Here is a 57,671-nt window from a genome sequence, read left to right as displayed (position 1 = left end):
CCATCATAGTACGCTAAAAACCAGACGCCCGATGGCAGGCGTCTGGTTTTATTAACCCACCCGCTTTACATCGCCAACCAGCAAAATGTACGAGCAGGCGCCAATTAGCGCGACCGCTGAGATATACACCAGCGCCGGCGCAAATCCGTAGCCCTGCGCTAAATAACCCACCACCAGCGGTACCGTAATCCCACCCAGGCCGCCGACAAAGTTAAACACCCCGCCCGTCAGACCAATCAAACGCATCGGCGCGAGTGAGGAAACCAGCGACCAGGTGATGGATGCAAATCCGTTGCCGAAGAACGCCAGCGCCATCAGCGCCATAATCCATACCGGATCGTTGGTGTAGTTTGCGCCCATAATGCAGGTGGAAATAAGCAGCCCGCAAATGATCGGCGTTTTACGCGCCACGCCCAGCGAATGCCCGCGCCGCACCAGCCGATCGGCGACCCAACCTGATAACAGCACCCCGAAAAACGCCGCCAGAAACGGCACCGTGGTCATAAACCCGGCTTTTAACGCGGTGATGCCTTTTTCCTGGGTGAGGTAATTCGGGAACCAGGTCAGGAAAAACCACAGCGTCGAGGTTACGGCAAACTGGCCTAAATAGACGCCCAGCAATTTACGGTGGAAAACCAGTTTCCAGTCGGCACGGGTCAGCGGCGTGTGCGATTTTTTCTCTGCCGGGGCATCGCCATCCACCAGACCGCCGCCGTCGCGGATGTATTCCAGTTCCTCCTGGTTAACGCCTTTGCTACGACGCGGCGGCTGATAGACTTTTATCCAGATAAACGACCAGATAATGCCGATCCCGCCGGTGACAATAAACACCCAGTGCCAGCTCAGCAGTTCCTGGATCCAGATCAGCAGTGGCGTCAGGAATGCCAGGCCGACAAACTGCCCGGAGGTATAAAAGCCCACTGCCGAAGCGCGCTCATGTTCCGGAAACCAGCTGGTCACCATGCGGTTATTGGTAGGAAACGCAGGCGCTTCAAATATGCCCGTGATGGCGCGTAAACCTATTAACGATAATAATCCCGTCGCGAAACCCTGGAACAGGGTCGCCACCGACCAACCGAGAATGGCGATAAAATACGTTAAGCGCGACCCGACGCGATCTAAAAACCAGCCGCCGGGGATCTGGCATAAGGTATATAACCAGGCGAAGGCGGAAAAGACGTAGCCCATTTCCGCTTTGGTAATGCCGAATTCCTCCTGAATATGGGCAGAAGCCACCGCCAGATTGGCGCGGTCGACATAACAAATCACGACGGTAATAAAGATCATGACCAGCGTCAGGTAGCGGCGGCGCGTAGGTTTTGCCGCAGATACGGAAATATCCATGATATTCTGTCTCCAGATTTTGGCATGGCGAGGCCCCTCACCATGCCCTGTGAAATACAGAGGGTGATGTATCGAATTATTTTTTTACGGCTATTACTGAGGTGTTTTTATTTCACTTTCGTTGAGCGCGTTATTACCACTCCGCGACGCTACCATCGGCATGTCGCCATAATGGATTTCGCCAGTCAGTTGCGCTTTTACTGCGTTCAATAACCTGTTGTTCATCGATTTCCACACCGAGCCCCGGTTTCATTAACGGTTGGAAATAACCGCCGTCCATTGCGAAGTCTTGTTTATTTTTAACGAAGTCGAGCAGTTCTGCGCCCTGGTTATAATGAATGCCCATACTTTGTTCCTGTAGCACGGCATTGCGGGAAACAAAGTCGATATGCAGACACGCCGCCAGGGCAATCGGGCCGAGCGGGCAGTGTGGCGCCAGGCCGACGTCGTAAGCTTCTGCCATCCCGGCGATTTTAAAGCATTCGGTAATACCGCCCGCGTGGGAGAGATCCGGTTGCAGAATAGCAATGCCGCCCGCTTCCAGTACCCGCTTAAATTCAAAGCGCGAGAACATGCGTTCGCCTGCGGCAATCGGAATAGGGGTTTGGGCAGCCAGGCGCGGATAATATTCCGCCTGCTCGGCTAACACCGGCTCTTCAATAAATAACGGGCGGTACGGTTCGAGTTCTTTAATTAATATTTTCGCCATCGGCGCGCTGACGCGACCGTGAAAATCCAGACCAAATTCGATGGTATTGCCAAAGGCTTCACGAATTTGCGCCACGGTATTGACGGCGGCATCGACTTTGCGGGAGTCATCAATAACGCCTAATTCTTCGCAGCCGTTTAATTTAAACGTGTCGAAGCCAATTTTGCGCAGTGTTTCAATACCGGCAATCACTTCCGCCGGACGGTCACCGCCAACCCAGCTGTAGGCTTTAATTTTATCGCGCACCAGGCCACCCATTAACTGCCATACCGGGGCATTTAATACTTTGCCTTTAATATCCCACAGCGCCTGATCGATACCGGCAATGGCGCTCATTAAAATCGGGCCGCCGCGATAAAATCCGCCGCGATACATAATTTGCCACAGGTCGTTGATACGCGCCGGGTCCTGGCCAATCAGCATTTCACCCAGTTCATGCACCGCTGCCTCAACCGTGCGGGCGCGGCCTTCAATCACCGGTTCACCCCAGCCAACAATGCCTTCATCGGTTTCGATTTTTAAGAACATCCAGCGGGGTGGTAAGCGGTATGTGGTGAGTTTGGTTATTTTCATTTCACTGCCTCTCGATACGCATTAATAAATGCTTGTGCTTGTTCCCCGGTACGGCTGAGCGGCTGCCCTGCCTGGTAAAGATCGCTGCCAAGACCCGCGCCGATACACCCCGCGTTCAGCCACTGCGCCAGGTTCTCGGGGGTGACGCCGCCAACGGCGAACACCGGCACATCAGCAGGCAATACGGCTTTCAGCGCTTTGATGTACTCAGGCCCAAAGGCCGAAGAGGGGAACACTTTCAGTGCCTGCGCGCCCGCATCCAGCGCCGCGAACGCTTCCGTGGCGGTGGCGCAGCCGGGGCAAACGGTCATGCCATATTCCACCGCGCGCTGGATGACGCCAACGTTGATGTTTGGCGTGACGATCAGTTTGCAGCCCATCTGCGCCAGCTGGACCACCTGCTCCGGTTGCGTCACCGTGCCTGCGCCAATCAGGGCTTTATCGCCATACCTTTCCACCATCGCAGGGATGCTCTGCTGCCAGTTCGGCGAATTAAGCGGAATTTCTACTGCCTGAAAACCAGCAGCGATAATCGCACCCACGTGCTGTGGGGCTTCTTCCGGGGTGATACCCCGTAAAATCGCGATGAGGGGAAGTTCAGTTTGCCATCGCATGGGCAATGCTCCTTATACCTGCCTGAAAAGCGTGGTCGCCCTCAAGAGTGCGGGCGGTAAAGCCCAGCCGCGCCAGGGCGCGCTGATAGCGGGCGCACAGCTTAAGATTGGCGACGAGAGTGATGGGCTCAGCTTTGGCGGGTTGATAGTGGCGCAGCTGCGTGGCCACCTCGTTGCCAATCAACAGCCCGGAAAGAAAGTCGCTGACGTGGGCGCGCGGCATCGTGCCGAGAACGTGGGAGGCACGGACCTCAAACAGACGCGTGATGATAGCGTCATCATGGATACCCTGCTCCAGGCCGGCGTCAAACGCGGCATGATCTTCCTGCTGCTCGCCGATACCCACGCCCACCAGCGAATGGGAGAGCAGCAGATGATGCAGTTCACCGGTCATCACGGTGCGAAAATCGAGTATGCGTTCAGCATCGGCCTGCACCCATTTGCAATGGGTGCCCGGCATGATGTACAGCGATGCGGGCGCTAATGCGGCTGCGCCGATAAGCTGGGTCTCCTCACCACGGATCACGTTATGGTTATCGTCACGGTCCACGCGCAGGCCGGGAATAATCCACACGTTGGGGATAACGGCGGTAAGTTGATCGCCAATCGCATTAAATGCGACAGGGCAAGGCAAATAGGGCGCGTTGATCCACCCGGCGTTGCTGCCGACCATACCGGCCATCAAAACCGGCGTGTTTGCCTCGCGCCAGCCTTCGGTAACGCTATTTAGCACCGCTTCCGACGTCTGGCCGTTCAGCCGGGTGACGCCGCTGGCAGATTGTCGGCTGTCGAAGCATTCTCCGTCCTGATACAGCCAGGCGCGAAGATTGGTTGACCCCCAGTCAATAGCGATATAACGAGATGTCATGTGATTTCCTTAAGCCTGCGTGTAGAGCTGGCGATCATATCCAGCGCCGCCTGTTCCGCCGCGTTGCCGTCCTGATGACGGATGGCATCGAATAACACTTTGTGCTCCTGAAGGGTTTTCGGCATGTTGGCCTCATCGCCCATCCAGGTCCGTTCAAATACTGCGCGCTGCAATGAGCTGATCGCCACACTCAATTGCTGCAAAACCGGGTTATGCACCGAGGCCAGCACCGCCTCGTGATAGCGAATATCCGCCTCGTTAAAGGCGTCGCGATCCTGATTGTTGGCGATCATGTCATTCAACGCCGCTTCGATTTGCGCCAAATCGCTTGAGGTGGCGCGCTTGGCGGCCCAGCGGGCGATGGCCGGTTCCACCAGGTTTCGCACTTCGCTCATGGCGCTAATCAGGCGCGGGTCATAGTCGTTTTCCAGCACCCATTGCAGCACCTCGGTATCGAGGTAGTTCCACTGGTTACGCGGCGCGATAAACGCCCCCCGGTAACGCTTCATTTCTACCAACCGCTTGGCAATCAAAGTGCGAAACACTTCGCGGATGATATTGCGCGAGGTTTCGAACTCCTCACACAGGTCCGCTTCTGCGGGCAGCGCCGCACCCGGAACATATTTACCGCTCACAATCTGGCGGCCCAACGTAATCGCGATGCGATCGGTTTTGGTCAGTGTCATGGCTTTTCCCTGGTAATCCACACATCCCTTTACTTTACCGTGACCGTCGGTTTCCGCCTCAATTTTGAAGTACAAACGTGAAGCAAGTTGCCATGATGACAGTAATAATGTAGTACAACGATACTTGGTTGTACTACAATTTAGATCACAAAAACAACAATTCGCGATCGGGTGTGGATCAGGACATCAGCATGCGATTCATAGAAAGGGAAGGAAAAGCGTCAGAGAGACAGGCCGCCGGGAGGGCTCCAGGCGGCGGGATACGAGGCGGTTATTGCAGGACGAACTTCTCAATGGCGTAGGCCACGCCGTCTTCAAGGTTGGTTTTGGTTTCAAAATTCGCCACGGCTTTGACGGAATCAATCGCGTTGCCCATCGCCACGCCGAGTCCGGCGTATTCGAGCATCGCAATATCGTTTTCCTGATCGCCGATCGCCATCACCTCTTCCGGCTTGATATTCAGCGCATCCGCCAGCGATTTCACGCCGGTGCCTTTGGTGACGCGCTTATCGAGGATTTCCAGGAAGTACGGCGCGCTTTTCAGCACGGTGTACTTTTCTTTCACTTCAACCGGGATGCGCGAAATGGCTTTGTCGAGCACCGCAGGCTCATCGATCATCATGACTTTCAGGAATGTCATGTTCGGGTCCATTTTTTCCGCTTCGCAGAACACCAGCGGAATGGTGGCGACAAAAGATTCATGCACCGTGTAGTAGCTGATATCGCGGTTGGCGGTGTACAGCGTGTTACGGTCGAGGGCGTGGAAATGCGAGCCGACTTCGCGGGAGAGTTTTTCCAGATAACGATAATCGTCATAGCTCAGCGGCGTTTGCGCCACGGTACTACCGTCGCTGGCTTTTTGCACCAGCGCGCCGTTGTAGGTGATGCAGTAGTCGCCTGGCTGCTCCATGTGCAGTTCTTTCAGGTAACTGTGTACGCCGGCGTAAGGGCGACCGGTAGTCAGCACAACGTTGACGCCCTGCGCGCGCACCTTTGCGATAGCGTCTTTAACACCGGGCGAAATGGTGTGATCGGGCAGCAAAAGCGTGCCGTCCATATCAATTGCGATGAGTTTTATCGTCATGGGGATCTTTTGAGGTAGTGGGTTTGTTTCATGCTAACGCGATTCCGCTCACAAAAAAACCACTTCATTGGGCAGTGAACGCCCTCTAAGGTTAGCCAAAAAAAACGCCGCTCTGATGAGCGGCGAATTTTGATGACCGGAAAAGCGTTAAATATCGATATTCGCCGCTTTTAGGGCGTTCTCTTCGATAAAGGCACGGCGTGGTTCAACCGCATCACCCATCAGGGTGGTGAACAGCTGGTCGGCGGCAATTGCATCTTTAACAGTAACGCGCAGCATACGACGGCTTTCCGGGTCCATGGTGGTTTCCCACAGCTGTTCCGGGTTCATTTCGCCCAGACCTTTATAACGCTGGATAGCCAGGCCACGACGCGACTCTTTCACCAGCCACTCCAGCGCCTGTTCGAAGCTTTCTACCGGCTGACGGCGTTCGCCGCGCTCGATAAACGCATCGTCTTCAATCAGGCCGCGCAGCTTCTCGCCGAGCGTGCAGAGACGGCGGTACTCCGCGCCGATAACAAACTCGTTATCCAGAACATAATCGGTATCGACGCCGTGAGTGCGCACGCGCACCACCGGCTCAAAGTGATGCAGTTCCTGGTTTTCACGGATATCGTATTTCCATACGCTGCCGTGAGTTTCGTTCTCGTTCAGCACGGTGATCAGTTGGGAAATCCAACGGGTCACTGTAGCTTCATCGGACAGATCCGCTTCAGCCAGCGTCGGTTGGTACACCAGCTCTTTCAGCAGCGCGCGCGGGAAGCGACGCTCCATGCGGTTGATCATCTTCTGAACAGCGTTGAACTCGGCCACCAGCTTCTCAAGCGCTTCACCCGCCAGTGCCGGCGCGTTGGCGTTGGTATGCAGGGTAGCGCCGTCCAGCGCGATGGAAATCTGGTATTGATCCATCGCGTCATCATCTTTGATATACTGTTCCTGTTTGCCTTTTTTCACTTTGTACAGCGGCGGCTGGGCGATATACACGTGGCCGCGCTCAATGATTTCCGGCATCTGACGATAGAAGAAGGTCAACAGTAGGGTACGAATGTGCGAGCCGTCAACGTCCGCATCGGTCATGATGATGATGCTGTGATAACGCAGTTTGTCCGGGTTGTATTCGTCGCGGCCAATGCCGCAGCCCAGCGCGGTGATCAGCGTGGCCACTTCCTGAGAGGCCAACATCTTGTCGAAGCGGGCTTTCTCCACGTTGAGGATTTTACCTTTCAGCGGCAGAATGGCCTGGTTCTTACGGTTACGCCCCTGTTTGGCAGAGCCGCCCGCCGAGTCCCCTTCCACCAGGTACAGTTCAGAGTGGGCCGGATCGCGTTCCTGGCAATCCGCCAGTTTGCCCGGCAGACCGGCCAGATCCAGCGCGCCTTTACGACGGGTCATTTCACGGGCGCGCCGCGCCGCTTCACGCGCACGGGCCGCATCAATAATTTTGCCGACTACGATTTTGGCGTCGCTCGGGTTTTCCAGCAGGTATTCGCTCAGCAGTTCGTTCATCTGCTGCTCAACCGCAGATTTCACCTCGGAAGAGACCAGTTTGTCTTTGGTCTGGGAGGAGAATTTCGGGTCCGGCACTTTCACGGATACCACGGCAATCAGGCCTTCACGCGCATCGTCGCCGGTGGCGCTAACTTTGGCTTTCTTGCTGTAGCCTTCTTTGTCCATGTAGGCGTTCAGGGTACGGGTCATCGCCGCACGGAAGCCTGCCAGGTGCGTACCGCCATCACGCTGTGGAATGTTGTTGGTAAAGCAGTAGATGTTTTCCTGGAAACCATCGTTCCACTGCAACGCCACTTCCACGCCGATGCCGTCTTTCTCGGTGGAGAAATAGAAAATGTTCGGGTGGATCGGCGTTTTGTTCTTGTTCAGGTACTCAACAAACGCCTTGATGCCGCCTTCGTAATGGAAATGGTCTTCTTTGCCGTCACGCTTATCGCGCAGACGAATCGAAACGCCGGAGTTCAGGAAGGAGAGCTCACGCAGGCGTTTCGCCAGGATCTCATATTCAAATTCGGTAACGTTGGTGAAGGTTTCCAGGCTCGGCCAGAAGCGGACCAGAGTCCCGGTCGCCTCGGTATCACCCGTTACCGCCAGCGGCGCTTGCGGCACGCCGTGTACGTAGGTTTGCTGGTGAACTTTGCCTTCGCGGCGGATCACCAGTTCAAGCTTCTGGGACAGGGCGTTCACTACCGATACGCCTACGCCGTGCAGGCCGCCAGAGACTTTATAAGAGTTATCATCGAACTTACCGCCCGCGTGGAGCACCGTCATGATCACTTCCGCCGCAGACACCCCTTCTTCCGGGTGAATGCCAGTCGGAATACCACGGCCATCATCCGTTACGGAAACGGAGTTATCGGCATGGATAGTGACGACGATGTCTTTACAGTGTCCGGCGAGCGCTTCGTCGATAGCGTTATCTACCACCTCAAATACCATGTGGTGCAGACCGGTGCCGTCATCCGTGTCGCCGATATACATACCCGGGCGCTTACGCACCGCATCCAGCCCTTTCAGGACTTTGATACTCGAGGAGTCATAGGAATTCGACATCAACGTTTCTCGCTCATTAGTTCTTGGGTTAATCCGTTATTTTACCCTGTTCCACGGCGAACATCTTCGAATTTTTGTCCGCCATATCCATCACATGTTCTGCACTTATCGCACTCACAAAGACTTGTGACTGAGTCGCCTTTAAGCGGCTCGCCAGCAGGCCGCGACGTGCATCATCCAGTTCAGAGGCAAAATCATCTATCAGGTAGAGACAGCGGCGTCCGCTCTCTCGGGTTAAAAACTCACCCTGCGCCAGGCGCAACGCGCACATCAGCAGTTTGAGCTGCCCGCGGGACAGCGTGTCCTCTACCGGGGCGCCGTCGGCACGGATCCGAAAATCCGCTTTATGAGGCCCGTGCGCGGTGTAGGTCAACATTCTGTCGCGCTCAAAATTGCGCACCAGCACGTCGGCATAATCGCTCTCTTTCTCCCAGCCGCGCTGGAAAGAGAAGGTAAGCGTGAATTCAGGTAAAAATTGCTGGCAGGTGTCTGCCATATCTTCGGCGATGGCGCGGCTGTAATCACTGCGCCATTGGCTGATTTGTTCGGCCAGCGGGATCAGTTCTTTATCCCACGGGCGAAGCTGTTCGTAGCGGCTGACCTGGCGCAGTGCGGCGTTACGCTGCTTGAGCAGCCGCTTTAAATTGCTCCAGGCGACAAAGAAACCCGCCTGATTATGGAAGCATCCCCAATCCAGAAACGCTCTACGGTATTTGGGGCCGCCGCCGAGCAAAGTAAACCCTTCAGGGGTAATTAATTGCATCGGCATCATCAGCGCCAGTTCCGCCACTTTATGGCCGTCGGTGCCGTCAATGCGCACTTTGCTGTCGCCTTCACGGTCTTTAGTCAGGCCGATGGCGGTCTCCCGCTCGCCCTCTTTTAAGCGCCCGTGCAGCACAAACGCATCCTGTTCGTGGCGGATCACCCGGCCAATCTGCAAACTGCGAAACGCACGGCCATGACCGAGCGTATAGATCGCTTCCAGCACGCTGGTTTTGCCGCTGCCGTTAGCGCCAACCAGGAAGTTAAAGCCGGGAGAGAGTTGGAGATCCGCGCTTTCGATGTTGCGAAAGTCGCGGATTAACAAGCGGGTAAGCGACATTACAGTCTCATGGGCATAACAACGTAAGCCGCGCTTTGGCTGGCTGCATCTTCAATCTGCACACTCGATACGGAGTCAGTCAGCAGAATGCGCACGTTCTCGCACTTAAGCGCATTCAGCACGTCCAGCACGTAGCTGACGTTAAAGCCGATCTCCATCTCGGTGCCCGCGTAAGTTACGTCGAGGATCTCTTCGGCTTCTTCCTGTTCCGGGTTGTTAGCGGTAATTTTCAGCTGGTTTTCGCTGACATAAAGACGCACGCCGCGGAACTTCTCGTTGGAGAGAATAGCCGCACGGGCGAACGCCTGTTTCAGCAGATCGCAGCCCGCGTCCAGGTGTTTATCCGGATTTTTCGGCAACACGCGGCGGTAATCCGGGAAACGGCCATCCACCAGCTTAGAAGTGAAGATATAGTCGTTAACGTGAGCGCGAATATTGTTGCTGCCGATCTGAATGCGCAGCGGACTATCGCCGCCGTCGAGCATACGCATCAGCTCAAGCACCCCTTTACGCGGCACGATCACCGAATGGTTCGGCAACGGTTGGCCAACCGGCATCGCGCATACCGCCAGGCGGTGACCATCAGTCGCCACGGTACGCAGCTCTTCGCCTTCGGTTTCAAACAGCATGCCGTTCAGGTAATAACGCACGTCCTGATGGGCCATAGAGAACTGGGTGGCTTCGATCAGGCGCTTCATGGTGGCCTGCGGGAGCGTAAACTCTACTTCGCTCTGCCAGTCGTCCAGATTCGGGAAGTCCGCCGCAGGCAGCGTAGAGAGCGAGAAACGGCTGCGCCCTGAGCGCACCAGCATTCTGTCGCCTTCCAGCGTGACGGCGATTTCCGCCCCTTCCGGCAAGCCACGGCAGATATCGAAGAATTTACGCGCCGGCACGGTGGTCGCGCCCGCCTGATGCGGTAACGACAGCGCCACGCGCGCGATCATCTCCATTTCGAGATCGGTCCCGGTCAGCGAAAGGGTCCCGTCCGTTACCTGCAACAGCAAGTTTCCGAGGATCGGTAACGTCGGACGGCCGCCTAACGGGCCGCTAACCTGCTGGAGCGGTTTTAATAAATGTTCACGTTCAACGGTAAATTTCATAGCGTCACGAAGATAATGTTCTGATTAAGTTGGAGAAATCTTCTTTGATATCATGGCTTTCTTCACGCAACTGCTCAATTTTACGGCAGGCATGGAGAACCGTGGTATGGTCACGGCCGCCAAACGCATCGCCGATTTCCGGCAGACTGTGGTTGGTCAGCTCTTTGGCCAGCGCCATCGCCATCTGGCGCGGACGCGCTACCGAACGGGAACGCCGTTTGGAGAGCAGATCCGCCACCTTAATCTTGTAATACTCCGCCACCGTCTTTTGAATATTGTCGATGGTGACCAGCTTTTCCTGAAGCGCCAGCAAATCGCGCAGAGCTTCACGCACGAAATCGATGGTGATCGCCCGCCCGGTAAAGTTGGCGTTGGCGATAACGCGGTTCAGCGCCCCTTCCAGTTCACGCACGTTGGAGCGCAGGCGCTTGGCGATAAAAAACGCCACTTCGCCCGGCAGACGAATGTCGTTCTCGTCGGCCTTTTTCATCAGGATCGCCACGCGAGTTTCTAGCTCAGGCGGTTCAATAGCAACCGTCAGCCCCCATCCGAAGCGCGATTTCAGACGATCCTCCACCCCGTTGATCTCTTTTGGATAACGATCCGAGGTAAGAATGATCTGCTGATTGCCTTCCAGCAGGGCGTTAAAGGTATGGAAAAACTCTTCCTGCGAACGCTCTTTATTGGCGAAGAATTGAATATCGTCAATCAGCAGGGCGTCCACCGAACGGTAATAGCGTTTGAACTCTTCGATGGCGTTGTTTTGCAGCGCTTTCACCATGTCCTGAACGAAGCGCTCAGAGTGCATATAAACCACTTTGGCATTGGGTTTACGCGCCATGATGCCGTTGCCGACTGCGTGCAGCAGGTGGGTTTTACCCAGGCCGGTGCCACCATAAAGGAACAGCGGGTTATACGCGCCGCCAGGATTATCTGCCACCTGACGGGCCGCCGCGCGCGCCAGCTGGTTAGATTTACCCTCAACAAAATTATCAAAGGTATGTTTTACGTTAACGTTGGAACGGTATGACGGTTCTGCAGGCGCGGGCACGTTATCCCAGGCCGGACGTGCCGGCGCGGCAGGCGCAACCTGGGCAGGCTTAGCCTGGCTTGGCGGGATGGCATTACTGCGCACCACGGGCTTGGTTCCCACTTCAAAACGCAGCAGCGGGGCGTCGGCACCGCAGAAATCATTCAGCAGCCCATTAATATTATTGAGGTACTTATCCCTGACCCAATCGAGCACGAAACGGTTTGGCGCATACAAAGCCAGCGTGTTGTCGCTCAGTTCCGCCTGTAGGGGGCGTATCCACATACTGAATTCTGTGGCTGGTAACTCATCCTGCAATCGGGCAAGACACTGCTGCCAAAGCGAAAGTGACACGGCGGACTCCACTCGAACAACGTCGATAGACGAAGACTGAAACATTCATGATTGTTGACACGCGCTGACAAGCCCGAAAAGGGAGCGCGTGAACCGCTATCTGCGGTATTACCCCGATGTCTGGATCAACGGATCGGGATCGGGACCGCGGATCATAGCGTAAAGCGCGCCAGAGATCTTCTGTTTCTCACAGATTCTTCCTGATTTATCCACAGGGGGATCGGGCCGACTAAGTGTAAACGATCGGCGAGGCCGCGTATGTCTTATTGCCCTCTTTATCGGAAAAATTAATGATGATCGTACAAAATCAGTAGAAACGATCTAACAGGGATCCCGCCGGATCCTTGCACTTTATTGTCATGCCCGTATAATTCCCCACCCGGCGCGTTATCGCGCGGATTTTACGGCCTGTTTCCTGCGTGTTTTTCGTGCTCTGCGGGGCGCAAAAGCGCGGTAAATAAGGAAAGTGAATTGACTCCGGAGTGTACAATTATTACAATCCGGCCTCTTTAATCATCCATGACTTCGACGTGAGTCGTTCGGCAGCCCGTCCGCGCATACGCAAAGTCAGTGAATTTATTCAAGTTTAGGTAGAAATCGCCATGAAACGCACTTTTCAACCGTCTGTACTGAAGCGCAACCGTTCTCACGGCTTCCGTGCTCGTATGGCTACTAAAAATGGTCGTCAGGTTCTGGCACGTCGTCGTGCTAAAGGCCGCGCTCGTCTGACCGTTTCTAAGTAATAAAAGCTAACCGCCTGGTGGTTAAGCTCGCATTTCCCAGGGAGTTACGTTTGTTAACTCCCAATCATTTCACTTTCGTCTTCCAGCAGCCACTTCGGGCTGGCACGCCGCAAATCACCATCCTCGGCCGCCTTAACTCGCTGGGGCATCCCCGTATCGGTCTTACCGTCGCGAAAAAAAACGTAAAACGTGCCCATGAGCGCAATCGGATTAAACGTCTGACGCGTGAAAGCTTTCGTTTACGTCAGCATGAACTCCCACCGATGGATTTTGTGGTGGTCGCGAAACGCGGTATTGCCGATCTCGATAATCGGGCGCTTTCGGAAGCATTGGAAAAGTTATGGCGCCGCCATTGTCGCCTGGCTCGCGAGTCCTGATAGGTCTCATCCGGGTCTATCAACGCCTGATAAGTCCGCTTCTCGGGCCGCACTGCCGTTTCACCCCAACCTGTTCTCACTACGGAATTGAGGCATTGCGCAGGTTTGGAGTGATAAAAGGCAGTTGGTTGACAGTGAAACGCGTATTAAAATGCCACCCTTTACACCCAGGTGGCGACGACCCCGTCCCGCCAGGACCTTTTGATACCAGAGAACACTAACGATGGATTCGCAACGCAATCTCCTTCTCATCGCTTTGTTGTTCGTGTCTTTCATGATCTGGCAAGCCTGGGAGCAGGATAAAAATCCTCAGCCCCAGCAACAGCAGACCACGCAGACTACGACCACCGCAGCGGGTAGTGCCAGCCAGGGCGTACCAGCCAGTGGCCAGGGGAAACTCATTACGGTTAAAACCGACGTCCTGTCCCTTACCATCAACACCCGTGGTGGTGATATTGAACAGGCTCTGCTTTTGGGTTACCCGAAAGAGCTGGGCTCTAACGAACCGTTCCAACTGCTGGAAACCACGCCGCAGTTTATCTACCAGGCACAGAGTGGCCTGACTGGCCGCGACGGCCCGGATAACCCGGCCAATGGCGCGCGTCCGCTGTATAACGTTGAGAGCGATAGCTTTGCGATGGCTGACGGCCAGAATGAGTTAGTGATCCCGCTGACCTGGACCGATGCCGCAGGCAACACCTTTACCAAATCCTTCACCCTGAAACGCGGTGAATATGCGGTGAACGTGGGCTACAGCGTGCAGAACGCCGGTGAGAAGCCGCTTGAGCTGTCTACCTTTGGTCAGTTGAAGCAGACCATCAACCTGCCAAGCCATCGTGATACCGGCAGCAACAACTTTGCGTTGCATACTTTCCGTGGCGCGGCGTTCTCTACCCCGGACGAGAAGTACGAAAAATATAATTTCGACAAAATCGCCGATAACGAGAACCTGAACGTTAGCTCTAACGGCGGCTGGGTTGCGATGCTGCAACAGTACTTCGCTACCGCGTGGGTACCGCGCAACGACGGCGCGAATAACTTCTATACCGCTAACCTGGGTAACGGCGTGGCGGCAATTGGTTATAAATCTGCACCGGTACTGGTTCAGCCTGGCCAGACGGGCACGCTGGGCAGCACCCTGTGGGTTGGCCCGGAAATTCAGGATAAAATGGCTGCCGTTGCGCCGCACCTGGATTTAACCGTGGATTACGGCTGGTTGTGGTTTATCTCTCAGCCGCTGTTTAAGCTGCTGAAGTGGATCCACAGCTTCCTGGGCAACTGGGGCTTCTCGATTATCGCTATCACCTTTATCGTTCGTGGCGTGATGTACCCGCTGACCAAAGCGCAGTACACCTCTATGGCGAAAATGCGTTTGCTGCAGCCGAAGATTCAGGCCATGCGCGAGCGTCTGGGCGATGATAAACAACGTATCAGCCAGGAAATGATGGCGCTGTACAAGTCGGAAAAAGTGAACCCGCTGGGTGGCTGCTTCCCGCTGTTGATTCAGATGCCTATCTTCCTTGCGCTGTACTACATGCTGATGGGTTCCGTAGAGCTGCGCCATGCGCCGTTCGCACTATGGATCCATGACTTGTCAGCCCAGGACCCGTACTACATTCTGCCGATCCTGATGGGCGTGACGATGTTCTTCATCCAGAAGATGTCGCCGACCACCGTGACCGACCCGATGCAGCAGAAGATCATGACCTTTATGCCGGTCATCTTTACGGTCTTCTTCCTGTGGTTCCCGTCAGGTCTGGTGCTGTACTATATCGTAAGCAACCTGGTGACCATCCTTCAGCAGCAGCTGATTTATCGTGGTCTGGAGAAACGTGGCCTACACAGCCGCGAGAAGAAAAGCTCTTAATCCGATAGTCGGTAAAAGCTAATATGGAAGGCGGTCGATAGACCGCCTTTTTTATTGTTCAGTGTTAACAGACAGAAACCACAGAGAAATTTCATGAGCCATAACGACACTATCGTCGCCCAGGCCACCCCTCCGGGACGTGGCGGTGTGGGCATTCTGCGTATCTCCGGCCTGAAAGCGCGCGACGTAGCGCTGGCGGTGCTGGGCAAACTGCCGAAGCCGCGCTATGCCGACTATCTGCCGTTTCGCGATGTGGATAATACGGCGCTCGATCAGGGTATCGCCCTGTGGTTTCCTGGCCCCAACTCCTTTACCGGCGAAGACGTGCTGGAATTACAGGGCCACGGCGGCCCGGTGATCCTCGACCTGCTGTTAAAGCGCATCCTGACCCTCCCCGGCGTACGTATCGCGAAGCCCGGCGAGTTCTCCGAGCGCGCATTCCTGAACGATAAACTCGATTTAGCCCAGGCGGAAGCGATTGCCGACCTGATCGACGCCAGCTCCGAACAGGCGGCGCGTTCGGCGCTTAATTCGCTACAGGGTGCGTTTTCCACCCGCGTAAATCAGTTAGTGGAAGCACTTACTCACCTGCGAATCTACGTGGAAGCGGCCATCGACTTCCCGGATGAAGAAATCGACTTTCTTTCTGACGGCAAAATTGAAGCACAACTCAACGACGTCATGGCCGATCTGGACGCGGTACGCGCCGAAGCGCGCCAGGGTAGCCTGCTGCGCGAAGGGATGAAAGTTGTGATCGCCGGTCGTCCGAATGCCGGGAAATCCAGCCTGTTAAACGCGCTGGCAGGCCGTGAGGCGGCGATTGTCACTGATATCGCCGGGACGACCCGCGACGTGCTGCGCGAGCATATCCATATTGACGGAATGCCGCTGCATATCATCGATACCGCCGGTCTGCGCGAAGCCAGCGATGAGGTAGAACGCATCGGCATTGAGCGCGCCTGGCAGGAAATCGAGCAGGCGGACCGGGTGCTGTTTATGGTGGATGGCACCACCACCGACGCCACCGATCCGGCGGCGATTTGGCCTGATTTTATCGCCCGCTTACCGGAAAAATTGCCGATTACCGTGGTGCGTAACAAAGCGGATATGACTGGCGAGCCTCAGGGGCTAAGCGAAGTGAATGGTCACTCACTTATTCGTCTGTCGGCGCGTACCGGCAATGGCGTAGACGTGCTGCGCGACCACCTCAAACGCAGCATGGGCTTTGACACCAATATGGAAGGCGGCTTCCTGGCGCGCCGCCGTCATTTGCAGGCGCTGGAAACCGCTGCCCAGCATCTGGAGCAAGGCAAAGCACAACTGCTGGGGGCCTGGGCGGGTGAACTACTGGCGGAAGAACTGCGCCTCGCCCAGCAGAGCCTGAGTGAAATCACCGGGGAATTTACGTCTGATGATTTACTGGGACGGATTTTTTCCAGTTTTTGTATTGGTAAGTGACACAGCTTGTAGAGGAACGAATAATCCTGCACTTGCAGGATTATTCTTCCATCTTTCTGTCATGTTGGTAAGTGTCCAGGTTCAGGAACATCGCAGAGCGCTCTGATTTTAGACTCAGAAATCAGAGAGTAATCTCCGGCCAGCCCGGCGATAGTTTTATAAGAGGTGATATCCGTTCCTGTCAGGGTAACCTCTACCGGGAGCTGACGACCTCTCAGGTCGTCATTAATGGCGCTGGCAATTGTGTCATCACTAAAACCCGCACTGGTTAACCGTATAATTTTATTATGGTTCCACTCACGAAGCGGCGCTGAAAACAGAGACATTGTTCTTCCCCCTAATTATTCACCGGACGACAGTTTAGCGATAGCGCCTGATGCGCTTCCGCCTGATACAGCACCAAGCGTGGCAACAACGGCCTTTCCTCCTGCCATACCTAACCCACCTGACGCCAGACTACCGCCACCTAAAGCGGCCAGACCCGCAGACGATGCTGCCGCACCGCTCAGCGTTCCCCCCGCCACGCCCAACCCTGCGGCGCTGGCCGCCGCACCGATGGCCGGAGCCGCCGCTAGCGCCAGACCGCCTGTCGCTACCGTTGCAGCCGCAACAGCAAGTGATGTAAACGGGTTTTCACAAACAAAATCAATGAGATCATCAAACATGGTATTCACCTCTTTTTAAATTCAGAGCCGCATTGCCCTGCGAGATGAATAGTGATGAAAAATATAAAATAAATCAAATTAACAAAAATAAGTTACAATTTGACATTTAAATCGATAATTCAAAAAAATAAATCACATATATTGGTATTTTGATTAATAATCCAATTTCAATAAACAAAAAACTCAACCATTTTTGCTTTAAGATTTTAAAATTTATTTTCTATGAAATTCCATTTTCTCATCTGGTTTAACATGGCAAATTACGGCTAATTTTGAGAAAAACACGTCGACAAAAATTTGTGATGAAAGTCACAAAAAAGGATTAGTGGCGATGAAAAACCTGAGTACAGAACTGACCCGTACACTTAGCGCCGATCGGCCTCCATTTGCTGAGATTTATGATGCGATAAGTGAACAGCTCTTACTGCTGATGTTTAAGGCGCGGCAACTGGGCCAGGACCCGGACTGGCATGGTTGGTTTGCTGAACAACACCGTTTGCTCGCTATCCTTTGCGCTAAAAAGGACCAGATAGCCGAGATTTTTAAAAGCGATCATCATGGTATTGGTGAAAAGGAAAAACCTGCCGACGACGTACTTTATGCGTTGGCATTTATGCGCCGGCTTTATGACGGCTTCGATAACAACCAGGTCAGTATGAAAACCTGGGGGCAAATTAATAAACAGCCAGAAAGCTGGCAGGGCCACTTCAGCCGATCACTCATGGCTGAAAGCGCGTTTATTAATAACGAGCTGATAGACATTTTGCTTAAGGCAAAGGCCAGCAGTGAACCGATTCCGGTGGAGATAAGGCAAGGTTATTGCCATCAGGATCTTTCTATTGCCTACTCCTGTGCTGACGTACTGATTGCGAAACTTAATGCCTGGTTTGATATCGATCCGCTGGCGCTGCTGGCTGAGGCTGTTTTTCAATTAGTTTATACCTACCGCAACCAGCCCCTCGTTTTACCTGGCTGGCTTTCACGATTTGAAGGGCTGCAAATATATAACCCTTTGCCCACAATCAGCGATAACTACGCTTTTAAGGAGATCTACAAAGTCCTTAAGCAGCACAGAGAGGAGTTTATCCGCGGTGTGCAAAATGATGCCGATGACCGTGAGGCAGAACATCTGCTCGAACTCTACCGCAAAGCGGCAGCGAAGCAGGTTTGCGACTGGCTCTGGAATATTATGGATTACCTCAAAGCCCCACAGTGGACGCCTTTTCGGTGGAAGTTTCTTACCGTTGTGCCGCCCACCGACGCCGCCCAGAGCGAGAGCCAGGCTAATCAGCAATGGAATGATGATTATTGCCAGATAGCTATTCTCAGAGAAAACCTTCTCGAACTTATACAGAAAAATAGCCTTGAGGACGCCACGAAATTTCTTGCCGGCTGCCTTGAGCGGATCTATGGCAAAGCGGCAGCCGATAAATCTCAGGGTTTACCCACGCCCGTCTCCGATGAGGAAAAGAAAGGCTATGCTTCCAACCATTACTTGTTTACCCCGCCACGGGAATCATCCCGTGAACGGGATGCAGATAGCCTGGCTGTATTTGAAAAATGGTATATGCAAAATAAAGTGTTGCTGATGAGGCATAATGGAAAACGTACGGAGAAAGTTAGCGTGGAGGCGTGGCTTGCAGGGCTAAAGTGCTTTGATCTCAAACGGGGTATCCCCAACGGGGATGCGATGAAAATCAAAGACGGGGTTTACAATAAAATTAAAGAAGATAAACACTTAAAAATGCCGAAAGGAAGCAGTCATATCTCTTTGCAGCGTTACCACAATCGCGTTAAAGAGGGTATTGCGCATATTGAAGCATTCATCGCCCAGCAACAGGCCAGTAACCAGCTCGCTCCTTACAGTGGCGCAAGGGACGCCATAAAACCGCTCTGGGGAAAATCGTTGATCCACTCATCTTCCTCGCAATCTGAGGCTCCTGAGGAGGATCGTCCTGTTAGGAATTTGGATGAGTGAAACACCCTGAAAATGCGGATAATCGTCACCCTTGTCTAAATTATTTGTAAAAGTGAATGCTTCGGGCTTTTCACATACGTTAAACCGCATTAAAACCTAAAGAAGTATACGCGATAACGTTGATTATCGTTTCCCCACTCAGACCATTATCACGGAGCGACAAATGGCAACGCATTTTGTTCGAGGACTGTTAAGCCCCGACACCCCCTTATCTCCACGACTGTGCGCTGCAAGTCTTGAGCAGGCGCAACAGTTACCCGAACATCGTCGCCAGCGCTTTTTAGCTTCCCGTTCGTTGCTCGCCGAGATGATGTTCCGCTTTTTTGGCATGAAAACCCTTCCCTCTATTCACGTTTCCCCGCCGGGAAAACCGCAGTTCCGGGATCGCGAGCTGGCGGATTTCTCCATCGCTTACGCCGGAAATATGGTAGGCGTCGCGCTGACCACGGAAGGACGTTGCGGCCTGGATATGGCGCTTCAGCGCACCACGCGCGGGTTTTCGCTTCCCAATACTGGCGACCAGGCGTTTCCGTTTACCAGCAATGAGTCAACGTGGATCGCCAGGCAGCACGATGCCACCGAAGCCAAAACCCAGTTGGTGACGTTACGTCACAGCCTGTTGAAAATGATGGGTGAAAAGGATGAAACCTCAGATACGGTGCAGCTCCAGCCCGCCGCCGGGAAATTACGGGTGATCAATTGCCCGCAGGTGGAATCGATTTGCGACGCGGAAGAGATCCTGATTTGGTCGGTCGCCGTCTCACCCGCTATCGAGAAACTGACGCTCTGGCAATACCACCAGCAGAACTGGAAAATCCTGCCGGACATCCCCAGCCGCCGCAACGATGAGGCTTCTCGCCTGATGCGTTTTACCAGTCTGCCGACAGAAAAAGTTCATATACTCAATACTTCGCATTCCGTAACGTCAGGGAGTCATCATGTCTGAATCGCTAAAAGTTGTGACATTACTGGGGAGCCTGCGTAAGGGCTCATTTAACGCCATGGTTGCGCGTACGCTGCCGAAGCTGGCACCAGCAGGAATGAACATCACCGCGCTGCCGACTATCGCCGACATTCCACTATACGACGCCGATATCCAGCAGGGCGAAGGCTTTCCGCAAAGTGTGGAAGCGATAGCAGCCCAAATCCGCGACGCCGATGGCGTGGTGATTGTCACCCCGGAATATAATTATTCGGTGCCGGGCGGCCTAAAGAACGCCATCGACTGGCTGTCGCGCCTGCCCAACCAGCCGCTGGCGGGCAAGCCGGTATTGATCCAGACCAGCTCAATGGGTGCCATTGGCGGCGCGCGCTGCCAGTATCATCTGCGCCAGATCCTGGTATTCCTCGACGCCATGGTGATGAACAAGCCGGAATTTATGGGCGGGGTGATTCAGAACAAGGTGGATACCCAGACGGGTGAAGTAATTGACCAGAGCACCCTGGACCATCTGACCGGGCAGTTAACGGCGTTTGGCGAGTATATTCAGCGAGTGCGTAACTGAAGTGAAAAGGGCCAGCAATGCTGGCCCTTGTTGATTAATGCGCGTCAATAAACACGATTTTCAGGGTGAACAGCAGCGCCACCACCACCACACAGGCGCTCAGGTCACGTAAACGACCGGTGAACACTTTCATCACGCAGTAGGAGATAAAGCCCAGCGCGATGCCTTCCGTGATAGAAAAGCTAAACGGCATCATCACGGCGGTGATAAACGCCGGAACCGCTTCCGTCAGGTCATCCCACTTCACGCGCGCCAGGCTTGAAGTCATCAGCACGCCCACGTAAATCAGGGCACCTGCCGCCGCATAGCCCGGTACCATGCCCGCCAGCGGTGACAGGAAAATCACCAGCAGGAACAGAAAGCCGACGATCACTGCGGTGAGGCCGGTACGGCCACCCACGGAAACGCCGGAAGACGATTCAATGTAAGCGGTCACTGACGACGTACCGATAAACGAACCAGTCACCGACGAGATACTGTCCACATACAGCGCCTGTTTCATGCGCGGGAAGCGGCCTTTTTCATCGGTCAGGCCTGCTTTATCCGTCACGCCAATCAGCGTACCGGAGGAGTCAAACAGGTTAACCAGCATAAACGAGAAAATCACCCCAGCCAGGCCGATGTTCAGCGAGCCTGCCAGATCAACCTGACCCACCACACTCATCACGTTCGGCGGCGCGGAAACAATCCCGTGGTACTGCACATCGCCCAGCATCCAGCCCAGCAGAGTGGTAACAACAATAGAGACCAGCACCGCAGCGTGAATATTACGCGACGCCAGAACAGCGATGATAAAGAAGCCCAGCGCACCCAGCAGCGTGGAATGGGAGGTCAGATTGCCGATAGTGACCAGCGTTTCCGGGTTCGCCACAATAATCCCGGCATTTTTCAGGCCCATCATGCCGATAAACAGACCGATACCGCTGGTGATGCCCACACGCAGGCTGACCGGAATATTGGCAATCATCCAGTAACGCACACGGAAAATAGTCAGGATCAGCAGGCCGACCGCGCCCCAGAAAATCGCGCCCATGCCGATTTGCCAGGAAAGCCCCATCGCGCCAACCACCACAAATGCGAAAAAGGCATTAAGACCCATCGCCGGTGCCAGCGCCACCGGCAGGTTGGCAAATAAGCCCATCAAAATACTGCCGAAGGCGGCAATCAGACAGGTGGTAACAAAGACGGCGCTGGTATCCATGCCAGCCGCGCCCAGAATCTGCGGGTTAACAAAAACGATATACACCATCGTCAGGAAAGTCGTGATACCGGCAATCACTTCGGTACGGGCGGTTGTGCCGTGTTCACGCAGTTTAAACACGCGCTCAAGCACCCCCGGTTGCGAAGCCGGAGTAGCGTTTTGTTGGCTCATTATCAGTTTCCGAACATGAGGAGGGAAAATTCGCCGGTTATCCTATACCAAAAAAGCGTCAGTTTGACGGCTATCACAGACTTTTTTTCATTGATTTTGCTTAGACGGGATCGTTTGCGCGGCGCAAAAATTTGCGCAATCAGGTAAAATGCTGTTTCATTCTTAACAAAGGAAACGGCATGTCCCGGATTGATGCGGTATTTTTTGACTGTGATGGCACGTTGGTCGACAGTGAAGTGATCTGCTCTAAAGCTTACGTGCATATGTTTGCGCAATATGGCATCCAGCTCGATCTGGAGGAGGTACATAAGACCTTCAAGGGGATAAAGCTCTACGAGATCATCGATACCATCAGCAATCAGCACGGCGTGAATCTGAACAAAGCCGATCTGGAAGCCGTGTATCGCGCCGAAGTTGCCAGACTGTTTGAGAGCGAACTGGTAGAAATTGAAGGCGCAGCGGAATTGCTGAAAAAGATGAAAGTGCCGATGTGTATCGTCTCTAACGGCCCGGTCACCAAAATGCAGCACTCACTGGGTAAAACCGGCATGCTCGACCACTTCCCGGATCTGCTGTACAGCGGGTATGACATTCAACGCTGGAAGCCGGACCCGGCGATTATGCACCACGCGGCCGATGCGATGCAGGTCGATGTGAAAAACTGCGTGCTGGTAGATGACTCGTCAGCGGGCGCGATGGCCGGTGTGGCGGCGGGCATGGAGGTGTACTACTTCTGCGCAGATCCGCATAACAAGCCGATCGACCACCCGAAAGTGACGTCGTTTACCGCGCTGTCGCAGCTGCCTGAACTGTGGCGCGCGCGCGGTTGGGATATTACTGAATAGTCTGAATGAAAAACGCCAGCGGACGCTGGCGTTATTGTTTTACTCTTTCGGGTCTTTGCCCGCTAGCAGCTTATCCAGCTCATCCCCGCCGACGTGACGGAAATCCTGGCCCTTCACGAAGTAGAAAATGTATTCGCAAATATTCTGGCAGCGGTCGCCGATACGCTCGATAGAGCGGGCGCAGAACAGGGCGGTCAGTACGCTTGGGATGGTGCGCGAATCTTCCATCATATAGGTCATCAACTGACGCACGATGCCCTCATACTCCTGGTCCACTTTTTTATCTTCGCGGTAAATCCGTACCGCTTCGTCCAGATCCATACGGGCGAAGGCGTCCAGCACATCGTGCAGCATCTGAACGGTATGGCGGCCCAGGGATTCCAGGCTCACTAACAGCGGCTGATGCTGTTGGGAGAATTTCTCCAGCGCGGTGCGGCAAATCTTGTCAGCCACGTCACCAATGCGCTCCAGCTCGGCGATGGTCTTGATGATCGCCATCACCAGGCGCAGGTCGCTGGCGGTGGGCTGGCGTTTAGCAATGATGCGCACGCAGGCTTCATCAATGGCGACTTCCATCATGTTGACCTGCTGGTCGCCGTCAATAACGCGCTTCGCCAGCTCGCCGTCCTGATTGTGCATAGCGGTAATTGCGTCAGAGAGCTGTTGTTCCACCAGCCCGCCCATCGTCATCACCTGGGTGCGGATATGTTCCAGCTCCGCATTAAACTGACCGGAAATATGTTTGTTGAGATTCAGATTGTCCATGGTTAACTCCCCATCAACCGTAGCGGCCAGTAATGTAATCTTCCGTTTGCTTCATCTTCGGCTTGGTAAAGATGTCATCCGTGTTGCTGAACTCGATCAATTCGCCAAGATACATAAACGCAGTATGGTCAGAACAACGCGCTGCCTGCTGCATGTTGTGCGTCACGATAACCACGGTGTAATCCTGCTTCAGCTCGGTGATCAACTCTTCAATACGGCCCGTTGAGATTGGGTCGAGCGCCGAACAGGGTTCATCCAGCAACAGGACTTCCGGGCGGATGGCAATACCGCGCGCGATGCACAAACGCTGCTGCTGACCACCTGAGAGAGAGTACCCACTCTGGTGTAATTTATCCTTGGTTTCATTCCATAATGCGGCTTTGGTCAAAGCCCACTGTACGCGCTCGTCCATATCGCTGCGCGACAGCTTTTCAAACAGGCGGACGCCGAAGGCGATGTTGTCGTAAATCGACATCGGGAACGGCGTCGGCTTCTGGAAAACCATCCCGACTTTAGCGCGCAGCAGCGCGATGTCCTGGGCGTGGTTCAGGATGTTTTCACCATCCAGCAGGATCTCGCCTTCCGCGCGCTGCTCCGGGTAAAGCTCAAACATTTTGTTGAAGGTGCGCAGCAGCGTGGATTTGCCGCAGCCTGACGGGCCGATAAATGCCGTCACTTCGTTTTTGGCGATATCCAGACTGATATTTTTCAGGGCATGGAATTTCCCGTAATAGAAGTTCAAATCACGAACCTGAATTTTACCGGGGGTGTGTTCAACCATACTCATCGTCTTCTTTTCCTCATCGACGCCGCATCCGCCGCGCCGCAGTAATTAACCGTGTTTGCTCTTCGCGAACAGTACGCGCGCAAGGATGTTCAGTAACAGGACGCAGAGGGTAATAATCAGTACCCCGGCCCAGGCCAGCTGTTGCCATTCGGCGAACGGGCTCATGGCGAATTTAAAGATGGTCACCGGCAGGTTAGCGATAGGCTGCATCATATCGGTGCTCCAGAACTGGTTGGACAACGCGGTAAACAGCAGCGGAGCCGTTTCACCCGCAATACGCGCTACTGCCAGCAGAACGCCGGTGATAATCCCGGAGACCGAGGCTTTCAGGGTAATTGCGGAAATCATCTTCCACTTCGGCGTGCCCAATGCATAGGCCGCTTCACGCAGGCTATCCGGCACCAGCTTCAGCATGTTCTCGGAGGTACGGATAACGATAGGAATTTGCAGCAGCGCCAGCGCGATCACGCCAGCCCAGCCGGAAAAGTGCTCCATCTGCGCCACTACGATGGTGTAGACAAACAGGCCGACCACAATCGATGGTGCGGAGAGCAGAATATCGTTAATAAAGCGGATCACTTCGGCGAGCCAGGATTTACGGCCATATTCGGCCAGATAAATACCCGCCATGATGCCCAGCGGCGTACCAAATACGGTCGCCCACAGGATCAGTAACCCACTGCCCGCCAGGGCGTTGGCCAGACCGCCGCCAGCGGTATTCGGCGGCGGGGTCATTTCGGTGAACAGCGCCAGCGACATCCCGTCAAAGCCGCGGGTAATTGTCGAGAACAAAATCCAGATCAGCCAGAACAGGCCGAAGGCCATGGTGGCCATCGACAGCGTCAGGGCAATGCGGTTTTTAGCGCGGCGACGCGCCTGCATTTTGCGGCGCGATTCCGCCAGTTCCTGAGAGGATTGCAATTCGATGGTCGCCATTAGCGTGCCCCCTCGTTTTTCGCCAGACGCATAATCATGACTTTAGAAATCGCCAGCACAATAAAGGTAATCACGAACAGGATCAGGCCCAGTTCCATCAACGCTGCCACGTGCAGACCGGATTCCGCTTCGGCGAATTCGTTGGCCAGCGCGGAGGTAATACTGTTGCCCGGCATATACAGCGAGGCGCTGTCGAGCTGGTAGGTGTTGCCGATGATAAAGGTCACCGCCATGGTTTCGCCCAGCGCGCGGCCCAGCCCGAGCATCACGCCACCGATCACGCCGTTTTTGGTGAACGGCAGCACGATACGCCAGATCACTTCCCAGGTGGTGCAGCCGATGCCGTAGGCCGACTCTTTCATCATCACCGGCGTTTGCTCAAATACATCACGCATTACCGCGGCAATGTACGGAATGATCATGATGGCGAGGATGACGCCTGCGGCCAGGATACCGATACCGAACGCCGGGCCGGAGAACAGCGCGCCAACAAACGGAATAGTGGAGAGCACATTGCCCACCGGCTCCTGGAAATAAGTGGCGAACAGCGGGGCGAAGATAAACAGGCCCCACATGCCGTAAACGATACTCGGAATAGCCGCCAGCAGCTCAATCGCGATACCCAGCGGGCGCTTCAGCCAGTTTGGGGCCAGCTCGGTCAGGAACAGGGCGATACCAAAGCTCACCGGCACCGCAATCAGCAGGGCGATAAACGAGGTTACCAGGGTTCCGTAGATCGGCACTAATGCGCCGTAGATGTCATTCGGGGCATCCCACTCTTTGGTCCACAGGAATGAGAAGCCGAATTTTTGAATGCTTGGCCATGAGGAGATGACCAGGGACACGATAATGCCGCCCATCAGCAATAGCACAATCAGCGCAGCCAGTTTTACCAGCGCGCTGAATATCATGTCACCGTTTTTCCCCGGAGGGGTAAATGCAGGCTTAGTGGCAGCCATAATTCACTCTTTTGTCAGAACCCTGAAAACCGGCATTATCGCCAGTTTTCAGGGTATTGCCATTACCCATTGTCAGTCGGCCGGAAATTTCTTCCCACCGACTCAGGGGCAAATCAGTACAACGCTTTACCGCTGCTGTCTTTCACGTTGGTTTTCCATGCAGCACGAATCTGCTCAACCACGCTGTCCGGCAGGCTGGCGTAATCCAGGTCATTGGCCTGTTTCGCACCATCTTTAAAGGCCCAGTCGAAGAACTTCAGCACTTCAGCACCCTGTTCCGGTTTCTTCTGCTCTTTGTGAAGCAGGATGAAGGTGGTGGAGGTAATCGGCCACGCCTCGTCACCTTTCTGGTTCGTCAGGTCCTGCGCGAAGGATTTGCTCCAGTCCACGCCTTTAGCAGCGTTAGAGAAGCTCTCTTCGGTCGGGCTGACCGGTTTGCCGTCAGCGGAAACCAGTTTGGTGTACGCCAGGTTGTTCTGCTTAGCGTAAGCGTATTCTACATAGCCGATAGACCCTGGCAGACGCTGTACGAAGGCGGCGATGCCGTCGTTGCCTTTACCGCCCAGACCGGTCGGCCAGTTTACGGTAGAGCCTGAACCTACTTTGGATTTCCACTCTTCGTTAACTTTCGCCAGGTAGCTGGTGAACACGAAGGAGGTACCGGAACCGTCAGCACGACGCACCACGGCGATGTTCTGAGACGGCAGTTTCAGGCCAGGGTTGAGTTTAGCGATCGCTTCGTCATCCCATTTTTTGATTTTGCCCAGGTAGATATCACCCAGGGTTTTACCATCCAGCACCAGTTCACCGGATTTCACGCCCTGAAGATTCACCGCCAACACCACACCGCCAATCACGGTCGGGAACTGGAACAGGCCTTCCTGCTGGAGTTTTTCGTCGCTCAGCGGCGCATCAGAGGCACCAAAATCAACGGTATTCGCAATGATTTGCTTAACGCCGCCGGAGGAGCCGATACCCTGATAGTTCACTTTGCTGCCCGTGGACTTCTGGTAGGTATCTGCCCATTTGGCATACACCGGCGCAGGGAAGGTTGCACCGGCGCCAGTCAGGCTCGCCGCAGCATTAACGGCAAAAGCGCTCATCGATAAGGTCGCGGCGACAACAGTTGCGACGGTGGTACGCATAACTTTCATAATGTCTCCTGCTGGATCGTAATTCATTGTTTAGTGGCTACGATGAGCAAAATAGGACACTTTGGTGACAGTTAAATGTACGAATTATGACAGTTTTATGACAAGGGAAATCTCATGAAATTATCAACCAGAAAAACTCTATTTATCAAAGACATAATCACAATTATGACAGCGCTATTGCCGTAAAATTTTATTTTTGTGACAAGATTAAAGGTAGTTCGGGATGACGCATTGTCATAAAAAAACGGGGATTTTTTTGGATAAAAACCAGCCAAAAAAGAAAGCCTCACCATGACAGTGAGGCTTGCGGGATTATTCTACAGTAACGGATTTTGCGAGGTTACGCGGCTGGTCTACGTCGGTGCCTTTGATCAGCGCCACATGGTAGGCCAGTAACTGCAACGGAACGGTATAGAAGATCGGCGCAATCACCTCTTCCACATGCGGCATCTCGATGATGTGCATGTTGTCGCTGCTGGAGAAACCGGCATCCTGATCGGCGAAGACGTACAGCTGGCCGCCACGGGCGCGCACTTCTTCGATGTTAGATTTCAGTTTTTCCAGCAGTTCGTTGTTCGGTGCCACCACAATAACCGGCATATCGGCGTCAATCAGCGCCAGCGGGCCGTGTTTCAGCTCGCCAGCGGCATAGGCTTCCGCGTGAATATAAGAGATCTCTTTCAGCTTCAGCGCGCCTTCCAGGGCGATCGGATACTGATCGCCACGGCCCAGGAACAGGGCGTGATGCTTGTCGGAGAAATCTTCCGCCAGCGCTTCGATGCGCTTGTCCTGGGACAGCATCTGCTCGATACGGCTCGGCAATGCCTGTAGGCCGTGCACAATATCGTGCTCGACAGAGGCATCCAGGCCCTTCAGGCGGGCCAGCTTCGCCACCAGCATCAACAGCACCGTTAGTTGAGTGGTGAAGGCTTTGGTAGAGGCCACGCCGATTTCGGTGCCCGCTTTGGTCATCAGCGCCAGATCGGATTCACGCACCAGCGAAGAGCCCGGAACGTTGCACACCGCCAGCGAGCCCAGATAGCCCAGCTCTTTAGACAGGCGCAGTGCTGCCAGGGTATCGGCAGTTTCGCCAGACTGAGACAGGGTAATCATCAGGCTGTTGCGGCGTACCGCAGATTTGCGATAGCGGAATTCAGAGGCGATTTCGACATCGCAGGAGACGCCCGCCAGCGCTTCGAACCAGTAGCGCGACACCATACCGGAGTTATAGGAGGTGCCGCAGGCCACGATCTGGATATGCTCAACCTGCGAGAGCAGATCGTTAGCCTGAGGGCCGAGCTCGCTTAAATCCACTTCGCCGTGGCTGATGCGCCCGGTCAGGGTGTTTTTGATCGCGTTCGGCTGCTCGTAGATCTCTTTTTGCATGTAGTGGCGGTAAACGCCTTTGTCGCCCGCGTCATATTGCAGGTTGGATTCGATATCCTGACGTTTAACTTCTTCGCCTTTGTTATCGAAGATGGTGACGTTGCGGCGAGTCACTTCCGCGATATCGCCTTCTTCCAGGAAGATAAAGCGACGGGTCACTGGCAAAAGCGCCAGTTGATCGGACGCGATAAAGTTTTCACCCATACCGAGGCCGATAACCAGCGGGCTACCAGAACGCGCGGCCAGCAGCACGTCCGGATTGCGGGTGTCGACGATAACGGTGCCGTATGCGCCGCGCAGTTGCGGGATAGCGCGCAGAACCGCATCACGCAGGGTGCCGCCCTGCTCCAGCTCCCAGTGCACCAGATGCGCGATGACTTCGGTATCGGTCTGGGAAGCAAATTCGTATCCGCGCGCCTGCAACAGCTCGCGCAGCGGCTCATGGTTTTCAATGATGCCGTTGTGAACAACCACAATGTGATCGGACACATGCGGGTGTGCGTTAATTTCCGACGGTTCGCCGTGGGTCGCCCAACGGGTATGGGCAATGCCCGTACCGCCATGCAGAGGCTGTTCCTGTGCGGCTTGCGCCAGCATCTGAACTTTGCCAAGACGACGTAAACGCGTCATCTCTCCGCTGCTGTTGATAACCGCAAGTCCCGCAGAGTCATAACCACGGTATTCCAGACGGCGTAATCCTTCGAGAAGGATTTCTGCAATATCACGCTGCGCGACTGCGCCAACAATTCCACACATAGTTTTGTTTCCTGATAATGGCGATATGCCATAGGTTGTCAGTCGACCTTTGTTGCTCTTTTCGAGCGCCCCGAGCCTTGTAGAGAGTGGGGTTATTATTGTGGTACTGCTTTTGGGGCGGAGGAATTATGGCTTCCTCTCACCCCGGCCTCGCTTTACAGCAAGGATAATTATTTTTTCTTCACCGGACGCTGCCAGCCCTGAATATGGGTCTGCTTCACGCGGCTGATGACTAATTCATTTTCTTCGATATTACGGGTAACCGTGGTGCCCGCGCCGATGGTCACGCCGCGCGCTACGGTTACCGGCGCAACCAGTTGCGTGTCGGAACCGACAAACACATCGTCGCCAATAATGGTTTTGTGTTTATTCGCGCCATCGTAATTACAGGTAATGGTGCCCGCGCCAATATTCACATTCGCGCCGATTTCCGCATCGCCTAAATAGGAAAGATGGCCGGCTTTGGACCCTTTACCGAGACGCGCTTTTTTCATTTCCACGAAGTTGCCAACATGCGCGCCTTCTTCGAGTTCCGCGCCGGGACGCAAACGCGCAAATGGACCGATGGTACAGGCGGCATCAAGTCGCGAATCTTCTACTACAGAGTAAGCGCTGATTTCACAGTCATCGCCAATCACGCTGTTTTTAATGATACAGCCCGCAGCGATTTTTACCCGGTTGCCCAGGATAACGTTGCCTTCGATAATCACATTAGTATCAATTTCAACGTCGCGCCCGTGGGTTAATTCGCCACGCAGATCGAAACGCGCCGGATCGCGCAGCATCACGCCTGCCAGCAGCAATTTTTCTGCCTGTTCGGACTGATACACACGCTCAAGACGCGCCAGCTGCAGGCGGTTATTCACGCCTTCCACTTCGCTTAAGCGGTCAGGATGTACGGCGGCGATTTCGCGCCCTTCCTGCCAGGCGAGGGCGATAATATCGGTAATGTAATATTCGCCCTGGGCGTTATCGTTAGTCAGTTTTGACAGCCAGCGTTTTAAATCCGCGCCGTTGGCAATCAAAATACCGGTATTGATTTCATTAATCTGGCGCTGTTCGTCGCTGGCGTCTTTATGTTCAACAATGCCCGTTACCTGCCCGTTTTCACGAGTAATACGGCCATAGCCGGTCGGATCGTCAAGTTTGACCGTCAACAGGCCAATACCGCCTTGCGGTTTAGCATCCTTCAGGCGCGCCAGGGTATCGGTAGAAATCAGCGGTACGTCGCCGTAGAGCATCAGAATGTCTTCGTCATCCGCGAAGAACGGCGCGGCTTGCTGCATAGCATGGCCGGTTCCCAGTTGCTCGGCCTGCAAAACCCAGTTCACGGCATCATTATTCAGGGTTTGTTTAAGCAGATCGCCGCCGTGGCCGTATACCAGATGTACACGCTGGGCACCGACCTTTGTCGCCGCATCAATCACATGCTGCACCATCGGCTTGCCGGCAAGCGTGTGCAACACTTTTGGAAGATCGGAATACATGCGGGTGCCTTTGCCTGCGGCAAGGATAACCACGCTCATCGCACTGTTCGCCATACGCGTCCTGTCTCTGTAAAGTGAGTGAAGTAAAACGATTTACGTTTGAAAATTCTACATATTTTTCGCGGTAAAATGGATTGCCGTTATTTTACGCGGTTAATGTGAATTTTGCTTTATTGGCTATTTATTTAGGGTGTAATGTCCCGTCAGCCGCTGCTTTTTAAGTGCGTAATTCATTGCCATAGCGCATTTGGCGCACTTAGTTTTTAATAAAAAATATCCGGCGAATGAATATATTTGGATTCTCCCGGCAAAGAATAGCGGATTTTTCGCAGATTACTGTTCGGATTAATTTACTGTAAACGGCAATAGCAGGAAGGAAACCACCCAAACAGGTGATAATAAAGCGATGATCGAGAATCGCATTGCCGGCAACACCGCAACGGGCAAAAAAAATGCCAGTCATATGACTGGCATTTTAGCTTTCAAGCCGGTGTTACATCGCTTTTTTGGTTAACTCGATAACGCGCAGTTTGGCAATCGCTTTAGCCAGTTCAGCAGAAGCCTGAGCGTAATCCACGTCGCCGTGAGAATTACGAATGTGCTCTTCTGCCTTACGCTTCGCTTCCAGGGCTCGCGCTTCGTCGAGGTCCTGACCGCGAATCGCGGTATCTGCCAGCACAGTCACGTTGCCCGGTTGCACTTCAAGAATGCCGCCGGAGAGATAAATAAACTCTTCATGACCGTGCTGCTTCACGATGCGGATCATACCAGGCTTAATGGCGGTGAGCAGCGGAGCGTGGCCCGGGTAAATCCCCAGTTCACCTTCACTACCCGTAACCTGGATTTTTTCCACCAGCCCTGTGAACATTTGCTGTTCAGCGCTGACGACATCCAGGTGGTAAGTCATTGCCATATCACCCTCCGATTAAGGCGTTAAAGTTTTTTGGCTTTTTCCACGGCTTCGTCGATGGAGCCAACCATGTAGAACGCCTGCTCCGGCAGGTGATCGTATTCGCCTTCCATGATGCCTTTAAAGCCACGGATAGTATCTTTCAGCGATACGTATTTGCCCGGAGAACCGGTAAACACTTCTGCCACGAAGAACGGCTGGGACAGGAAGCGCTGGATCTTACGCGCGCGTGCTACCACCAGTTTGTCTTCTTCAGACAGTTCGTCCATACCGAGGATGGCGATGATGTCTTTCAGTTCCTGGTAACGCTGCAGGATGGACTGTACGCCACGCGCGGTGTCGTAGTGCTCCTGGCCAACAACCAGCGGGTCCAGCTGACGGCTGGTGGAATCCAGCGGGTCAACCGCAGGGTAGATACCCAGAGACGCGATCTGACGGCTCAGTACCACGGTCGCGTCAAGGTGCGCAAAGGTGGTGGCTGGTGACGGGTCAGTCAAGTCATCCGCAGGTACGTATACCGCCTGTACGGACGTGATAGAACCGGTTTTGGTGGAGGTGATACGTTCCTGCAGAACGCCCATTTCTTCCGCCAGCGTCGGCTGATAACCTACCGCAGAAGGCATACGGCCCAGCAGTGCAGATACTTCAGTACCGGCCAGGGTATAACGGTAGATGTTATCCACGAACAGCAGAACGTCACGGCCTTCGTCACGGAATTTCTCAGCCATGGTCAGGCCGGTCAGCGCAACGCGCAGACGGTTTCCCGGCGGCTCGTTCATCTGGCCGTAAACCAGGGATACTTTATCCAGAACGTTGGAATCGGTCATTTCGTGGTAGAAGTCGTTACCCTCACGAGTACGCTCACCCACGCCCGCAAACACAGAATAACCGGAGTGCTCGATCGCGATGTTACGGATCAGCTCCATCATGTTTACGGTTTTACCTACGCCCGCACCACCGAACAGACCGACTTTACCGCCCTTCGCGAACGGACACATCAGGTCGATTACTTTGATACCGGTTTCCAGCAGTTCCTGAGAGCTGGACAGCTCTTCATAGGACGGTGCCGCGCGGTGGATCGCCCAACGCTCTTCTTCACCGATGTCGCCTTTCATATCGATCGGCTGACCCAGCACGTTCATGATACGGCCCAGGGTCGCTTTACCTACCGGGACTTCGATCGGGTGCTCAAGGTCTGCAACAGTCAGACCACGACGCAGACCGTCGGAAGAACCCATTGCGATGGTACGCACGATACCGCCGCCGAGCTGCTGCTGCACTTCCAGCACCAGACGCTCATCACCATTTTGCACCTCAAGAGCATCGTACACGCGCGGTACGGCATCCTGAGGGAATTCGACGTCAACTACGGCGCCGATTACCTGGACAATTTTTCCAGTAGCCATCTTGAATCCTCTACGAATTAACCTGGTTATACCGCGGATGCACCACCGACGATTTCGGTGAGTTCCTGAGTAATGCTGGCCTGACGAGCTTTGTTGTATACCAACTGCAGCTCTTTAATCAGGCTGCCGCCATTGTCGGTCGCGGCTTTCATCGCCACCATACGTGCGGCCTGCTCGCTGGCCAGGTTTTCTACCACGCCCTGATAAACCTGAGATTCCACATAACGACGCAGGAGGGTATCCAGCAGCGCTTTCGGATCGGGTTCGTACAGGTAATCCCAGGACTTGCGTTTTAATTCCTCATCATCATCCGCTGGCAATGGCAGCAGTTGCGTGATGGTCGGAACCTGAGACATGGTATTGATAAATTTGTTATTGACGATAAAAAGCTTGTCCAGACGCCCTTCATCATAGGCCTGCAACATCACTTTTACCGGGCCGATCAGTTCAGACAGGGATGGGTTATCCCCCATGCCTGTCACCTGAGCCACGATGTTCCCGCCAACGGAATTAAAGAACGACACGCCTTTAGAGCCGATCATCGCGATATCGCTCTGAACGCCCTTATCTGACCATGCTTTCATTTCCGCCAGCAGTTTTTTGAACAGGTTAATGTTCAAGCCACCGCACAGACCACGGTCCGTCGACACCACCAGGTAGCCCACGCGCTTAACGTCGCGTTCTTCCAGGTAAGGGTGCTTATATTCCAGATTACCGTGAGCAAGGTGACCAATCACTTTGCGCATGGTATCTGCGTAAGGACGGCTGGCAGCCATTCTTTCCTGCGATTTACGCATTTTGGAAGCGGCGACCATCTCCATCGCTTTAGTGATCTTCTGCGTGTTCTGGACGCTTGCGATCTTACTACGTATCTCTTTTGCGCCGGCCATGAGCTTCTCCTCAATGCCTTGCGGCCTGTCCTAAGACAAGCCGCCAGACGTTACCAGGACTGGGTTGCTTTGAAAGAGTCGAGGATGCCTTTCAGCTTGCCTTCGATCTCATCGTTATAGCCACCGGTCTGGTTGATTTCTTGCATCAGCGGAGCGTGATCACGGTCAACGTAAGCCAGCAGAGCGGCTTCGAAGCTACCGATTTTCGCCAGTTCCACATCTTCGAGGTAACCGCGTTCTGCCGCGAACAGCACCAGAGCCTGCTGCGCAACGGACATCGGCGCATACTGTTTCTGTTTCAGAAGCTCGGTCACTTTCTGACCGTGGCTCAGCTGTTTACGGGTTGCATCATCAAGGTCGGATGCAAACTGGGAGAACGCCGCCAGTTCACGGTACTGCGCCAGCGCGGTACGAATACCACCGGACAGTTTCTTGATGATTTTGGTCTGCGCTGCGCCACCTACACGAGATACGGAAATACCCGGGTTAACCGCCGGACGAATACCGGAGTTGAACAGGTTGGTTTCCAGGAAGATCTGACCATCGGTAATGGAAATTACGTTGGTCGGAACGAACGCAGAAACGTCACCCGCCTGGGTTTCGATAATCGGCAGTGCAGTCAGTGAACCGGTTTGACCTTTGACTTCACCTTTGGTGAAGGCTTCAACGTATTCCGCGTTAACGCGGGATGCACGCTCCAGCAGACGAGAGTGGAGGTAGAATACGTCGCCCGGGAATGCTTCACGTCCAGGCGGACGGCGCAGCAGCAGGGAGATCTGACGGTAAGCAACGGCCTGTTTGGACAGATCATCATAAATGATCAGCGCATCTTCGCCGCGGTCACGGAAGTATTCGCCCATTGCGCAACCGGCATAGGGTGCCAGGTATTGCAGCGCAGCGGATTCAGACGCGGTCGCAACCACCACAATGGTGTTAGACAGCGCACCGTGTTCTTCCAGCTTACGCACCACGTTGGCGATAGTGGACGCTTTCTGCCCGATCGCAACGTAGACACATTTGATGCCGGAATCACGCTGGTTGATGATGGCGTCGATAGCCAGTGCGGTTTTACCGGTCTGACGGTCGCCGATGATCAGTTCACGCTGACCACGACCGATTGGGATCATGGCGTCAACGGACTTATAACCGGTCTGTACAGGCTGGTCTACGGATTGACGTTCGATAACGCCCGGTGCAATCGCTTCAACAGCAGAGAAGCCGTCGTGCTCAACCGGACCTTTACCGTCGATAGGCGCACCCAGGGTGTTCACCACACGACCCAGCAGGCCACGGCCAACCGGAACTTCAAGAATACGGCCAGTACACTTCACCTTCATACCTTCGGCGAGGTCAGCGTACGGACCCATCACCACCGCACCCACAGAGTCGCGCTCGAGGTTCAGTGCGATAGCGTAACGGTTACCCGGCAGGGAGATCATCTCGCCCTGCATCACATCGGCCAGGCCGTGGATACGGATAACACCGTCACTTACAGAAACAATAGTACCTTCGTTGTGAGCTTCACTCACAACACTGAACTGAGCAATGCGCTGCTTGATCAGTTCGCTGATTTCGGTGGAATTCAGTTGCATGCTCCAGTCCCCTTAAGACTGCAAGACGTCTGCAAGGCGTTCAAGACGGCCGCGTACGCTGCCATCAATGACCATATCACCCGCTCGGATGATTACGCCTGCCACTACAGACTTATCGATTTTGCAATTCAGCTTCACTTTGCGTGACAGACGTTTTTCCATCGCGACACTGATTTTCTCGAGCTGTTCTTCGTTAAGCGCAGTAGCGGAAGTGACTTCCACTTCAACGGTGGCCTCACGGGCCTCACGTAAACGAATAAATTGCTCAAGAACATCAGGGAGAACCTTCAGACGCCCATTATCAGCCATTACCTTAATCAGGTTCTGTCCGTGAGCGTCGAGCTGGTCACCACATACTGCGATAAACGACTCAGCGAGCGTTTCCGGCGCCAGTGCGCCAGAGAGAAGCTCTGCCATTTGTTCGTTTTTAGTCACCTCAGCGGCAAACGCCAGCATGTCCTGCCAACGGTCTACGCTTTGGTTTTCGACGGCAAAGTCAAAAGCTGCTTTGGCGTAGGGGCGAGCTACCGTTACAAATTCAGACATCAGCCCCTCCCTCCTTACAGTTCAGCGACAAGTTTATCCACGATGTCGCTGTTAGCAGCTTCATCCACGGAACGTTCGATGATCTTCTCGGCGCCAGCAACGGCCAGCATAGCCACCTGCTTACGCAGCTCTTCACGAGCGCGTTTACGCTCAGCGTCGATTTCTGCCTGAGCCTGCGCCACGATTTTGGTACGTTCCTGTTCGGCTTCCGCTTTCGCTTCGTCCAGGATCTGCGCACGGCGTTTGTTCGCCTGCTCGATGATTACCTGAGCTTCAGCTTTCGCTTTTTTCAGCTGGTCGGTCGCATTGGCCTGTGCAAGGTCCAAATCCTTTTTAGCTCGTTCAGCAGAAGCAAGACCGTCAGCAATTTCTTTTTGACGTTTTTCGATGGCAGCCATAATTGGCGGCCATACATACTTCATGCAGAACAGAACGAACAGGACAAACGCGATGGCCTGGCCGAGGATTGTTGCGTTAAGATTCACAGCACAATGCCTCTTATCTAGTTAACGTTCTGATATTGCTTAATTTACTTAACAAGTAAAGCAACGCTCACTACGCGACGGCGAACATCACGTACAGACCCAGACCTACAGCGATCATCGGGATTGCGTCCACCAGACCCATTACGATAAAGAACTGAGTACGCAGCAGAGGAATCAGATCAGGCTGACGCGCGGCGCCTTCCAGAAATTTACCCCCGAGGATGCCGATACCGATCGCAGCACCGATTGCCGCAAGACCCATCATCACAGCGGCAGCCATGTACAGCAGATCCATATTCAGGTTTTCCATGACAGTCTCCAGTTTGTTTCAGTTAAAACGCAGTAGTGTTGTTTAAAAAATCAATGCTCTTCAGATGCCATCGACAGATAGACAATCGTCAGAACCATGAAAATGAAGGCTTGCAGCGTAATGATCAGGATGTGGAAAATGGCCCATGGCACATTCAACAACCACTGCGACCACCACGGCAACAGACCAGCAATCAGAATGAAAATCAGCTCACCGGCATACATATTGCCGAACAGTCGCAGACCGAGAGAAACCGGTTTGGACAGCAGGCTCACACCTTCAAGGATTAAGTTGACAGGAATGAATGCCCAGTGATTGAACGGCTGTAGCGTCAGCTCTTTAGCGAAGCCGCCAATGCCTTTCATTTTGATGCTGTAGAACAAAATCAGGATAAACACGCCAAGCGCCATGGACAGGGTGATGTTCACGTCAGCAGACGGCACCACGCGCATCGCCGGCAGACCCAGTACATGTTCAGCAATGTACGGCAGCAGGTCGATTGGCAGCAAATCCATCAGGTTCATCAGGAATACCCAGACGAAAATCGTCAGGGCCAGCGGAGCGATAACTTTGCTCTTGCCGTGGTACATGTCTTTTACGCTTCCATGTACGAAACCGACAATCAGCTCGACCGCTGTCTGGAATTTACCCGGTACGCCGCTGGTGGCATGTTTGGCCACACGACGGAACAGAACCAGGAACAACAGACCCAGAACCACCGAGAAGAACATGGAGTCTATGTTGAGCGTCCAGAAGGTAGCCGGGGGGTTTTGCGGATCCACCAGTGAGAAGGTACGCAGGTCAAGCTGAAGGTTATTCAGATGGTGACCTATGTACTCCTGTGGTGAAGAGAGTTCTCCTGCAGACATGATGCCTCTTACCCTTTGTTGTTGATTACAGCTGGTGCCAGTATTTGCACAACCAGCACCGAAACCCACGTCACTATCAGCGGAAAAAATACCGCGTGGAAGTACGCTAACGCCACCACCAAAAGTGCGAATGTCGCAAGCACCTTAAACACTTCGCCGACGGCGAACGACCAGGCCACTCGGCCTTTTGCGGGTGTCTGCGCCTGGTGACGCCAGGCAAAAATCATAAACAATGCGTTTGGCAGCCACACTGCCAGGCCTCCGCCAACGGCGGACGCGCCCCAACTGGGGTCTTTGAAGCAAAACAGCAATCCCATCGCCATTATTGCCAGTAACTGAATGAACAGAAGCTTGCGAGCCACATTGACACTAAAGAGCGACACAAACATTACGTTTACTCCTGCTCCCTAAGAGGTATGTCGCGTGTCGTATAAAACGTTCTTTAAGGCTCGGAGTCAAGCATCAAAAAGCGGTCAAATTATACGGTGCGGCCTCGTGATTTCAAACAATAAGTAGCGAAAAGGTGAATAAATGTTTAAATAAATTTCGACCCGCGCATTTTTAAACTTTTTATTAAACGCGCTATGTTCGCCAAAAAACCGGAATAACCGCAAAGACCTTGTTCTAAAGCGTGCAGGAGATCACACAATAAACAATTAAACTAACAAATATTCTGTATCAGATATGAAACCCGAAAATGCATCTTATTGAAAATTAATAGTATTACACGCGATTTTTTTAAAATCAGTCCATACACCATCAAAACCTTTCATTGACATATCAACCGAAGTTTTAACAAACACGGATACGCCATGAGGAGGATTTTTAGCAGGCTGATATTTTCGGGGTTGATTATTTTAAAACGGATTTAACTGCCTCTCCCCTGCCCTGTTCTATGCCCTGGTAAAAAAAGGGTTAAATTTCCTGTCATTCATCATGAGAATGACAGGTGGCGTTTAACAATTTATCAATCGCACTTTTTCTACTATTTTTTACAATTCTTAAAATTTGTTTGGCTTAATCATAACCAAATGGCGTTCGCCTTCAAGGCCCGGTACGTTTAGCGCCACGACCTTTTCCACTTCGAATCCTGCCGGCAGCGCCGCGATTTCATCATCTGGACGCAGGCCTTTCAGGGCATAAAAGCGCCCGTGCGGCGCAGGCAGACGCTGGCACCAGTTCACCATATCGGTCAGCGACGCGAACGCGCGGCTGATCACGCCGTCAAACGGCGGTTCTGCCGGAAATTCTTCAACGCGGCTTTGCACCGGTGCGATATTCTCCAGCTTCAGTTCATGCTGCACCTGGCGCAAAAAGCGTACCCGTTTACCCAGGCTATCCAGCAGGGTGAAATGCTTATCCGGGCAGGCGATCGATAACGGGATGCCCGGCAAACCGGGGCCAGTACCAACGTCGATAAAGCGCTCGCCTTCAAGGTGCGGGGCGACCACGATGCTGTCGAGAATATGGCGCACCAACATTTCCGCCGGATCGCGCACGGAAGTCAAGTTATAGGCTTTGTTCCACTTATCCAGCATGCCGACATAGGCCAGCAGCTGCTGTTTTTGGTGGTCGGTCAGCGTGATGGCGGCGGCATTCAGCAAACGCGTGAGTTTATTCAGCACAACGATATCCATGAAAAGGGCCAGCATAAGGCTGGCCCGAATTTAACGTCCGGTTACGCGCTGCGGCGCAGTAAACCCTGTTTTTTAAGCCATACCAGCAAAATAGAGATGGCGGCAGGCGTGATGCCTGAAATGCGCGACGCCTGTCCAATGGACGACGGTTTGTGATCGTTAAGTTTGGCGATCACTTCGTTCGACAAGCCAGACACCTGGCGGTAATCCAGGGTCGCGGGCAGCAGCGTGTTTTCATTGCGCAGCTGTTTCTCGATCTCGTCCTGCTGGCGGGCGATGTATCCCTCGTATTTCACCTGGATTTCTACCTGCTCGGCGGCCTGAGCATCATCAAGGCCCGGCGCGAACGGGGTCAGGTTTACCAACTGCGGGTACGTCATTTCCGGGCGGCGCAGCAGATCTTCGCCGCTGGCTTCACGGGACAACGGCGAGGCCAGTTGGGCGTTGATCTCCTGCACGCCTTCCGAAGACGGTGCCATCCAGATGCCGCGCAGGCGCTGGCGTTCCAGTTCGATATTTTCACGCTTCTGGTTGAAGCGCGCCCAGCGGGCATCGTCCACCAGGCCCAGCTCGCGGCCCGCTTCGGTCAGACGCAGATCGGCGTTATCTTCACGCAGCATCAGGCGATATTCGGCACGGGAGGTAAACATGCGGTACGGTTCTTTGGTGCCCAGCGTGCACAGATCGTCCACCAGCACGCCGAGGTAAGCCTGATCGCGACGCGGCGCCCAGCCCTCTTTCTCGGCAGAGAAGCGACCGGCATTCAGGCCTGCCAGCAGACCCTGCGCGGCAGCTTCTTCATAGCCGGTGGTGCCGTTGATTTGCCCGGCAAAGAACAGGCCCTGGATATATTTGCTCTCCAGGGTCGGTTTCAAATCGCGCGGGTCAAAGAAATCATACTCAATGGCGTAACCCGGACGGACGATTTTGGCGTTCTCCATGCCTTGCATTGAGCGCACGATTTGCATCTGCACATCAAACGGCAGGCTGGTGGAAATCCCGTTCGGGTAAATTTCGTTCGACGTGAGGCCTTCCGGCTCCAGGAAGATCTGATGCTGGTTGCGATCGGCAAAGCGCATCACTTTATCTTCGATGGACGGGCAGTAGCGCGGGCCAATGCCTTCGATCACCCCGGCATACATCGGGCTGCGATCGAGGTTGGCGCGGATCACGTCATGGGTTTTTTCGTTGGTGTAGGTGATATAGCACGGCACCTGCTGTGGATGCTGGCTGACATTGCCCATAAACGAGAACACGGGCAGCGGCGTATCGCCATGCTGCTGTGCCAGCACACTGAAATTGATGGTGCGGGCATCAATACGCGGCGGCGTACCGGTTTTCAGGCGATTAACGCGCAGCGGCAGTTCACGCAGACGGCGTGACAGGGAAATCGACGGCGGATCGCCTGCACGGCCACCGCTGTAGTTATCCAGCCCGATGTGGATCTTGCCGTCCAGGAATGTCCCGACGGTTAACACCACCGCTTTGGCGCGGAACTTGAGGCCCATCTGGGTCACTGCGCCGACGACGCGATCGTTTTCCACTATCAGATCTTCCACCGCTTGCTGGAAGATCATCAGGTTCGGTTGGTTTTCCAGTGCGGTACGCACCGCCTGGCGATACAGTACGCGATCGGCCTGGGCGCGAGTGGCGCGAACGGCAGGGCCTTTGCTGGCGTTTAGTATCCTAAACTGAATACCGGCTTTGTCGATCGCTGTTGCCATCAGACCGCCGAGGGCATCCACTTCCTTAACCAAATGTCCTTTACCAATACCGCCGATCGCCGGGTTGCAGCTCATCTGCCCCAGCGTGTCGATATTGTGTGTCAAAAGTAGGGTCTGTTGACCCATACGGGCTGCGGCCATCGCGGCCTCAGTACCTGCATGACCCCCGCCAATGATAATGACGTCGAAAGGATCCGGATAAAACATGGTGGATAAACCTCGTGGTGTGGCAAATGGGTTTTCGATCCCGGGGCGTGGATTCTACTCAAGTTTAGCCTTTCGAGAAAGTGTCAGGATCGTTGGTATTTAAAAGAAGATCTTTTTATTTAGAGATCTGTTTTACTATGATCTCTTATTAGGATCGCCGATATCTGTGGATAACTGACGATCGCCAATGAAGATCAAGGCGTTAAGTGAGATCATTAGCTGTTAACGATCGGTGATCCCACACGGTATTAGCTGGGTGCAGAATGGCTGTTTATACACAGGCCCACGGCGGGCTAAAGGTTATACTTGGGATAACTACCGGTTGATCCAAGCTTATGAGCAGACTTATCCACAAATCAACCGGCGATCTTTTCAGCAATTAGAGTAAATTTTTCCAGGATCCCAGCCAAATCTCCGCCGGATCTTCCGGAATTTCGTGATCGTGCACGTTGATCTTCAGCAGATCGCCAATGCGTTTGGCCCCACATTCGGTCATCAGCGTGTCGATTTTCTCGATCGCACCACAAAAGGTGTCGTACTCGCGGCTGCCGATACCCACTGCGCCATAACGCACATTACTGAGGTCAGGATGCTGTTCCTTTATTGCCGTATAAAAAGGTTCGAGATTATCCGGCACATCTCCCGCGCCATGCGTCGAGGTCACAATCAGCCAAACCCCGTCAGCCTGCAGGTCTTCGAGCATCGGGCCATGTTGGGTATCGGTGGTAAAACCCGCTTCTTCCAGCTTTTCCGCCAGATGCTCAGCTACGTATTCCGCGCTGCCCAGGGTACTGCCGCTGATAAGGGTAATTTCTGCCATGATCGTCTGCCTTTTATAAAACGTCGCGTATTGTACGCTGTGAAGGGGCTGGGATCTACCTGTGGATAATATGGGTATAGCAGGAAAGGAGCCGATCGCAGGTTTTGGCGAGGATTCCCGGCGATCGGTGAAATATTCTAAGATAAGTTATTGATATATAGCTATTACGCTCAGGGCTTAATTGTGCGCATTATTGGGTTTTGCAGGGAAATAAGCGTCTCAGTGGACTGAATTTCATCAATTGTTTGGATCTTGTTGATAAGTACTTGCTGCAATGCATCGATGGATCGGCACATCACTTTAATAAAGATACTGTAGTGGCCGGTGGTGTAATACGCTTCGGTCACTTCATCCAGGCTTTCCAGTCTCGCCAGGGCGGAAGGGTAGTCTTTGGCGCTTTTCAGGATAATGCCGATAAAACAACACACGTCATAACCCAGTTGCTTCGGGCTGATATCAATGCGCGCGCCGGTGATAATTCCGGCCTGCTTCATTTTCTCGACACGCACGTGAATAGTCCCCGGACTGACGCCGAATTGTTTCGCCAGTTCGGCATAAGCGGTACGCGCATTGGCCATTAGGGCCTCAAGGATGCCGCGATCCAGATTGTCGATCTGATAATTTTCCATATGTTTTCCTTATGGATAATGACGATTCGCTCTCATTATGGCCTTTAAATTATCGAATTAAAAACCGTCTGGCCTTTTTTATTGATGATTATTGAATTGAGCTGCCTTTTTATTGCTAAATGTTTGCTATCAGACAGACAGGAGTAAACATAATGAAAACGGCTTACATCGCAAAACAGCGTCAGATTAGTTTCGTGAAGTCCCATTTCTCTCGCCAGCTCGAAGAAAAATTGGGCCTGATTGAAGTTCAGGCACCGATCCTGAGCCGCATCGGCGATGGGACCCAGGATAACTTATCCGGCTGCGAAAAAGCCGTTCAGGTTCGCGTAAAAAACCTGCCGGACGCGCAGTTTGAAGTCGTGCACTCGCTGGCAAAATGGAAACGTAAAACCCTCGGTCAGCATGACTTCAGCGCCGGTGAAGGGCTGTACACTCATATGAAAGCGCTGCGCCCGGACGAAGATCGTCTGTCACCCATTCACTCGGTGTACGTGGATCAGTGGGACTGGGAGCGCGTGATGGGTGATGGCGAACGTCATCTCGGCACCCTGAAACAGACCGTAGAAGCCATCTGGTCCGCCATGAAAGCCACGGAAGCCGCAGTAAGCGAGCAGTTTGGCTTAACGCCATTCCTGCCGGAGCAGATCCACTTCGTTCACAGCGAAACCCTGCAACAGCGCTTCCCGGATCTGGATGCTAAAGGCCGCGAGCGCGCCATTGCCAAAGAGCTGGGTGCGGTATTTTTGATTGGCATCGGCGGCAAACTGGCGGACGGTAAACGTCATGACGTGCGCGCACCGGATTATGATGACTGGTCAACGTCCAGCGAAGGCGGTTTTGCCGGTCTGAACGGCGATATTCTGGTCTGGAACCCGGTGCTGGAAGATGCGTTTGAACTCTCTTCAATGGGCATTCGCGTGGACGCCGATACGCTGAAACGCCAGCTGGCGATCACGGGTGACGATGATCGCCTGGCGCTGGAATGGCATCAGGCGCTGCTCAACGGTGAAATGCCGCAGACCATCGGCGGCGGTATCGGGCAGTCGCGCCTCACCATGTTGATGCTGCAACTGCCGCACATTGGGCAGGTTCAGTGCGGCGTATGGCCAGCCCATGTTCAGGCTGAAGTTAGCGAACTGCTGTAATGATTAACGCCGCCAGCGTCGCAGCAGGCGGCTACGCATCCCGGTATCAAAGCGCCAGATATGATCGAATATCCGCATGATGCCGGGTTTGCCGTGAGCCGACATCGCCACGGCATGGAAACGGTGCTGATGCACTCGCTGTAACGTCTTCACTTTGCCGACCACGTCATCCGGCAAGCGCTGGGCGATAAAATCCGAGATCACCACCGCGTCCGCATCCTGCCATACGCTTCCCTGCATTCTTTCGATGATCGATCTGAAACAGCTGGCTATATCGGTGCCGCCGCGAAACTGCTGGCTTAAAAACCGAATGGCTTGCTCAATGCCGTCCTGCCGGGAAAGTTCATAACTCACCACTTCGGTGGAAAACAACATAATAAAGCAGCGTCGACTGTCGGCCAGGGCGATGCGCATCAGCGCCAGGCAAAACGCTTTGGCACACTGTTCATTAAAGCCGCCCATGGAACCGGACGTATCCACGCAGACGATAAACGGGCCGCGTGGTTGCTCGTCGACATCCTGATGCGTCACCGGCCGTTCAGTAACGCGCTCCCGCCAGGCTTCACCCTGTAGCCGATAGGTCAGCAGTTCGTGCTCCACCAGCCGCCGGTAGAATTCATATTCCAGTTCGGTAATGCCCAGCGTGGCAAGCTCAGTCGGCAACAGGCGCAGGATATCGTCACTGCGGTGAAGCCCTTCCACCTGTTCCGGAACCGTCGCCGGTTCACGCACCAGGGTGCGAAAGGTCTCCATCGGAGAATCCTTCTTTGGGACGGATTTGGCCTCCCTGGAACGCCCCAGTTGCGCTGCGAGCTTTTCCAGCTCCGGCTGGCTGGCAAGAAAATCCCCGTATTTGACGATCAGTTGATAGTCGCCGCGCTTTAGCTGCCCGGCGCTCATATCCCACAACCGGCCTGCCGCATGATCGTTTTCCACCAGCACCTTTTCCAACTGACCGCTGAGTGTCATGCGCTCCTGCACTTCGCTTAACAGTTGCTCGCGTTCGTCTTCCAGCAACTGCTGATTCAGGGTGGTGGCCTGCACCACCAGGCTTAATCGCCAGCGTTGCAGAAACAGGGTATGCAACGCCGGGGTAAACGTGGGGCTGGCCTGGGTAAGCTGCGCCGCCTGGGCGGCAAACGGCGAGTTAAGCTGCTCAAGACGGGACAAGATTTGCGGTAGCTGGACCAGCAACTGAGACGTGGAGAGCAGTTGGCTTTGCTGATAGCATTGCACCTCCTGCGCCAGCTCCACAGGCACCGGCACATCGTGAAGTCGGTTTTTTAACTGCTGTCGCCAGCGCGGAATATCCTCATGAAGCGCTTTCTTTAATTTCGGGTACTTTTCGAAGAATACCGCCAGCTGCGGCGAGGCCAGCAGCGCGATAATCAGTTCTTCGATTAATTCCCCTTCGCTGATGGCCAGGATCGTGTTTAACGTATCCAGGGTAATCATTGACGCGCCTGTTTAATCTGCGCGCCGACGTCCTGTAAGCTGGCCTCAATACGTCCCAGCCAGTCGGGCTGGATAAACAGGCATTTTTGTTGATCGCTAAAGCGGCTGTGCTGCTGGTGCCATTCATTATCCAGCTCGTCTAACTGCTGTTTAATTTCCGCCGGAATGCCTTCCGCCAGCGCGCCCGGCAACGACAGCCGGCTCCCCTGCAGGCTGACATCACGGATTTGCAGATGCTGGCCGCTGTCCACGTCCAGATTGAGGATCTGCGCAAAGCCAATGCCGTTGAGTTTGCCGCGGATCTCCCCGCCTTTTTGCAGCCACTGGTCGAGCTGTTCGCGGTTGAGGGTGATATGAATCACTTCCATATCGTGGAGCTTAAGCGGTTTTTGCAGCAGCAGCGTCAGTTCGGCTGCCTGTAACGTGTCCGGGAGATGGTATTGCGGACGGCGACTAAACATCCCGCTTTGCTTCACCACGGTTAGGGCGTTCTGCTCGCTCTTTTGCTGCTCCAGCTGCATCCGGCGTTGCTGAATGGCGCCGAGCTTTGTCAGCATCGCCTGCTGTTGCCAGGCGTGCCCGGTCATCAAAACTTCCATTTGCTGCTGCATTAGGTTGCGGGCGGCGGCGTCATGCCATAGGCAGTCTTTCAGCAAAATCAGATCGATGGGTGCGACGGCATTGCGACCACTGAAAAACGCGCAGGCCTGTAACAGGTGAATCGCTTTTTTCCAGCGACGATCCGAAACATAAGGCGCGTGCGGCTGGTTTTCCAACTGCTGGCGCAGCAGAAAAATTAACTCAAAGACGTCGTCCGGCAGCGCGACGTTGCCGATATCTTTTTGCCACTGGGTAAATTCTTCATCACTGATTTGCAGCGCGGCGGGCACCGGGTTTTCATTTTCGTCCTGCTGGCTTACCAGCATCGAGCGGAAATTACCTTTGTCCTGAACTTTATCCAGCCATAGCCGGATTAACATGCGGTCATACAGCGCTTCCAGGCTGTTATCCGTATCCGGCAGTTCGTTAGAGGCCGCCACCAGCAGGCGCATCGGGATTTTCTCTTCAAATGCGCCGTTGCGAAAACGCCGTTCGTTAATGGCGGTCAGCAGCGTGTTCAGGATGGCTGGCCCGGCTTTCCAGATCTCATCCAGGAACACGATCTCCGCTTCGGGAAGGTAACCCTGGGTCAACCGCTCATAACGCCCTTCGTCCTTCAGCGCCTGGATAGATAGCGGGCCGAATACTTCTTCAGGCGTGGAAAAGCGGGTCATCAGATATTCAAAAGCGCGGGCGTGTACGAAAGCAAACTTGAGGCGGCGGGCAATCAGGCTTTTGGCGATGCCCGGTGGGCCTAATAAAAAGACGCTCTCGCCGCTCAATGCGGCTAACAGGCAAAGACGTATTGCGTGGCTGCGTTCGAAAAGCCCTTTTTCCAGTGCGGATGCGAGTCTTGAAATTCTTTCAGCCAACAAATGGGGTTGAGCCATAATTAGTTTGCGTCCTTACCCTGAGGAAACGGCTTAAGATGCAATTATATACCTGCAGTTTTGGTCGCGAGACAAGCCCTGCGGCCCGCTCCAGGTAAGTCAATCGCCACTTTTTAATCTCTGTCGCATACTCAGGAAAATTGTGATGCAACGATAATTCGCTAATCCGAAGTGATGAGGGCGGTTATCGTCAAAAAGGAGTACGAAGTTTAGGGGTATTTTTTTGACGTGGACAGGCTGGATTCTATTTAGGGGTACGATTTTGCCGTTAATCGTGCATACTGTGCGCTTTTTGTGGGCCAAGGGACTAAGCACACAACTGTTTTCTAACAAAAGATTAGTCTATGAGCGCTGATAATAAGCAACCGCTGCCGGCGATAACGCTTGCAGCAATCGGGGTGGTGTACGGCGATATCGGGACCAGCCCACTTTATACGTTAAGAGAATGCCTTTCCGGCCAGTTTGGTTTTGGCGTAGAACGGGATGCCGTTTTTGGCTTCCTCTCCCTGATTTTTTGGCTGCTGATTTTAGTGGTTTCCATTAAATATCTGACCTTCGTGATGCGCGCCGACAACGCCGGTGAAGGTGGGATACTGACGCTAATGTCGCTGGCAGGGCGTAATACCTCAGCTAAAGCGACATCCTGGCTGGTTATTCTGGGCCTGATTGGCGGCAGCTTCTTTTATGGCGAGGTGGTTATCACACCGGCCATTTCGGTGATGTCCGCCATCGAGGGTCTGGAAATCGCCGCGCCATCGCTCGACCCCTATATTGTGCCGCTGTCGATTATCGTCCTGACCCTGCTGTTTATGATCCAGAAGCATGGCACCGGGATGGTGGGTAAACTGTTCGCGCCGATTATGCTGGCCTGGTTTTTGATTCTGGCGGTATTGGGCGTGCGCAGTATCATCGCCAACCCGGAAGTGCTGCACGCATTAAACCCAATATGGGCGGTGCATTTCTTCGTGGAATACAAGACGGTTTCTTTCTTCGCGCTGGGCGCGGTGGTGCTGTCGATCACCGGCGTTGAGGCGCTGTATGCCGACATGGGCCACTTCGGTAAGCTGCCGATCCGTATCGCGTGGTTTAGCGTGGTGCTGCCTTCGCTGGTGCTGAACTATTTCGGCCAGGGCGCGCTGCTGCTGAAAACGCCGGAAGCGATTAAGAACCCGTTCTTTTTACTGGCTCCCGACTGGGCGCTGATCCCACTGCTGATTATCGCCACCCTGGCGACGGTTATCGCCTCGCAGGCAGTGATCTCCGGCGTGTTCTCCCTGACGCGCCAGGCCGTGCGTCTGGGCTATCTTTCGCCGATGCGCATCATCCACACTTCAGAAATGGAGTCCGGGCAGATTTATATTCCGGCCATTAACTGGATGCTCTATTTCGCGGTAGTGATTGTTATCGTCAGCTTTGAACACTCCAGTAACCTGGCGGCGGCCTACGGTATTGCGGTAACGGGCACCATGGTCTTGACCTCAATTCTGTTCACCACCGTTGCCAATAAAAACTGGCACTGGAGCAAAATCCTGCTCGGGGTGATGTTCGTTGGGTTTATGTGCATTGATGTGTCGCTGTTCTCGGCTAACCTGTCGAAGCTGCTGTCCGGCGGCTGGCTGCCACTGACGTTAGGCCTGGTGATGTTTATCATCATGACCACCTGGAAAAGCGAGCGCTTTCGTCTGCTGCGCCGGATGCATGAGCACGGTAACTCCCTGGAAGCGATGATCGCCTCGCTGGAAAAATCCCCGCCGGTGCGCGTGCCGGGCACGGCGGTGTACATGTCCAGGGCGTTGAACGTCATTCCGTTCGCGATGTTGCATAACCTCAAGCACAACAAAGTGCTGCACGAACGTGTGATCCTGCTGACCCTGCGTACAGAAGATGCGCCTTACGTGCACAATGTACGCCGCGTGGCCATCGAACAGCTATCGCCCACTTTCTGGCGCGTGGTAGCCAGTTACGGCTGGCGCGAAACGCCGAACGTGGAAGAGGTGTTCCACCGCTGTGGGCTGGAAGGGCTGAGTTGCCGGATGATGGAAACCTCGTTCTTTATGTCCCATGAATCGCTGATTATCGGTAAACGCCCGTGGTATCTGCGCCTGCGCGGCAAGCTGTTCCTGCTGTTGCAGCGTAACGCGTTGCGCGCCCCCGATCAGTTTGAAATCCCGCCTAACCGGGTTATAGAACTCGGGACTCAGGTAGAAATTTAATTTTTCAACGCCTCTTCTGTGAAGGGGCGTTTTTCTTTCTGCTGTCCTGCAACAATAACGAGCGAAACGTTTCGATGGCGATCACATTTCTATAACGCGCCGATTGTTTCCTGTTCGCCTTCTTCACTACACTTCAGTCAGCGAAACGTTTCGCTAGTGGAGCAAAGACATGAAAAAAGGCACCGTTTTAAATGCTGACATCTCTCGGGTCATCTCACGTCTCGGTCATACCGATACGGTTGTTGTGTGTGATGCCGGGTTGCCCATCCCGAAAACGACTGAGCGTGTCGACCTGGCACTGACTCAGGGCGTCCCCACCTTTATGCAGGTGTTGGATGTGGTGACTACCGAGATGCAGGTTGAAGCGGCGATCCTTGCGCTGGAAATTAAACAACACAATCCGCAGCTCCACGAAACGTTGCTCAGCCATATTGAGCAACTGCAACAACACCAGGGAAATACCATTGAAATTCGTTACATCACGCATGAACAGTTCAAAGTAAACACCGCTGCCAGCCAGGCGGTCATTCGCAGCGGGGAATGCTCCCCGTATGCGAATATTATTCTCTGTGCCGGCGTAACTTTCTGAGGCCGACATGGACGCATTACTGCAACTTAAGGGGATTGATAAGTCATTCCCCGGTGTAAAAGCCCTTTCCGGCGCGGCGCTGAATGTCTATTCAGGCCGCGTTATGGCATTGGTCGGCGAAAACGGTGCCGGTAAATCCACCATGATGAAAGTGCTGACCGGCATCTATCAACGTGATGCCGGCTCGCTGAAATGGCTGGGCCAGGAAACGACTTTCAACGGTCCGAAATCGTCTCAGGAAGCGGGCATCGGCATTATCCACCAGGAACTTAACCTGATCCCGCAACTGACTATTGCGGAGAACATCTTCCTGGGCCGCGAATTTGTTAACCGGTTTGGCAAAATCGACTGGAAAACCATGTATGCCGAAGCCGACAAGCTGCTCGCCAAACTGAACCTGCGCTTTAACAGCCACCGACTGGTGGGCGAACTGTCTATTGGCGATCAGCAGATGGTGGAAATTGCCAAGGTGCTGAGCTTTGAATCCAAAGTCATCATCATGGACGAACCTACCGACGCCCTGACGGATACCGAAACCGAATCGCTGTTCCGCGTGATCCGCGAGCTGAAGGCCCAGGGGCGTGGCATTGTCTATATTTCCCACCGCATGAAAGAAATTTTCGAGATCTGCGATGATGTTACGGTATTCCGCGACGGGCAATTCATTGCCGAACGTGAAGTGGCGACGCTGACCGAAGACACGCTGATTGAAATGATGGTGGGTCGCAAGCTCGAAGATCAGTATCCACACCTGGACAAAGCGCCGGGTGAGGTGCGTCTGAAAGTCGATAATCTGTGCGGGCCTGGCGTTAACAATGTTTCCTTTAGCTTACGCAAAGGGGAAATCCTTGGCGTAGCCGGGCTGATGGGCGCAGGGCGTACTGAGCTGATGAAAGTGCTGTACGGCGCGTTGCCGCGCACCAGCGGATACGTCACGCTCGACGGCCATGAAGTCGTGACCCGCTCTCCGCAGGATGGGTTGGCGAACGGCATCGTTTATATCTCTGAAGACCGTAAGCGCGATGGTTTAGTGCTGGGCATGTCGGTAAAAGAGAACATGTCTCTGACCGCGTTGCGCTATTTCAGCCGCAGCGGTGGCGGCCTGAAGCATCAGGACGAGCAGCAGGCAGTCAGCGATTTTATCCGGCTGTTCAACGTCAAAACCCCGTCAATGGAACAGGCGATCGGTTTGCTCTCCGGCGGTAATCAGCAGAAAGTGGCGATTGCCCGCGGCCTGATGACCCGTCCGAAAGTGCTGATCCTTGATGAGCCGACGCGCGGCGTCGATGTCGGTGCCAAGAAAGAGATCTACCAGTTAATCAACCAGTTCAAAGCTGAGGGCTTAAGCATCATTCTGGTCTCGTCTGAGATGCCAGAAGTGCTGGGCATGAGCGATCGCATCATGGTGATGCACGAGGGGCATCTCGGCGGTGAGTTCACACGCGAGCAGGCCACTCAGGAAGTGCTGATGGCGGCGGCTGTTGGCAAGCTAAACCGCGCAGGAGTATGACAATGAGTACCCAGACTATCACTGGCCGTCGCTATTTCACTAAAGCGTGGCTGTTAGAGCAAAAATCGCTGATTGCCCTGCTGGTGCTGATCGCGGTGGTCTCCACCATGAGCCCGAACTTCTTTACCGTTAATAACCTGTTCAACATCCTGCAACAAACGTCGGTCAACGCCATTATGGCGGTAGGCATGACACTGGTTATCCTCACCTCAGGTATCGACCTGTCCGTCGGTTCCCTGCTGGCGTTAACCGGCGCGGTCGCCGCCTCAATCGTAGGCCTGGAAGTGAACGCGCTGGTGGCTGTGGCGGGCGCGCTGGCGCTCGGTGCGGCGATTGGCGGCGTGACTGGCGTTATTGTTGCCAAAGGACGCGTGCAGGCGTTTATCGCTACCCTGGTGATGATGCTGCTGCTGCGCGGCGTGACCATGGTGTACACCGACGGTAGCCCGATTAACACCGGGTTCTCTGACAACGCCGATCTGTTTGGCTGGTTTGGTATCGGTCGCCCGCTGGGCATCCCGACGCCGGTGTGGATCATGGCGGTCGTCTTTCTCGCCGCCTGGTATATGCTGCATCACACCCGTCTGGGCCGTTATATTTATGCACTGGGCGGTAACGAAGCGGCGACGCGTCTGTCCGGCATCAGCGTTAATAAAATCAAAATCATCGTTTATTCGCTGTCCGGCATGTTGGCCGCGCTGGCGGGTGTTATTGAAGTGGCGCGTCTGTCTTCCGCACAGCCGACGGCCGGTACTGGCTATGAGCTGGATGCCATCGCGGCGGTGGTGCTGGGCGGTACCAGCCTGGCGGGCGGTAAAGGCCGTATTGTGGGGACGCTGATCGGTGCGCTGATCCTCGGCTTCCTGAACAACGGACTGAATTTATTAGGTGTTTCTTCCTATTACCAGATGATCGTTAAAGCAGTCGTCATTCTGCTGGCGGTACTGGTAGACAACAAAAAGCAGTAACTGATTACTCTACAGGACATCTGACTATGAACATGAAAAAACTGGCTACCCTGGTTTCTGCTGTTGCGTTAAGCGCCACCGTGAGCGCCAACGCTATGGCGAAAGACACGATCGCGCTGGTTATCTCCACGCTGAATAACCCGTTCTTTGTGTCATTAAAAGATGGCGCGCAGAAAGAAGCCGACAAACTGGGGTATAACCTGGTGGTGCTGGATTCCCAGAACAACCCGGCTAAAGAGCTTGCCAACGTTCAGGATCTGACCGTTCGCGGCACTAAATTACTGCTGATTAACCCAACCGACTCCGATGCGGTAGGTAACGCCGTGAAGATGGCTAATCAGGCCAAAATCCCGGTAATCACCCTGGATCGTATGGCATCCAAAGGCGACGTGGTCAGCCACGTGGCGTCTGATAACGTGGCAGGCGGCAAAATGGCCGGTGACTTCATTGCTAAAAAACTGGGTGAAGGCGCGAAAGTGATCGAGTTGCAGGGCATCGCAGGTGCCTCCGCTGCCCGTGAGCGTGGTGAAGGTTTCAAACAGGCGACTGCGGCCCACAAATTTACCGTCCTGGCGAGCCAGCCGGCTGACTTCGACCGCACCAAAGGCCTGAACGTGATGCAAAACCTGCTGACCGCGCATCCGGACGTGCAGGCTGTGTTTGCTCAGAATGATGAAATGGCGCTGGGCGCACTGCGCGCGCTGCAAACCGCCGGTAAATCCGACGTGCTGGTGGTAGGTTTTGACGGCACCGCCGACGGCGTGAAAGCCGTTGAAGGCGGCAAGTTAGGCGCAACCGTGGCGCAAATGGCCGATCAGATTGGCGTTATCGGCGTGGAAACCGCGGATAAAGTGCTGAAAGGCGAAAAAGTTGAGAAGCAAATCCCGGTTGAGCTGAAGCTGGTTACCAAATAAGTCACAGATTACATAAAGTAATAAGAAAAGCAGGGCACCGCGCCACCCACCCGGGTGGCGCATTTTGACGGGACACCCGAAGATGAATACTACTGGCAAGCTGGTTGTTCTGGGCAGTATTAATGCCGACCATATCCTTAATCTTGAATCGTTCCCGAAGCCGGGTGAAACTCTGACCGGTAGCCAATACCAGGTCGCGTTCGGTGGGAAGGGCGCAAATCAGGCGGTTGCCGCCGGCCGTAGCGGTGCGGATATCGCGTTTATTGCCTGCGTGGGTGATGACGATACCGGGCGTCGGGTTTGTACTCAGTTAGCCAGCGATAATATTGATATCTCGCCGGTGGATACCATCAAAGGTGAATCCACGGGCGTGGCGCTGATTTTTGTTAACGCCCAGGGCGAGAACGTTATCGGCATCAGTGCCGGGGCCAACAGCGCGTTGACGCCGGAGCGCGTCACGGCGCAGCACGATTTGATTGCCCAGTCCTCCGCGCTGCTGATGCAGTTGGAATCCCCGGTAGAAAGCGTCGTCGAAGCCGCGAAAATTGCCCATCAACATCACACCACCGTCATCCTCAATCCGGCACCGGCACGAGAGCTGCCAGATGAACTGCTGCGCCTGGTGGACATTATCACCCCCAATGAAACCGAAGCGGAAAAGCTGACCGGCGTGAAAGTCGCAACCGATGACGATGCCGCACAAGCGGCGCAGCGGTTACACGATAAAGGCATCGGCACGGTGATCATCACTTTAGGCAGCCGTGGCGTATGGGCCAGCCGTGACGGCAAAGGCCAGCGGGTGCCGGGTTTTAAAGTCGATGCTGTGGATACGATTGCCGCAGGGGATACCTTTAACGGCGCGTTAGTTACCGCCTTGCTGGAAGAAAAACCGTTGCCGGGAGCGATTCGCTTCGCTCATGCCGCTGCCGCTATCGCAGTGACCCGGCGCGGGGCACAGCCTTCCGTACCGTGGCGTAATGAGATCGACGATTTCTTAAAGCAACAGGGGTAACGCTTGGCGACGATGAAGGATGTTGCTCGCCTGGCGGGCGTCTCCACTTCCACGGTTTCTCACGTCATTAATAACGATCGCTTCGTGAGCGAAGCGATTCGTTTAAAAGTGAATGACGCCGTGAAAACCCTGAACTATGCCCCCTCGGCGCTGGCGCGCAGCTTGAAGCTGAACCAGACCCGTACCATCGGGATGCTGATCACCGCCAGTAGCAACCCCTTCTTTTCAGAAATCGTGCGCGGTGTGGAACGCAGCTGTTTCGAGCGCGGCTACAGCCTGGTGCTGTGCAATACCGAAGGCGACGAACAGCGCATGAACAGCAATCTGGAAACGCTGCTGCAAAAGCGCGTCGATGGCCTGCTGCTGCTGTGTACCGAAACGCATCAACCTTCCGCCGAAATCATGACGCGTTATCCTTCTATACCCACCGTGATGATGGACTGGGCACCCTTTGATGGCGACAGCGATCTGATTCAGGATAACTCGCTGCTGGGTGGTGAAATCGCCACTCAGCATCTGATTGATAAAGGCTATCGGCGCATCGCCTGTATTACCGGGCCGCTGGATAAAACGCCGTCACGCCTGAGGCTGGAAGGGTATCGCAACGCCATGGCACGTGCAGGGCTGGCCATTCCTGACGGCTATGAAATTACCGGCGACTTTGAGTTTTCCAGCGGATTTAGCGCCATGAACGCCCTGCTAACGTTAGCGGAGCGCCCCGACGCGGTGTTTACCGGCAACGATGCGATGGCAGTTGGCGCATACCAGGCGCTCTATCAGGCCGGGCTGAGCATTCCGAAGGATATGGCGCTGGTGGGGTATGACGATATTGAACTCGCGCGCTATATGACCCCGCCACTGACCACCGTTCATCAACCGAAAGATGAACTGGGCGAGCTGGCTATTGATGTGCTGATCCATCGCATGGCGCAGCCGGGGCTTGCCCAGCAACGCCTGCAATTAACGCCAGAGCTGATCGCGCGCGGTTCGTCTTAAGCTTTATGCCTTTCTTTTATCAGGTTACGTCCGTCTTTCGGGCGTAACAGCATAAATACCAGCGCTGAGACCAGGGTAATCACACCCATAGTCATAAAGGTGCTGTGGAACTGCTCCACGGTGCTGGTGGTTTGATCGCTTTGATAAAAACGCAGTACTGCCGCACTCACCGCGACCCCAAGGCTGATGGACAATTGCTGAGTCACCGCCAGCATGCTGTTGCCGCTGCTGGCGTTCTCATCAGTAAGATCCGCAAGGGTGATGGTATTCATCGAGGTGAACTGTATCGACATCGCCATCCCCAGAATAAACAGCGGCAGTATCAGCGCCCAGACAGGCATCGCAGGGGACTGCAACGCGAACTGGCCGATCATCAAACCGATAAACAGCGTGACGCCCACCAGGGTTTTCCGGTAACCGAGGCTGCGCAGGATTTGCGTCACCATCGATTTCGCCAGAATCGAGCCAATGGCCGTCGGCGCCATCATGCAGCCAGCGATCAGCGCCTGGTAGCCGAACCCCACCTGCAACATCAATGGCATCAAAAACGGTACGCAGCCGGTGCCGAGGCGCGACGCGATATTGCCCGCGATGCCGATAGAGAAAGTGCGGGTTTTAAACATCGGTAGCGCAATGATCGGGTTGGGATGGCGGCGGGCGTGGACTATATACGCCATCAGCAGCGCCAGACCGCTGGCGATCGCTAAGCCGGCAATCCACGTATCCACTATCTTTTCGCCAAACAACTCCATCCCGCTGGAGAACAGCACCAGGCTCAGGCCGAACAGCAAAAAACCGCCCATATCGAACCCGCGACGCGGCGTCGTAAAGTTGGGCATGTATTTGCGCGCATACAGCAGACCGGCAATACCGATAGGGATATTGATTAAGAAAATCCAGTGCCAGCTGGCCCAGGTCACCAGAACCCCGCCCAGAACCGGGCCAAGAACAGGGCCGACCAGGCCAGGCATGGTCACGAAATTTAATACCGGCAGTAATTCGCTACGTGGATAGGCGCGCAGCAACGCCAGACGGGCGACCGGCATCATCATCGCCCCGCCGACGCCCTGCATCACCCTGAACAGCACCAGTTGGCCGAGGTTTTGAGACAGGGCGCAGGCCAGCGATCCCAGAGTGAACAGTATCACCGCAATCATAAATACACGGCGGGTGCCGAAGCGGTCAGCAAGCCAGCCGCTGACGGGGATCAGCATCGCCACCGTCAGGGTGTAACTGATAATGGCGGACTGCATCGCCAGCGGCGAGCGGTCCAGACTCTGGGCGATAGCGGGTAACGCGGTGTTAAGAATGGTGGCGTCCAGCGCCTGCATAAAAAAGGCCATCGCCGCAATCCACGGCAGTCCTGCCATACTGCGAGCTTTTTTAATCATGACTACCTTATTTGCGCTTTCAGGGTTGATGGGGCTCCCGCAACAGTTCGCGACAGGCTGAAGACGCACCTTCGCCATCGCCTCTGAGAATAGCGTCGACAATCATTTGATGAACGTCGAGTTTAATCACTTCGTTATGGGTAATAGATGAGAAGTAATTGTAATAGATGGAATGGAACAGCGTTGCGAAGGAGGTAAGGAACGGGTTTCCGCTCATTTCGTAGATCTGTTCGTGATAAGAGACGTCAACATCAACCCAGCGCTGCCGGTCAAACGCCGTTTTCAGGGCTACCATCTCGTTCATGGTGTTTTTAAGCGACGCTTTCTGCGCATCCGTACCATGAAGGGCTGCCAGCATGCAGGCCTGTGGTTCCAGGCTGGTGCGCATGACCAGAAAGTTAGTAATAACCTCAGAGAAGTTATCCTGGGTCATCCACCATCCTAACAACTCTTTATCGAGGAAGTTCCAGTTGTTCTGCGGCATCACGCGAGTGCCTATTCGCGGGCGCGGCAGCACCATCCCTTTTGCGGTTAATGTCTTAACGGCTTCGCGTACGGCGGTTCGGCTCACCCCAAACAGCTCGCCCAACTCAATCTCGCCGGGCAAAATCGTGCCGGGTGCGTATTCCCCTTTAAGAATGCGTTGCGCCAGCTTTTCTGCAAGGACGTAAGAAAGGTTCTTTTGGGCCGCTAACTGATGTGCAGATAAAGGCATAGTGCATTCCCTTTATAGAGAGGTTTTACGGTGTAGTATGCCATCGGCCCATGAGATTCGATGCAAAAAACAGCAAAAGCCCACGTAATTGCTGGATTAATGAGTCATATGCATAAAAAAGAGACGTTCGGAAATTATTTTGAAAAATAGGCTTGTCAGATTCTGATTACTCCCTATAATGC

General features: G+C 54.2%; 53 protein-coding genes and 1 pseudogene. 17 read left to right on the top strand and 37 right to left on the bottom strand.

All coding sequences use genetic code 11. The features are described from left to right. Positions 1-51: 51 nt before the first annotated feature. The 10 genes and pseudogenes from RT120_RS18815 to dnaA all read right to left on the bottom strand — a co-directional run bounded on the left by RT120_RS18815 (position 52) and on the right by dnaA (position 12,026). Positions 52-1,388: pseudogene (locus tag RT120_RS18815) on the bottom strand (MFS transporter). A gap of 89 nt (positions 1,389-1,477) precedes the next feature. Beyond that, positions 1,478-2,626, bottom strand: a complete 1,149-nt coding sequence (gene dgoD, locus RT120_RS18810) for a galactonate dehydratase (RefSeq protein ID WP_312985028.1) — start codon at positions 2,624-2,626, stop codon at positions 1,478-1,480. Next, positions 2,623-3,240, bottom strand: coding sequence for a 2-dehydro-3-deoxy-6-phosphogalactonate aldolase (locus RT120_RS18805; protein ID WP_312985026.1), 618 nt, complete (start codon positions 3,238-3,240; stop codon positions 2,623-2,625). The genes dgoD and RT120_RS18805 overlap by 4 nt, the downstream gene beginning before the upstream one ends. After that, on the bottom strand, positions 3,224-4,108 hold the full coding sequence (locus RT120_RS18800; protein WP_312985024.1) for a 2-dehydro-3-deoxygalactonokinase: 885 nt from the start codon (positions 4,106-4,108) through the stop codon (positions 3,224-3,226). The genes RT120_RS18805 and RT120_RS18800 overlap by 17 nt, the downstream gene beginning before the upstream one ends. After that, positions 4,105-4,794, bottom strand: a complete 690-nt coding sequence (dgoR, locus tag RT120_RS18795) for a D-galactonate utilization transcriptional regulator DgoR (protein WP_312985022.1) — start codon at positions 4,792-4,794, stop codon at positions 4,105-4,107. Before dgoR ends, RT120_RS18800 begins: the two co-directional genes overlap by 4 nt. Positions 4,795-5,065: 271 nt before the next feature. After that, positions 5,066-5,878, bottom strand: a complete 813-nt coding sequence (gene yidA, locus RT120_RS18790; RefSeq protein ID WP_312985018.1) for a sugar-phosphatase — start codon at positions 5,876-5,878, stop codon at positions 5,066-5,068. A 147-nt stretch (positions 5,879-6,025) separates the two neighbouring features. Continuing rightward, on the bottom strand, positions 6,026-8,440 hold the full coding sequence (gene gyrB / locus RT120_RS18785; protein WP_312985016.1) for a DNA topoisomerase (ATP-hydrolyzing) subunit B: 2,415 nt from the start codon (positions 8,438-8,440) through the stop codon (positions 6,026-6,028). A gap of 28 nt (positions 8,441-8,468) precedes the next feature. Next, entirely contained in the window at positions 8,469-9,542 is a 1,074-nt protein-coding gene (recF, locus tag RT120_RS18780; protein WP_312985014.1) for a DNA replication/repair protein RecF, read from the bottom strand. Beyond that, positions 9,542-10,642 carry a DNA polymerase III subunit beta gene (gene dnaN, locus RT120_RS18775; protein ID WP_125292895.1) on the bottom strand — a complete coding sequence of 367 codons (1,101 nt, stop codon included), beginning with the start codon at positions 10,640-10,642 and terminating at the stop codon, positions 9,542-9,544. The genes recF and dnaN overlap by 1 nt, the downstream gene beginning before the upstream one ends. 4 nt (positions 10,643-10,646) lie before the next feature. Further along, positions 10,647-12,026, bottom strand: coding sequence for a chromosomal replication initiator protein DnaA (gene dnaA / locus RT120_RS18770; RefSeq protein ID WP_312985011.1), 1,380 nt, complete (start codon positions 12,024-12,026; stop codon positions 10,647-10,649). Between the two features lie 602 nt (positions 12,027-12,628). On the opposite strand from dnaA, the gene rpmH reads away from it, so the two are divergent. The 5 genes from rpmH (at position 12,629) to mnmE (ending at position 16,471) form a co-directional block, all read left to right on the top strand. Further along, positions 12,629-12,769 carry a 50S ribosomal protein L34 gene (rpmH, locus tag RT120_RS18765; RefSeq protein ID WP_000831330.1) on the top strand — a complete coding sequence of 47 codons (141 nt, stop codon included), beginning with the start codon at positions 12,629-12,631 and terminating at the stop codon, positions 12,767-12,769. Between the two features lie 17 nt (positions 12,770-12,786). Continuing rightward, on the top strand, positions 12,787-13,146 hold the full coding sequence (gene rnpA, locus RT120_RS18760; protein ID WP_002435532.1) for a ribonuclease P protein component: 360 nt from the start codon (positions 12,787-12,789) through the stop codon (positions 13,144-13,146). Continuing rightward, positions 13,110-13,367 carry a membrane protein insertion efficiency factor YidD gene (yidD, locus tag RT120_RS18755; RefSeq protein WP_072042720.1) on the top strand — a complete coding sequence of 86 codons (258 nt, stop codon included), beginning with the start codon at positions 13,110-13,112 and terminating at the stop codon, positions 13,365-13,367. Before rnpA ends, yidD begins: the two co-directional genes overlap by 37 nt. A gap of 2 nt (positions 13,368-13,369) precedes the next feature. Then, positions 13,370-15,013, top strand: coding sequence for a membrane protein insertase YidC (gene yidC / locus RT120_RS18750; protein WP_312985009.1), 1,644 nt, complete (start codon positions 13,370-13,372; stop codon positions 15,011-15,013). 93 nt (positions 15,014-15,106) lie between these two features. Then, positions 15,107-16,471, top strand: coding sequence for a tRNA uridine-5-carboxymethylaminomethyl(34) synthesis GTPase MnmE (gene mnmE / locus RT120_RS18745; protein ID WP_312985007.1), 1,365 nt, complete (start codon positions 15,107-15,109; stop codon positions 16,469-16,471). 59 nt (positions 16,472-16,530) lie between these two features. On the opposite strand, the gene RT120_RS18740 is transcribed toward mnmE, so the two are convergent. Next, positions 16,531-16,797 carry a hypothetical protein gene (locus tag RT120_RS18740; RefSeq protein ID WP_312985005.1) on the bottom strand — a complete coding sequence of 89 codons (267 nt, stop codon included), beginning with the start codon at positions 16,795-16,797 and terminating at the stop codon, positions 16,531-16,533. A 15-nt stretch (positions 16,798-16,812) separates the two neighbouring features. Then, positions 16,813-17,136 carry a hypothetical protein gene (locus RT120_RS18735; RefSeq protein WP_312985003.1) on the bottom strand — a complete coding sequence of 108 codons (324 nt, stop codon included), beginning with the start codon at positions 17,134-17,136 and terminating at the stop codon, positions 16,813-16,815. Between the two features lie 331 nt (positions 17,137-17,467). Here RT120_RS18735 and RT120_RS18730 point away from each other — a divergent pair, with 331 nt between their 5' ends. The 3 genes from RT120_RS18730 to RT120_RS18720 all read left to right on the top strand — a co-directional run bounded on the left by RT120_RS18730 (position 17,468) and on the right by RT120_RS18720 (position 20,619). Beyond that, positions 17,468-19,114 (top strand): hypothetical protein, encoded by a 1,647-nt coding sequence (locus RT120_RS18730; protein WP_312985001.1) that lies wholly within the window; start codon positions 17,468-17,470, stop codon positions 19,112-19,114. Positions 19,115-19,277: 163 nt separating this feature from the next. Continuing rightward, positions 19,278-20,060 carry a hypothetical protein gene (locus RT120_RS18725; protein WP_312984999.1) on the top strand — a complete coding sequence of 261 codons (783 nt, stop codon included), beginning with the start codon at positions 19,278-19,280 and terminating at the stop codon, positions 20,058-20,060. Continuing rightward, a complete protein-coding gene (locus tag RT120_RS18720; protein ID WP_312984997.1) occupies positions 20,053-20,619 on the top strand; it encodes an NADPH-dependent FMN reductase in 567 nt (188 codons plus the stop codon). Before RT120_RS18725 ends, RT120_RS18720 begins: the two co-directional genes overlap by 8 nt. A 34-nt stretch (positions 20,620-20,653) precedes the next feature. On the opposite strand, the gene RT120_RS18715 is transcribed toward RT120_RS18720, so the two are convergent. Continuing rightward, complete coding sequence (locus RT120_RS18715; RefSeq protein WP_312984995.1) at positions 20,654-21,991, bottom strand: NCS2 family permease; 1,338 nt, start codon at positions 21,989-21,991, stop codon at positions 20,654-20,656. A 179-nt stretch (positions 21,992-22,170) separates the two neighbouring features. Between RT120_RS18715 and yieH the strand changes: the two genes are divergently transcribed. Further along, on the top strand, positions 22,171-22,836 hold the full coding sequence (gene yieH / locus RT120_RS18710) for a 6-phosphogluconate phosphatase (RefSeq protein ID WP_312984993.1): 666 nt from the start codon (positions 22,171-22,173) through the stop codon (positions 22,834-22,836). A 39-nt stretch (positions 22,837-22,875) separates the two neighbouring features. On the opposite strand, the gene phoU is transcribed toward yieH, so the two are convergent. The 20 genes from phoU to asnC all read right to left on the bottom strand — a co-directional run bounded on the left by phoU (position 22,876) and on the right by asnC (position 43,091). Then, positions 22,876-23,601 carry a phosphate signaling complex protein PhoU gene (gene phoU, locus RT120_RS18705; protein WP_312984992.1) on the bottom strand — a complete coding sequence of 242 codons (726 nt, stop codon included), beginning with the start codon at positions 23,599-23,601 and terminating at the stop codon, positions 22,876-22,878. A 13-nt stretch (positions 23,602-23,614) separates the two neighbouring features. After that, positions 23,615-24,388 carry a phosphate ABC transporter ATP-binding protein PstB gene (gene pstB, locus RT120_RS18700; RefSeq protein ID WP_312984991.1) on the bottom strand — a complete coding sequence of 258 codons (774 nt, stop codon included), beginning with the start codon at positions 24,386-24,388 and terminating at the stop codon, positions 23,615-23,617. A 45-nt stretch (positions 24,389-24,433) separates the two neighbouring features. Then, on the bottom strand, positions 24,434-25,324 hold the full coding sequence (pstA, locus tag RT120_RS18695; protein WP_312984989.1) for a phosphate ABC transporter permease PstA: 891 nt from the start codon (positions 25,322-25,324) through the stop codon (positions 24,434-24,436). After that, on the bottom strand, positions 25,324-26,283 hold the full coding sequence (pstC, locus tag RT120_RS18690) for a phosphate ABC transporter permease PstC (RefSeq protein ID WP_161658794.1): 960 nt from the start codon (positions 26,281-26,283) through the stop codon (positions 25,324-25,326). Before pstC ends, pstA begins: the two co-directional genes overlap by 1 nt. A 113-nt stretch (positions 26,284-26,396) precedes the next feature. Continuing rightward, a complete protein-coding gene (gene pstS, locus RT120_RS18685; protein WP_312984986.1) occupies positions 26,397-27,437 on the bottom strand; it encodes a phosphate ABC transporter substrate-binding protein PstS in 1,041 nt (346 codons plus the stop codon). A gap of 312 nt (positions 27,438-27,749) precedes the next feature. Continuing rightward, complete coding sequence (glmS, locus tag RT120_RS18680; RefSeq protein WP_312984985.1) at positions 27,750-29,579, bottom strand: glutamine--fructose-6-phosphate transaminase (isomerizing); 1,830 nt, start codon at positions 29,577-29,579, stop codon at positions 27,750-27,752. Between the two features lie 170 nt (positions 29,580-29,749). Further along, entirely contained in the window at positions 29,750-31,120 is a 1,371-nt protein-coding gene (gene glmU / locus RT120_RS18675) for a bifunctional UDP-N-acetylglucosamine diphosphorylase/glucosamine-1-phosphate N-acetyltransferase GlmU (protein WP_312984983.1), read from the bottom strand. A gap of 439 nt (positions 31,121-31,559) precedes the next feature. Continuing rightward, on the bottom strand, positions 31,560-31,979 hold the full coding sequence (locus tag RT120_RS18670) for a F0F1 ATP synthase subunit epsilon (RefSeq protein ID WP_043866215.1): 420 nt from the start codon (positions 31,977-31,979) through the stop codon (positions 31,560-31,562). A 20-nt stretch (positions 31,980-31,999) separates the two neighbouring features. Then, complete coding sequence (gene atpD / locus RT120_RS18665; RefSeq protein WP_125292913.1) at positions 32,000-33,382, bottom strand: F0F1 ATP synthase subunit beta; 1,383 nt, start codon at positions 33,380-33,382, stop codon at positions 32,000-32,002. 26 nt (positions 33,383-33,408) lie between these two features. Continuing rightward, positions 33,409-34,272, bottom strand: coding sequence for a F0F1 ATP synthase subunit gamma (gene atpG, locus RT120_RS18660; RefSeq protein WP_312984982.1), 864 nt, complete (start codon positions 34,270-34,272; stop codon positions 33,409-33,411). 50 nt (positions 34,273-34,322) lie between these two features. After that, a complete protein-coding gene (atpA, locus tag RT120_RS18655) occupies positions 34,323-35,864 on the bottom strand; it encodes a F0F1 ATP synthase subunit alpha (RefSeq protein ID WP_125292915.1) in 1,542 nt (513 codons plus the stop codon). A 12-nt stretch (positions 35,865-35,876) separates the two neighbouring features. Next, positions 35,877-36,410 carry a F0F1 ATP synthase subunit delta gene (atpH, locus tag RT120_RS18650; RefSeq protein ID WP_312984981.1) on the bottom strand — a complete coding sequence of 178 codons (534 nt, stop codon included), beginning with the start codon at positions 36,408-36,410 and terminating at the stop codon, positions 35,877-35,879. A gap of 14 nt (positions 36,411-36,424) precedes the next feature. After that, complete coding sequence (gene atpF / locus RT120_RS18645) at positions 36,425-36,895, bottom strand: F0F1 ATP synthase subunit B (protein ID WP_002435552.1); 471 nt, start codon at positions 36,893-36,895, stop codon at positions 36,425-36,427. Between the two features lie 70 nt (positions 36,896-36,965). After that, on the bottom strand, positions 36,966-37,205 hold the full coding sequence (gene atpE / locus RT120_RS18640) for a F0F1 ATP synthase subunit C (protein ID WP_000429386.1): 240 nt from the start codon (positions 37,203-37,205) through the stop codon (positions 36,966-36,968). 50 nt (positions 37,206-37,255) lie between these two features. After that, on the bottom strand, positions 37,256-38,074 hold the full coding sequence (gene atpB, locus RT120_RS18635; RefSeq protein WP_161658798.1) for a F0F1 ATP synthase subunit A: 819 nt from the start codon (positions 38,072-38,074) through the stop codon (positions 37,256-37,258). Between the two features lie 8 nt (positions 38,075-38,082). Beyond that, positions 38,083-38,463, bottom strand: a complete 381-nt coding sequence (gene atpI / locus RT120_RS18630) for a F0F1 ATP synthase subunit I (protein WP_312984978.1) — start codon at positions 38,461-38,463, stop codon at positions 38,083-38,085. Between the two features lie 612 nt (positions 38,464-39,075). Further along, a complete protein-coding gene (rsmG, locus tag RT120_RS18625) occupies positions 39,076-39,699 on the bottom strand; it encodes a 16S rRNA (guanine(527)-N(7))-methyltransferase RsmG (RefSeq protein WP_312985050.1) in 624 nt (207 codons plus the stop codon). 53 nt (positions 39,700-39,752) lie between these two features. Continuing rightward, positions 39,753-41,642, bottom strand: a complete 1,890-nt coding sequence (gene mnmG / locus RT120_RS18620; protein ID WP_312984976.1) for a tRNA uridine-5-carboxymethylaminomethyl(34) synthesis enzyme MnmG — start codon at positions 41,640-41,642, stop codon at positions 39,753-39,755. 379 nt (positions 41,643-42,021) lie between these two features. Then, on the bottom strand, positions 42,022-42,462 hold the full coding sequence (gene mioC, locus RT120_RS18615) for an FMN-binding protein MioC (RefSeq protein WP_312984974.1): 441 nt from the start codon (positions 42,460-42,462) through the stop codon (positions 42,022-42,024). A gap of 170 nt (positions 42,463-42,632) precedes the next feature. Further along, positions 42,633-43,091, bottom strand: coding sequence for a transcriptional regulator AsnC (gene asnC, locus RT120_RS18610; RefSeq protein WP_125292920.1), 459 nt, complete (start codon positions 43,089-43,091; stop codon positions 42,633-42,635). Between the two features lie 152 nt (positions 43,092-43,243). Between asnC and asnA the strand changes: the two genes are divergently transcribed. Next, positions 43,244-44,236 (top strand): aspartate--ammonia ligase, encoded by a 993-nt coding sequence (gene asnA / locus RT120_RS18605; protein ID WP_312984972.1) that lies wholly within the window; start codon positions 43,244-43,246, stop codon positions 44,234-44,236. 3 nt (positions 44,237-44,239) lie between these two features. Here asnA and viaA read toward each other — a convergent pair whose 3' ends face one another. Together viaA and ravA are read right to left on the bottom strand one after the other, a co-directional pair. Further along, positions 44,240-45,691: an ATPase RavA stimulator ViaA gene (gene viaA / locus RT120_RS18600; protein ID WP_312984970.1), complete on the bottom strand. Its 1,452-nt coding sequence runs from the start codon at positions 45,689-45,691 to the stop codon at positions 44,240-44,242. Next, positions 45,688-47,181 (bottom strand): ATPase RavA, encoded by a 1,494-nt coding sequence (ravA, locus tag RT120_RS18595; RefSeq protein WP_312984968.1) that lies wholly within the window; start codon positions 47,179-47,181, stop codon positions 45,688-45,690. Before ravA ends, viaA begins: the two co-directional genes overlap by 4 nt. A gap of 344 nt (positions 47,182-47,525) precedes the next feature. Here ravA and kup point away from each other — a divergent pair, with 344 nt between their 5' ends. The 7 genes from kup to rbsR all read left to right on the top strand — a co-directional run bounded on the left by kup (position 47,526) and on the right by rbsR (position 55,383). Further along, positions 47,526-49,394: a low affinity potassium transporter Kup gene (gene kup / locus RT120_RS18590; protein ID WP_312984966.1), complete on the top strand. Its 1,869-nt coding sequence runs from the start codon at positions 47,526-47,528 to the stop codon at positions 49,392-49,394. Between the two features lie 169 nt (positions 49,395-49,563). Further along, entirely contained in the window at positions 49,564-49,983 is a 420-nt protein-coding gene (gene rbsD, locus RT120_RS18585) for a D-ribose pyranase (protein ID WP_312984964.1), read from the top strand. A gap of 7 nt (positions 49,984-49,990) precedes the next feature. Then, positions 49,991-51,493 carry a ribose ABC transporter ATP-binding protein RbsA gene (gene rbsA / locus RT120_RS18580; protein WP_312984962.1) on the top strand — a complete coding sequence of 501 codons (1,503 nt, stop codon included), beginning with the start codon at positions 49,991-49,993 and terminating at the stop codon, positions 51,491-51,493. A 2-nt stretch (positions 51,494-51,495) separates the two neighbouring features. Beyond that, positions 51,496-52,461, top strand: coding sequence for a ribose ABC transporter permease (gene rbsC / locus RT120_RS18575; RefSeq protein ID WP_312984960.1), 966 nt, complete (start codon positions 51,496-51,498; stop codon positions 52,459-52,461). A gap of 26 nt (positions 52,462-52,487) precedes the next feature. Beyond that, the gene (gene rbsB / locus RT120_RS18570) at positions 52,488-53,375 is read left to right on the top strand and encodes a ribose ABC transporter substrate-binding protein RbsB (RefSeq protein ID WP_125292928.1); all 888 of its coding nucleotides are present in this window, start codon (positions 52,488-52,490) and stop codon (positions 53,373-53,375) included. A gap of 82 nt (positions 53,376-53,457) precedes the next feature. After that, on the top strand, positions 53,458-54,387 hold the full coding sequence (rbsK, locus tag RT120_RS18565) for a ribokinase (RefSeq protein WP_312984958.1): 930 nt from the start codon (positions 53,458-53,460) through the stop codon (positions 54,385-54,387). A 3-nt stretch (positions 54,388-54,390) separates the two neighbouring features. Continuing rightward, positions 54,391-55,383 carry a ribose operon transcriptional repressor RbsR gene (gene rbsR / locus RT120_RS18560; protein WP_312984957.1) on the top strand — a complete coding sequence of 331 codons (993 nt, stop codon included), beginning with the start codon at positions 54,391-54,393 and terminating at the stop codon, positions 55,381-55,383. Here the strand turns inward: rbsR and mdtD are convergent. Both mdtD and RT120_RS18550 read right to left on the bottom strand, forming a co-directional pair. Further along, entirely contained in the window at positions 55,380-56,774 is a 1,395-nt protein-coding gene (gene mdtD / locus RT120_RS18555) for a multidrug transporter subunit MdtD (protein WP_312984955.1), read from the bottom strand. The genes rbsR and mdtD overlap by 4 nt on opposite strands. A gap of 19 nt (positions 56,775-56,793) precedes the next feature. Beyond that, a complete protein-coding gene (locus RT120_RS18550; RefSeq protein ID WP_312984954.1) occupies positions 56,794-57,489 on the bottom strand; it encodes a FadR/GntR family transcriptional regulator in 696 nt (231 codons plus the stop codon). Positions 57,490-57,671: the final 182 nt, after the last annotated feature.

The sequence above is a fragment of the Atlantibacter sp. genome (assembly GCF_032062175.1).
Lineage (GTDB): Bacteria > Pseudomonadota > Gammaproteobacteria > Enterobacterales > Enterobacteriaceae > Atlantibacter.
Note: the sequence above shows the minus strand (reverse complement) of the source record. Positions and strands in the feature narration are given on the sequence as shown.

What these genes read in the sequence shown, in the direction of transcription:
- dgoD (WP_312985028.1), bottom strand. Translation starts at nt 2,626, where the DNA reads ATGAAAATAACCAAACTCACCACATACCGCTTACCACCCCGCTGGATG.
- RT120_RS18805 (WP_312985026.1), bottom strand. Translation starts at nt 3,240, where the DNA reads ATGCGATGGCAAACTGAACTTCCCCTCATCGCGATTTTACGGGGTATC.
- RT120_RS18800 (WP_312985024.1), bottom strand. Translation starts at nt 4,108, where the DNA reads ATGACATCTCGTTATATCGCTATTGACTGGGGGTCAACCAATCTTCGC.
- dgoR (WP_312985022.1), bottom strand. Translation starts at nt 4,794, where the DNA reads ATGACACTGACCAAAACCGATCGCATCGCGATTACGTTGGGCCGCCAG.
- yidA (WP_312985018.1), bottom strand. Translation starts at nt 5,878, where the DNA reads ATGACGATAAAACTCATCGCAATTGATATGGACGGCACGCTTTTGCTG.
- gyrB (WP_312985016.1), bottom strand. Translation starts at nt 8,440, where the DNA reads ATGTCGAATTCCTATGACTCCTCGAGTATCAAAGTCCTGAAAGGGCTG.
- recF (WP_312985014.1), bottom strand. Translation starts at nt 9,542, where the DNA reads ATGTCGCTTACCCGCTTGTTAATCCGCGACTTTCGCAACATCGAAAGC.
- dnaN (WP_125292895.1), bottom strand. Translation starts at nt 10,642, where the DNA reads ATGAAATTTACCGTTGAACGTGAACATTTATTAAAACCGCTCCAGCAG.
- rpmH (WP_000831330.1), top strand. Translation starts at nt 12,629, where the DNA reads ATGAAACGCACTTTTCAACCGTCTGTACTGAAGCGCAACCGTTCTCAC.
- yidD (WP_072042720.1), top strand. Translation starts at nt 13,110, where the DNA reads ATGGCGCCGCCATTGTCGCCTGGCTCGCGAGTCCTGATAGGTCTCATC.
- yidC (WP_312985009.1), top strand. Translation starts at nt 13,370, where the DNA reads ATGGATTCGCAACGCAATCTCCTTCTCATCGCTTTGTTGTTCGTGTCT.
- mnmE (WP_312985007.1), top strand. Translation starts at nt 15,107, where the DNA reads ATGAGCCATAACGACACTATCGTCGCCCAGGCCACCCCTCCGGGACGT.
- RT120_RS18740 (WP_312985005.1), bottom strand. Translation starts at nt 16,797, where the DNA reads ATGTCTCTGTTTTCAGCGCCGCTTCGTGAGTGGAACCATAATAAAATT.
- RT120_RS18735 (WP_312985003.1), bottom strand. Translation starts at nt 17,136, where the DNA reads ATGTTTGATGATCTCATTGATTTTGTTTGTGAAAACCCGTTTACATCA.
- RT120_RS18730 (WP_312985001.1), top strand. Translation starts at nt 17,468, where the DNA reads ATGAAAAACCTGAGTACAGAACTGACCCGTACACTTAGCGCCGATCGG.
- RT120_RS18725 (WP_312984999.1), top strand. Translation starts at nt 19,278, where the DNA reads ATGGCAACGCATTTTGTTCGAGGACTGTTAAGCCCCGACACCCCCTTA.
- RT120_RS18720 (WP_312984997.1), top strand. Translation starts at nt 20,053, where the DNA reads ATGTCTGAATCGCTAAAAGTTGTGACATTACTGGGGAGCCTGCGTAAG.
- RT120_RS18715 (WP_312984995.1), bottom strand. Translation starts at nt 21,991, where the DNA reads ATGAGCCAACAAAACGCTACTCCGGCTTCGCAACCGGGGGTGCTTGAG.
- yieH (WP_312984993.1), top strand. Translation starts at nt 22,171, where the DNA reads ATGTCCCGGATTGATGCGGTATTTTTTGACTGTGATGGCACGTTGGTC.
- phoU (WP_312984992.1), bottom strand. Translation starts at nt 23,601, where the DNA reads ATGGACAATCTGAATCTCAACAAACATATTTCCGGTCAGTTTAATGCG.
- pstB (WP_312984991.1), bottom strand. Translation starts at nt 24,388, where the DNA reads ATGAGTATGGTTGAACACACCCCCGGTAAAATTCAGGTTCGTGATTTG.
- pstA (WP_312984989.1), bottom strand. Translation starts at nt 25,324, where the DNA reads ATGGCGACCATCGAATTGCAATCCTCTCAGGAACTGGCGGAATCGCGC.
- pstC (WP_161658794.1), bottom strand. Translation starts at nt 26,283, where the DNA reads ATGGCTGCCACTAAGCCTGCATTTACCCCTCCGGGGAAAAACGGTGAC.
- pstS (WP_312984986.1), bottom strand. Translation starts at nt 27,437, where the DNA reads ATGAAAGTTATGCGTACCACCGTCGCAACTGTTGTCGCCGCGACCTTA.
- glmS (WP_312984985.1), bottom strand. Translation starts at nt 29,579, where the DNA reads ATGTGTGGAATTGTTGGCGCAGTCGCGCAGCGTGATATTGCAGAAATC.
- glmU (WP_312984983.1), bottom strand. Translation starts at nt 31,120, where the DNA reads ATGGCGAACAGTGCGATGAGCGTGGTTATCCTTGCCGCAGGCAAAGGC.
- RT120_RS18670 (WP_043866215.1), bottom strand. Translation starts at nt 31,979, where the DNA reads ATGGCAATGACTTACCACCTGGATGTCGTCAGCGCTGAACAGCAAATG.
- atpD (WP_125292913.1), bottom strand. Translation starts at nt 33,382, where the DNA reads ATGGCTACTGGAAAAATTGTCCAGGTAATCGGCGCCGTAGTTGACGTC.
- atpG (WP_312984982.1), bottom strand. Translation starts at nt 34,272, where the DNA reads ATGGCCGGCGCAAAAGAGATACGTAGTAAGATCGCAAGCGTCCAGAAC.
- atpA (WP_125292915.1), bottom strand. Translation starts at nt 35,864, where the DNA reads ATGCAACTGAATTCCACCGAAATCAGCGAACTGATCAAGCAGCGCATT.
- atpH (WP_312984981.1), bottom strand. Translation starts at nt 36,410, where the DNA reads ATGTCTGAATTTGTAACGGTAGCTCGCCCCTACGCCAAAGCAGCTTTT.
- atpE (WP_000429386.1), bottom strand. Translation starts at nt 37,205, where the DNA reads ATGGAAAACCTGAATATGGATCTGCTGTACATGGCTGCCGCTGTGATG.
- atpB (WP_161658798.1), bottom strand. Translation starts at nt 38,074, where the DNA reads ATGTCTGCAGGAGAACTCTCTTCACCACAGGAGTACATAGGTCACCAT.
- atpI (WP_312984978.1), bottom strand. Translation starts at nt 38,463, where the DNA reads ATGTTTGTGTCGCTCTTTAGTGTCAATGTGGCTCGCAAGCTTCTGTTC.
- mnmG (WP_312984976.1), bottom strand. Translation starts at nt 41,642, where the DNA reads ATGTTTTATCCGGATCCTTTCGACGTCATTATCATTGGCGGGGGTCAT.
- mioC (WP_312984974.1), bottom strand. Translation starts at nt 42,462, where the DNA reads ATGGCAGAAATTACCCTTATCAGCGGCAGTACCCTGGGCAGCGCGGAA.
- asnC (WP_125292920.1), bottom strand. Translation starts at nt 43,091, where the DNA reads ATGGAAAATTATCAGATCGACAATCTGGATCGCGGCATCCTTGAGGCC.
- asnA (WP_312984972.1), top strand. Translation starts at nt 43,244, where the DNA reads ATGAAAACGGCTTACATCGCAAAACAGCGTCAGATTAGTTTCGTGAAG.
- viaA (WP_312984970.1), bottom strand. Translation starts at nt 45,691, where the DNA reads ATGATTACCCTGGATACGTTAAACACGATCCTGGCCATCAGCGAAGGG.
- ravA (WP_312984968.1), bottom strand. Translation starts at nt 47,181, where the DNA reads ATGGCTCAACCCCATTTGTTGGCTGAAAGAATTTCAAGACTCGCATCC.
- kup (WP_312984966.1), top strand. Translation starts at nt 47,526, where the DNA reads ATGAGCGCTGATAATAAGCAACCGCTGCCGGCGATAACGCTTGCAGCA.
- rbsD (WP_312984964.1), top strand. Translation starts at nt 49,564, where the DNA reads ATGAAAAAAGGCACCGTTTTAAATGCTGACATCTCTCGGGTCATCTCA.
- rbsA (WP_312984962.1), top strand. Translation starts at nt 49,991, where the DNA reads ATGGACGCATTACTGCAACTTAAGGGGATTGATAAGTCATTCCCCGGT.
- rbsC (WP_312984960.1), top strand. Translation starts at nt 51,496, where the DNA reads ATGAGTACCCAGACTATCACTGGCCGTCGCTATTTCACTAAAGCGTGG.
- rbsB (WP_125292928.1), top strand. Translation starts at nt 52,488, where the DNA reads ATGAACATGAAAAAACTGGCTACCCTGGTTTCTGCTGTTGCGTTAAGC.
- rbsK (WP_312984958.1), top strand. Translation starts at nt 53,458, where the DNA reads ATGAATACTACTGGCAAGCTGGTTGTTCTGGGCAGTATTAATGCCGAC.
- mdtD (WP_312984955.1), bottom strand. Translation starts at nt 56,774, where the DNA reads ATGATTAAAAAAGCTCGCAGTATGGCAGGACTGCCGTGGATTGCGGCG.
- RT120_RS18550 (WP_312984954.1), bottom strand. Translation starts at nt 57,489, where the DNA reads ATGCCTTTATCTGCACATCAGTTAGCGGCCCAAAAGAACCTTTCTTAC.